This window comes from Halobellus clavatus (assembly GCF_900107195.1).
Taxonomy (GTDB): domain Archaea; phylum Halobacteriota; class Halobacteria; order Halobacteriales; family Haloferacaceae; genus Haloquadratum; species Haloquadratum clavatum.
On record NZ_FNPB01000019.1, the window covers coordinates 1 to 49461 of the forward strand.

The 49461-nt window shown below is 63.5% G+C and carries 56 protein-coding genes, 1 tRNA gene and 1 pseudogene; 35 read left to right on the forward strand and 23 right to left on the reverse strand.

Annotated elements, in window-relative coordinates; genetic code table 11:
• Positions 1-297: pseudogene (locus BLU74_RS17195) on the reverse strand (IS6 family transposase); the annotation flags it as partial.
• A gap of 89 nt (positions 298-386) precedes the next feature.
• A complete protein-coding gene (locus BLU74_RS17200) occupies positions 387-785 on the reverse strand; it encodes a DUF5778 family protein (protein WP_089769581.1) in 399 nt (132 codons plus the stop codon).
• A gap of 102 nt (positions 786-887) precedes the next feature.
• On the opposite strand from BLU74_RS17200, the gene BLU74_RS17205 reads away from it, so the two are divergent.
• Complete coding sequence (locus tag BLU74_RS17205) at positions 888-1796, forward strand: MBL fold metallo-hydrolase (RefSeq protein WP_089769583.1); 909 nt, start codon at positions 888-890, stop codon at positions 1794-1796.
• Between the two features lie 178 nt (positions 1797-1974).
• Here BLU74_RS17205 and BLU74_RS17210 read toward each other — a convergent pair whose 3' ends face one another.
• Entirely contained in the window at positions 1975-3915 is a 1941-nt protein-coding gene (locus BLU74_RS17210; RefSeq protein WP_089769585.1) for an aldehyde ferredoxin oxidoreductase family protein, read from the reverse strand.
• Between the two features lie 221 nt (positions 3916-4136).
• On the opposite strand from BLU74_RS17210, the gene BLU74_RS17215 reads away from it, so the two are divergent.
• Positions 4137-5234, forward strand: a complete 1098-nt coding sequence (locus tag BLU74_RS17215) for an archaeosine biosynthesis radical SAM protein RaSEA (protein WP_089769587.1) — start codon at positions 4137-4139, stop codon at positions 5232-5234.
• Between the two features lie 29 nt (positions 5235-5263).
• Positions 5264-5764: a hypothetical protein gene (locus tag BLU74_RS17220; RefSeq protein WP_089769589.1), complete on the forward strand. Its 501-nt coding sequence runs from the start codon at positions 5264-5266 to the stop codon at positions 5762-5764.
• A gap of 43 nt (positions 5765-5807) precedes the next feature.
• On the opposite strand, the gene BLU74_RS17225 is transcribed toward BLU74_RS17220, so the two are convergent.
• The 4 genes from BLU74_RS17225 to BLU74_RS17240 form a co-directional block, all read right to left on the reverse strand.
• Positions 5808-6203, reverse strand: a complete 396-nt coding sequence (locus BLU74_RS17225) for a hypothetical protein (RefSeq protein ID WP_089769591.1) — start codon at positions 6201-6203, stop codon at positions 5808-5810.
• A 92-nt stretch (positions 6204-6295) separates the two neighbouring features.
• Complete coding sequence (gene purQ, locus BLU74_RS17230; RefSeq protein WP_089769593.1) at positions 6296-6973, reverse strand: phosphoribosylformylglycinamidine synthase I; 678 nt, start codon at positions 6971-6973, stop codon at positions 6296-6298.
• A 164-nt stretch (positions 6974-7137) separates the two neighbouring features.
• Complete coding sequence (gene purS / locus BLU74_RS17235; RefSeq protein ID WP_089769595.1) at positions 7138-7392, reverse strand: phosphoribosylformylglycinamidine synthase subunit PurS; 255 nt, start codon at positions 7390-7392, stop codon at positions 7138-7140.
• Positions 7393-7556: 164 nt separating this feature from the next.
• Entirely contained in the window at positions 7557-8633 is a 1077-nt protein-coding gene (locus BLU74_RS17240; protein WP_089769597.1) for a phosphoribosylaminoimidazolesuccinocarboxamide synthase, read from the reverse strand.
• 181 nt (positions 8634-8814) lie between these two features.
• On the opposite strand from BLU74_RS17240, the gene cofH reads away from it, so the two are divergent.
• Positions 8815-10233, forward strand: coding sequence for a 7,8-didemethyl-8-hydroxy-5-deazariboflavin synthase subunit CofH (gene cofH / locus BLU74_RS17245; protein ID WP_089769599.1), 1419 nt, complete (start codon positions 8815-8817; stop codon positions 10231-10233).
• 75 nt (positions 10234-10308) lie between these two features.
• Positions 10309-10857, forward strand: coding sequence for a hypothetical protein (locus BLU74_RS17250; RefSeq protein ID WP_089769601.1), 549 nt, complete (start codon positions 10309-10311; stop codon positions 10855-10857).
• Between the two features lie 33 nt (positions 10858-10890).
• On the opposite strand, the gene cofG is transcribed toward BLU74_RS17250, so the two are convergent.
• The 5 genes from cofG to BLU74_RS17275 form a co-directional block, all read right to left on the reverse strand.
• Entirely contained in the window at positions 10891-12081 is a 1191-nt protein-coding gene (gene cofG / locus BLU74_RS17255) for a 7,8-didemethyl-8-hydroxy-5-deazariboflavin synthase subunit CofG (protein ID WP_089769674.1), read from the reverse strand.
• Between the two features lie 222 nt (positions 12082-12303).
• Positions 12304-13011 carry a 2-phospho-L-lactate guanylyltransferase gene (gene cofC, locus BLU74_RS17260; protein ID WP_089769603.1) on the reverse strand — a complete coding sequence of 236 codons (708 nt, stop codon included), beginning with the start codon at positions 13009-13011 and terminating at the stop codon, positions 12304-12306.
• Positions 13012-13034: 23 nt separating this feature from the next.
• Complete coding sequence (locus BLU74_RS17265; protein ID WP_089769605.1) at positions 13035-13820, reverse strand: hypothetical protein; 786 nt, start codon at positions 13818-13820, stop codon at positions 13035-13037.
• Entirely contained in the window at positions 13789-14970 is a 1182-nt protein-coding gene (locus BLU74_RS17270) for a tubulin/FtsZ family protein (protein ID WP_089769606.1), read from the reverse strand. Before BLU74_RS17270 ends, BLU74_RS17265 begins: the two co-directional genes overlap by 32 nt.
• A gap of 251 nt (positions 14971-15221) precedes the next feature.
• Entirely contained in the window at positions 15222-16151 is a 930-nt protein-coding gene (locus BLU74_RS17275; RefSeq protein ID WP_089769608.1) for a complex I NDUFA9 subunit family protein, read from the reverse strand.
• A 173-nt stretch (positions 16152-16324) separates the two neighbouring features.
• Here BLU74_RS17275 and tmk point away from each other — a divergent pair, with 173 nt between their 5' ends.
• Positions 16325-16921 carry a dTMP kinase gene (gene tmk / locus BLU74_RS17280; RefSeq protein WP_089769610.1) on the forward strand — a complete coding sequence of 199 codons (597 nt, stop codon included), beginning with the start codon at positions 16325-16327 and terminating at the stop codon, positions 16919-16921.
• Positions 16922-16977: 56 nt separating this feature from the next.
• Here tmk and BLU74_RS17285 read toward each other — a convergent pair whose 3' ends face one another.
• On the reverse strand, positions 16978-17313 hold the full coding sequence (locus BLU74_RS17285) for a DUF7991 family protein (protein WP_089769612.1): 336 nt from the start codon (positions 17311-17313) through the stop codon (positions 16978-16980).
• Between the two features lie 219 nt (positions 17314-17532).
• Between BLU74_RS17285 and BLU74_RS17290 the strand changes: the two genes are divergently transcribed.
• Entirely contained in the window at positions 17533-17895 is a 363-nt protein-coding gene (locus tag BLU74_RS17290; RefSeq protein ID WP_089769613.1) for a VOC family protein, read from the forward strand.
• A 112-nt stretch (positions 17896-18007) separates the two neighbouring features.
• Here the strand turns inward: BLU74_RS17290 and BLU74_RS17295 are convergent, their stop codons facing one another.
• A complete protein-coding gene (locus BLU74_RS17295; RefSeq protein ID WP_089769615.1) occupies positions 18008-18238 on the reverse strand; it encodes an Lrp/AsnC family transcriptional regulator in 231 nt (76 codons plus the stop codon).
• A 158-nt stretch (positions 18239-18396) separates the two neighbouring features.
• On the opposite strand from BLU74_RS17295, the gene BLU74_RS17300 reads away from it, so the two are divergent.
• Together BLU74_RS17300 and BLU74_RS17305 are read left to right on the forward strand one after the other, a co-directional pair.
• Positions 18397-19092, forward strand: a complete 696-nt coding sequence (locus BLU74_RS17300) for a potassium channel family protein (RefSeq protein WP_089769617.1) — start codon at positions 18397-18399, stop codon at positions 19090-19092.
• Positions 19092-19322, forward strand: coding sequence for an Lrp/AsnC ligand binding domain-containing protein (locus BLU74_RS17305; RefSeq protein WP_089769619.1), 231 nt, complete (start codon positions 19092-19094; stop codon positions 19320-19322). The genes BLU74_RS17300 and BLU74_RS17305 overlap by 1 nt, the downstream gene beginning before the upstream one ends.
• A gap of 13 nt (positions 19323-19335) precedes the next feature.
• Here BLU74_RS17305 and BLU74_RS17310 read toward each other — a convergent pair whose 3' ends face one another.
• A complete protein-coding gene (locus BLU74_RS17310) occupies positions 19336-19848 on the reverse strand; it encodes a DUF5813 family protein (protein ID WP_089769622.1) in 513 nt (170 codons plus the stop codon).
• Positions 19849-20180: 332 nt separating this feature from the next.
• On the opposite strand from BLU74_RS17310, the gene BLU74_RS17315 reads away from it, so the two are divergent.
• A complete protein-coding gene (locus BLU74_RS17315) occupies positions 20181-20558 on the forward strand; it encodes a 30S ribosomal protein S8e (RefSeq protein ID WP_089769624.1) in 378 nt (125 codons plus the stop codon).
• A gap of 53 nt (positions 20559-20611) precedes the next feature.
• Here the strand turns inward: BLU74_RS17315 and BLU74_RS17320 are convergent, their stop codons facing one another.
• Positions 20612-21613 (reverse strand): phosphate signaling complex PhoU family protein, encoded by a 1002-nt coding sequence (locus tag BLU74_RS17320; RefSeq protein WP_089769626.1) that lies wholly within the window; start codon positions 21611-21613, stop codon positions 20612-20614.
• A 388-nt stretch (positions 21614-22001) separates the two neighbouring features.
• On the opposite strand from BLU74_RS17320, the gene BLU74_RS17325 reads away from it, so the two are divergent.
• The 5 genes from BLU74_RS17325 (at position 22002) to phoU (ending at position 27401) form a co-directional block, all read left to right on the forward strand.
• Positions 22002-23069: a PstS family phosphate ABC transporter substrate-binding protein gene (locus BLU74_RS17325; protein ID WP_089769628.1), complete on the forward strand. Its 1068-nt coding sequence runs from the start codon at positions 22002-22004 to the stop codon at positions 23067-23069.
• 61 nt (positions 23070-23130) lie between these two features.
• Positions 23131-24090 (forward strand): phosphate ABC transporter permease subunit PstC, encoded by a 960-nt coding sequence (gene pstC, locus BLU74_RS17330; RefSeq protein ID WP_089769630.1) that lies wholly within the window; start codon positions 23131-23133, stop codon positions 24088-24090.
• A 1-nt stretch (position 24091) separates the two neighbouring features.
• Positions 24092-25741: a phosphate ABC transporter permease PstA gene (gene pstA / locus BLU74_RS17335; RefSeq protein WP_089769632.1), complete on the forward strand. Its 1650-nt coding sequence runs from the start codon at positions 24092-24094 to the stop codon at positions 25739-25741.
• Positions 25742-25752: 11 nt separating this feature from the next.
• Positions 25753-26646 carry a phosphate ABC transporter ATP-binding protein PstB gene (gene pstB, locus BLU74_RS17340; RefSeq protein ID WP_089769634.1) on the forward strand — a complete coding sequence of 298 codons (894 nt, stop codon included), beginning with the start codon at positions 25753-25755 and terminating at the stop codon, positions 26644-26646.
• A gap of 77 nt (positions 26647-26723) precedes the next feature.
• On the forward strand, positions 26724-27401 hold the full coding sequence (gene phoU / locus BLU74_RS17345) for a phosphate signaling complex protein PhoU (RefSeq protein ID WP_089769636.1): 678 nt from the start codon (positions 26724-26726) through the stop codon (positions 27399-27401).
• Between the two features lie 25 nt (positions 27402-27426).
• Here the strand turns inward: phoU and BLU74_RS17350 are convergent, their stop codons facing one another.
• On the reverse strand, positions 27427-28875 hold the full coding sequence (locus BLU74_RS17350; protein WP_089769677.1) for a KaiC domain-containing protein: 1449 nt from the start codon (positions 28873-28875) through the stop codon (positions 27427-27429).
• Between the two features lie 247 nt (positions 28876-29122).
• On the opposite strand from BLU74_RS17350, the gene BLU74_RS17355 reads away from it, so the two are divergent.
• From BLU74_RS17355 to mptA, 5 genes are all read left to right on the forward strand, one after another.
• Entirely contained in the window at positions 29123-29947 is an 825-nt protein-coding gene (locus BLU74_RS17355; protein ID WP_089769638.1) for an NAD(+)/NADH kinase, read from the forward strand.
• 244 nt (positions 29948-30191) lie between these two features.
• Positions 30192-31436: an NAD(P)/FAD-dependent oxidoreductase gene (locus BLU74_RS17360; protein WP_089769639.1), complete on the forward strand. Its 1245-nt coding sequence runs from the start codon at positions 30192-30194 to the stop codon at positions 31434-31436.
• A 205-nt stretch (positions 31437-31641) separates the two neighbouring features.
• Positions 31642-31872 carry a DUF7979 domain-containing protein gene (locus BLU74_RS17365; RefSeq protein ID WP_245705829.1) on the forward strand — a complete coding sequence of 77 codons (231 nt, stop codon included), beginning with the start codon at positions 31642-31644 and terminating at the stop codon, positions 31870-31872.
• Between the two features lie 76 nt (positions 31873-31948).
• Positions 31949-32392 carry a DUF7124 domain-containing protein gene (locus tag BLU74_RS17370; protein ID WP_089769641.1) on the forward strand — a complete coding sequence of 148 codons (444 nt, stop codon included), beginning with the start codon at positions 31949-31951 and terminating at the stop codon, positions 32390-32392.
• Between the two features lie 85 nt (positions 32393-32477).
• Positions 32478-33416, forward strand: a complete 939-nt coding sequence (gene mptA, locus BLU74_RS17375) for a GTP cyclohydrolase MptA (RefSeq protein WP_089769644.1) — start codon at positions 32478-32480, stop codon at positions 33414-33416.
• 21 nt (positions 33417-33437) lie between these two features.
• Here mptA and BLU74_RS17380 read toward each other — a convergent pair whose 3' ends face one another.
• Entirely contained in the window at positions 33438-34265 is an 828-nt protein-coding gene (locus tag BLU74_RS17380) for a TrmB family transcriptional regulator (protein WP_089769646.1), read from the reverse strand.
• A gap of 88 nt (positions 34266-34353) precedes the next feature.
• Positions 34354-36057, reverse strand: coding sequence for a DUF255 domain-containing protein (locus BLU74_RS17385; protein ID WP_089769648.1), 1704 nt, complete (start codon positions 36055-36057; stop codon positions 34354-34356).
• A 122-nt stretch (positions 36058-36179) separates the two neighbouring features.
• On the opposite strand from BLU74_RS17385, the gene BLU74_RS17390 reads away from it, so the two are divergent.
• The 3 genes from BLU74_RS17390 to BLU74_RS17400 all read left to right on the forward strand — a co-directional run bounded on the left by BLU74_RS17390 (position 36180) and on the right by BLU74_RS17400 (position 39395).
• Positions 36180-36665 carry an FxsA family protein gene (locus BLU74_RS17390; RefSeq protein WP_089769649.1) on the forward strand — a complete coding sequence of 162 codons (486 nt, stop codon included), beginning with the start codon at positions 36180-36182 and terminating at the stop codon, positions 36663-36665.
• Positions 36666-36795: 130 nt separating this feature from the next.
• Positions 36796-36869 (forward strand) — tRNA-Ile (locus BLU74_RS17395).
• A 924-nt stretch (positions 36870-37793) separates the two neighbouring features.
• Complete coding sequence (locus BLU74_RS17400) at positions 37794-39395, forward strand: DUF8148 domain-containing protein (protein WP_139175887.1); 1602 nt, start codon at positions 37794-37796, stop codon at positions 39393-39395.
• 232 nt (positions 39396-39627) lie between these two features.
• Here the strand turns inward: BLU74_RS17400 and BLU74_RS18665 are convergent, their stop codons facing one another.
• Complete coding sequence (locus BLU74_RS18665; RefSeq protein WP_139175888.1) at positions 39628-40404, reverse strand: hypothetical protein; 777 nt, start codon at positions 40402-40404, stop codon at positions 39628-39630.
• 279 nt (positions 40405-40683) lie between these two features.
• On the opposite strand from BLU74_RS18665, the gene BLU74_RS17405 reads away from it, so the two are divergent.
• The 9 genes from BLU74_RS17405 (at position 40684) to BLU74_RS17435 (ending at position 46053) form a co-directional block, all read left to right on the forward strand.
• The gene (locus tag BLU74_RS17405) at positions 40684-41055 is read left to right on the forward strand and encodes a hypothetical protein (protein WP_089769680.1); all 372 of its coding nucleotides are present in this window, start codon (positions 40684-40686) and stop codon (positions 41053-41055) included.
• Between the two features lie 4 nt (positions 41056-41059).
• Complete coding sequence (locus BLU74_RS17410; RefSeq protein ID WP_089769653.1) at positions 41060-41479, forward strand: DUF8023 family protein; 420 nt, start codon at positions 41060-41062, stop codon at positions 41477-41479.
• Between the two features lie 115 nt (positions 41480-41594).
• Positions 41595-41756 carry a hypothetical protein gene (locus BLU74_RS19120; protein ID WP_175454695.1) on the forward strand — a complete coding sequence of 54 codons (162 nt, stop codon included), beginning with the start codon at positions 41595-41597 and terminating at the stop codon, positions 41754-41756.
• Complete coding sequence (locus BLU74_RS17415; protein WP_089769655.1) at positions 41753-41998, forward strand: hypothetical protein; 246 nt, start codon at positions 41753-41755, stop codon at positions 41996-41998. Before BLU74_RS19120 ends, BLU74_RS17415 begins: the two co-directional genes overlap by 4 nt.
• The gene (locus BLU74_RS17420) at positions 41991-43502 is read left to right on the forward strand and encodes an Env/VP5 family phage fusion protein (RefSeq protein ID WP_089769657.1); all 1512 of its coding nucleotides are present in this window, start codon (positions 41991-41993) and stop codon (positions 43500-43502) included. The genes BLU74_RS17415 and BLU74_RS17420 overlap by 8 nt, the downstream gene beginning before the upstream one ends.
• Before the next feature lies 1 nt (position 43503).
• Complete coding sequence (locus tag BLU74_RS19125; RefSeq protein WP_175454696.1) at positions 43504-43662, forward strand: hypothetical protein; 159 nt, start codon at positions 43504-43506, stop codon at positions 43660-43662.
• A gap of 87 nt (positions 43663-43749) precedes the next feature.
• Positions 43750-44256, forward strand: coding sequence for a DUF8063 family protein (locus tag BLU74_RS17425; protein WP_089769659.1), 507 nt, complete (start codon positions 43750-43752; stop codon positions 44254-44256).
• Positions 44256-45089 carry a DUF8125 domain-containing protein gene (locus tag BLU74_RS17430; protein ID WP_089769661.1) on the forward strand — a complete coding sequence of 278 codons (834 nt, stop codon included), beginning with the start codon at positions 44256-44258 and terminating at the stop codon, positions 45087-45089. The genes BLU74_RS17425 and BLU74_RS17430 overlap by 1 nt, the downstream gene beginning before the upstream one ends.
• Positions 45082-46053 carry a hypothetical protein gene (locus BLU74_RS17435; RefSeq protein ID WP_089769663.1) on the forward strand — a complete coding sequence of 324 codons (972 nt, stop codon included), beginning with the start codon at positions 45082-45084 and terminating at the stop codon, positions 46051-46053. Before BLU74_RS17430 ends, BLU74_RS17435 begins: the two co-directional genes overlap by 8 nt.
• A gap of 209 nt (positions 46054-46262) precedes the next feature.
• Here BLU74_RS17435 and BLU74_RS18670 read toward each other — a convergent pair whose 3' ends face one another.
• Positions 46263-46880, reverse strand: a complete 618-nt coding sequence (locus BLU74_RS18670; RefSeq protein WP_139175889.1) for a hypothetical protein — start codon at positions 46878-46880, stop codon at positions 46263-46265.
• A gap of 263 nt (positions 46881-47143) precedes the next feature.
• Here BLU74_RS18670 and BLU74_RS17440 point away from each other — a divergent pair, with 263 nt between their 5' ends.
• Together BLU74_RS17440 and BLU74_RS17445 are read left to right on the forward strand one after the other, a co-directional pair.
• Positions 47144-47416 (forward strand): ribbon-helix-helix domain-containing protein, encoded by a 273-nt coding sequence (locus BLU74_RS17440; protein ID WP_089769665.1) that lies wholly within the window; start codon positions 47144-47146, stop codon positions 47414-47416.
• Positions 47409-47693, forward strand: coding sequence for a type II toxin-antitoxin system RelE family toxin (locus BLU74_RS17445; protein WP_089769667.1), 285 nt, complete (start codon positions 47409-47411; stop codon positions 47691-47693). Before BLU74_RS17440 ends, BLU74_RS17445 begins: the two co-directional genes overlap by 8 nt.
• Before the next feature lie 13 nt (positions 47694-47706).
• On the opposite strand, the gene BLU74_RS17450 is transcribed toward BLU74_RS17445, so the two are convergent.
• Positions 47707-47994, reverse strand: coding sequence for a hypothetical protein (locus BLU74_RS17450; protein WP_139175890.1), 288 nt, complete (start codon positions 47992-47994; stop codon positions 47707-47709).
• Entirely contained in the window at positions 47991-48311 is a 321-nt protein-coding gene (locus BLU74_RS17455; RefSeq protein ID WP_089769671.1) for a helix-turn-helix domain-containing protein, read from the reverse strand. The genes BLU74_RS17450 and BLU74_RS17455 overlap by 4 nt, the downstream gene beginning before the upstream one ends.
• Positions 48312-48606: 295 nt before the next feature.
• Here BLU74_RS17455 and BLU74_RS17460 point away from each other — a divergent pair, with 295 nt between their 5' ends.
• The gene (locus tag BLU74_RS17460; protein ID WP_245705830.1) at positions 48607-49380 is read left to right on the forward strand and encodes a site-specific integrase; all 774 of its coding nucleotides are present in this window, start codon (positions 48607-48609) and stop codon (positions 49378-49380) included.
• Positions 49381-49461 lie beyond the last annotated feature (81 nt).

A 49461-nucleotide genomic window follows, 5' to 3' on the forward strand; every position in this document is an offset into this window, starting at 1 on the left:
GGCGTACAGCCAGAATTGCTGATCATCGATTCGAATCACAGTCTCGTCAAGAGCAACGTGATTCGGGCTTCGACCCTCTGTGGGCTGTAGATCGGCTTTCTGCACCCAATCGTGGATCGCTTTCGGCGAGCGCTCGACACCCCACTCTTCGAGAACCGGGACGGTATTCCGGAGCGACAGCCCCGCTAACTGCAACTGAATACCGAGCTTCATCGCACGCTCGGGTGTCCGCTGACGCTCCACAAAGTCCAAATCAATCCAGTCTGTACATCCGGTGAGGCGGGCGATTTCTGGCATAGATCACCAAGAAATCACTCCGCCTCACTCTTCATCCTTAACTAAACACGACTCAGTGGGCGGTCCGCACAATGCTCGATCGGGGGACGTCACGGAACGGGCGTCACGCGGTCGACCCGATCGAGCGCCTCGAGGTCGTCTGTCAGCGCGTCCTGGTCGGGGCCGGCCTCGTAGTAGAACACGAGATCGAACGTGCCTTCGCGGAGCAGTTGCTGGCACTCCCAGACGAACGACTCGTCGTCCAGCGTCAGCCCCTGGAACTGATTCGAGGCGAATTCGTCGGTGTCGTTGCCGGCGTAGATGTACGTCTCGCCCTTCTCGGCGTGGTCGGCGAGGATCTCGTTCACGCTCACGGTGAGTTCCTGCATCTCCAGGTCCTCTTCGCTCTCGAGGTCCGTGTGGACGATCGCGCCCAGAAGTTCGATCTCACCGGGTTCTAAGAGCTGCAGCGTCCGCTGATAGAGGTCGTCGTCGAGTGTCTCGCTCATACACGACGGTGGGGGCGGCGGGATAAACGGATGGCGATTTCTGTCGCGACGGGGTCGCTCCGGGGACGGAACGCTTTTTTCGCCGCGCGTCGCGGATTCGCTATGGCTATCGGTGATCTCGCCCCAGTCGCGGCTGCGGAGGACGTCTACTACGTCGACGTGGGGACGCACGGCGTGCCCAACTACGGATCGGTCTACCTGATCGACGCTGCCGAACCCACGTTCGTCGACACCGGTCTCGGGCGCAATCGCGAGTACCTCTTCGACGCGCTCGACGAACTCGGGATCGAGCGGACGGCGGTCCGCCACGTGCTCGCGACGCACGTGCACCTCGATCACGCCGGCGGAGCGGGCTACCTCGCCGAGGCGTGTCCCAACGCGACCGTCTGGACCCACGAGATCGGCGCACCGCACCTCGTCGACCCCGAACGGCTCGTCGCGGGCACGAAAGAGGCCGTCGGCGAGATGTGGGAGTACTACGCCGATCCGAAGCCCGTCCCGGCGGATCGGATCACGGAACTGGAGGGCGGCGAGGAGATCGATCTCGGGAACCGTACACTCTCGGTCGTCCATCTGCCCGGGCACGCGCCCCACCAGACGGCCTTCCTCGACTCCCGCGACGGCCTGCTGTTCACCGGCGACGCCGCCGGGGTCTACGTCCCGGAGCGAGACCGGATCAAAGAGACCAGTCCGCCGCCGCAGTTCGACCTGGAGGGCTGTCTCGCGGACGTGCGAACGATCGAGGACCTCGAACCGGCGACGCTCTGCTTCGGTCACTTCGGACCGCGCGAGTACGACCCGGACCTGCTGGGGGCCTACAAGCGCTCGCTCGTCGAGTTCGTCGAGGCCGTCAGACAGAAGCGCGCCGAACTGGCGGACGACGACGCGGTGATCGAACACTTCGCGGACCACGCCGAGCTGATCGAGGTGTGGGGCGAACGCAAGGCTCGGGCCGAAGAGCGACTGAACGCGAGCGGCGTGCTGACTGCACTCGACCGGGGCAAGGCGTAGCGCGCGCTATCGGCGTGACACTCCGAAAAAGCGGGTTCGCGTGGTTCGATCCCGCCGCTGGCGTCTGCGTCCCGGCTCGATGGCCCGAGCGCGTCCGCACGTCGGCGTCAGGACCCGACTGTGATGAAACTTTGCCGTGAGCGGCGCCCGTGTTGCGTGAGACCGGGGCGCGCGCCGATCAGTCGTCGGCCGGTGCCGGGCTGTCGCCGCTGGAGACGCCCGTGCCGGGGCCGACCTCGATGCCGAGTTCCTCGAGGCGCTCGTCGGGGACGACGCCGTCGACCCACTCGCGGCGCTCGTAGTACTCGTCTTTCATCTGTTCGAGTTCGCAGAGTTCGCCCTCGATGCCGCCCTGACCGGGGATCGCCTCGTCGTCGCCCTCGACGAACCGTCCGGGCAGGGAGTCGTCCTCGCCGTCGAAGCCGACGAGGTTGTTGTAGTACCGTTCGAGGGTGTAGATGCGGTCGCCCGCTTCCATCAGTTCGTCTTCGGTGAGGTCGCGACCGGTCATCCCGTTGTACTGATCGACGTACTCGTCGATCCCCTCGGCGAAGGCGTTGAACTTGCAGATGTCGAACGAGTCCGAGATGGCGTGGAGGTCCTGGAACAGGGCACACAGTTCGCCCTTGCCCTCCCACTCGGTCGGGTCGACCTTCTCCGGAATGCCGAGAATCTCTGCGGAGGGCGTGTATCCGCGAAGGTGACACGCGCCGCGGTTCGAGGTGGCGTAGCCGATGCCCATCCCCTTCATCGCGCGGGGGTCGTACGCCGGGATCGTCTGTCCCTTGACCGCCAGGGAGTTGTCGTGAGCGTCGCGCTCCTCGGCGACGCGGCGGGCGCCCTTCGAGAGGAGTTCGCCGAGGTCGGAACTCTGGTGGGCGATCTCGTCGAGCAGGTCGATCATATGCTCGGTGTCGCCCCACTCGAGGTGGTCGTCGAGGTCGTCGAGTTTGCCCTGCTCGGTCATCTCCATCCCCATCGCGAGCATATTGCCGGCCTCGATGGTGTCGATGCCGAGGTCGTTGCACTTGTTGATCATCACGGCAATGCTGTCGCGGTCGTCGTTCATCGAGTTCGGACCGAGCGCGAACGCCGACTCGTACTCGTAGGATTCGCCGCGGACGTTCATCTCCTCGCCCTTGTGCTCGTAGGTGACTTCGGTCTCCTTCTTACAGGCGACGGGACAGGAGTGACACGTCGGCTCGTTGACGAGGATGTTCTCGCGGACGTTCTCGCCGGAGACTCGCTCCGCGTCGATGTTGGGCTCGTCCGGTTCCGCCTCCGCCTCGGAGTGCGTCGAGGTGTACTTCCCGTTCCGGGTCGGGAGCCCGTCCATCTCCTCGGTGAGGTTCATCAGGACGTTGGTGCCGTACAGCGAGAGGCCGCCCTCGTTGGGACCGGTGACGTCGGATTCGCGGATGAGTTGCATCGCCTCCTGATACCCCTCGGTGAACGTCTCTGCGTCCGCGGGCTTGGGCATCCTCGTGCCCGACTTGATGACGATCGCCTTCAGGTTCTTCGAGCCCATCACGCACCCGGTGCCGCCGCGGCCCGAGGCGCGGTCGTCCTCGTTGACGATGCAGGCGTACTTGGTGCCGTTCTCGCCGCCCGGTCCGATGGCCATCGCCGAGAGGTTCTTGCCGAACTGCCCGTCGTGGGCCTCCTCGATCCGGTCCATCGCGTCGTGGACGCCGAGGCCCCACAGGTCGGAGGCGTCACGGAGTTCGACCGCTCCGTCCTCAACGTAGGCGTAGACCGGATCGTCGGCCTGTCCCTCGAAGAGGAGGCCGTCGAAGCCCGACCACTTGAGTCGAGCCCCGGACCAGCCACCGTGATGGGAGTCAGTGACCGTGCCCGTGAGGGGTGATTTCGTACAGACGGCGATCCGGCCGCTCATCGGGGCCTGGGTGCCCGTGAGCGGACCGTTCATAAAGGCGAGCAGGTTCTCCGGGCCCTCCGGATCGACGTCGACGCCCTGGTCGAAGACGTACTTGACGCCGAGGCCGCGCCCGCCGATGTACTTCTTCGCGTCTTCTTCGTCGATGCCCTCGTACTGGACGTCGCCGTCCGAGAGATCGACGCGCGCCACGTGGTCGTTGAATCCACCTAAGTCCGTCATAGTTAATGTCCATATTTACATTGGCACTGAACTCTGTTAGTCGTTGCCTCCGGGAGATAACCAAGATCAGTTACGCGCCGAGACGGATCGGTCCGGGCCGGGTCAGTAACGCCAGCCGGGAGTCGTGCGATGCCGACACCAGCGGACACGGCAGCAGTTTCTCCTCCGCCGCGACCGCACAGACGACGGAGATATACCGGGTCGTCGGCTACAGGCGTGTAATGAGTCAACCGAGCCCCGAGGTCTACGAGCGCGGCAAGGGGATGGACGCCCACAATCAGGTGATGCGCGAGATCCGGGCGAAGAAGGACAAGCAGTACGATCCGCACGAGCCGACCCGGGTCTGGCTCGACGAGGACAACACCCCCGACGGGGTGGTCCAGTCGCTGACGATCATCCTCAACACCGGCGGGTGCCGGTGGGCCCGCGCCGGCGGGTGTACGATGTGCGGGTACGTCGCCGAGTCGGTCGAGGGCGGCAGCGTCACCCACGACGCGCTGATGGACCAGATCGACGTCTGCCTCGAACACGAGGCCGAAAATGCCGACGAGCCGGCGGACCTGATCAAGATCTACACCTCGGGATCGTTCCTCGACGAACGCGAGGTCGGAGCCGAGACGCGGCAAGCGATCGCCGAGACGTTCGCCGACCGCGAGCGCATCGTCGTCGAGTCACTCCCCGACTTCGTCGAGCGAGCGAAGATCGCCGACTTCACCGACGAGGGAATCTCGACCGACGTCGCGATCGGGCTGGAGACGGCCACAGATCGGGTGCGTCACGACTGCGTGAACAAGTACTTCGACTTCGCGGACTTCGAGGCCGCCTGCGCCGAGGCCCGCGACGCCGACATCGAGGCCGACGGCTGCGACGTCGGCGTGAAGGCGTACCTCCTGATGAAGCCCCCCTTCCTCTCGGAGTCGGAAGCGATCGAGGATATGGTCTCCTCGGTCCGGCGGTGCGCCGACGTCGACGGCTGCCACACCGTCTCGATGAATCCGACGAACGTCCAGCGGTACACGATGGTCGACGACCTCTTCTTCCGCGGCGGCTACCGCCCGCCGTGGCTCTGGTCGGTCGCCGCGGTGCTCGAACGGACCGCCGACATCGACGCCATCGTCGTCTCCGACCCCGTCGGTCACGGATCCGACCGCGGACCGCACAACTGCGGCGAGTGCGACGACAGAGTCCAGAAGGCCATCAAGGACTTCGACAAGCGCCAGGATCCCACCGTGTTCGAACAGGTCTCCTGCGAGTGCGAGGCCACCTGGGAGTACGTCGTCGAGGCCGAGACGAGCTACGGGATGCCGCTGAACCGCTGAGCCGCTGGGTGCACTGGTGAGATGGCACGATGAACGCCGATCGGAGCGACGACGGACCGTGCGAGCACACCCCGACCGAGGAGCCGCCATCCGAGCACGACACAACCGAGGCGCAATCGCGTGAGGGACGCGTCTGCGTCGTCGCCGTGCAGGAGGACACTTTCGAGCGCTGTCGGAACGGGTTCTATCCGGCACCGCGGTCGTACGATCGGACGCGGGAGCCGTTCGACTTTCTCGCGCTGTACCGGACGGCACCCGTCTCGGCGGTCACGCAGTACGCCCCCGTGACCGACCGCATAGAGCAGACCCGGGGCGGTCCCGGTCCGATGAGTGAGGCCGACTGGGCCGCCACGGTCGATCCGTTCTCCGACGAGCGCGTGGTCGTCGTGTTTGAACTGGGCGACCTCGTCCCGTTGGCGACGCCAGTGCGGAACGATCAGACCGGCGTCAGGGGCGCGTGGTACTGCACGCTCGACGACCTCCGGGAGGCCGGCACGCTCTCGGAACTGTCCGCCGCTGCCCAGGCGTAGCCGTCCTACCTGACAGTTTTCTGGACGGCACCGTCCCAACCGGTCACCACCTACGAGCGCGCGAGACCAGGAACCCGGCCCCAGCAACGACCAGAACGACGGCCCCGACGACGAGGGTCCCGCTCCCGACGGCGGTCCCGGCAGCCACGCCGGCCCACGCCAGCCCGAAGATGCCGTGGGCGATCCCGAACAGCCGACGGCCCCGCCGGAAGAAGACCGGCGCTCCGAGACAGAAGCCGGCCGCCAGGACGACCGCTGAGAGTGCGACGGGACGGGCCTCGACGGAGCCGACGGCGATCGGTCCCACCAGCGGTTCGACGAGAAAGAGTGCCCCGCCCGCGGCGACGAGGAGCCCGACGACCGCGGGCCACCGTTCGACGTCGAGTTCGAGCGGAGAGGAGCCGGCTGCGGGGCCCTCCGGATCGGACTCGCCGTTCACGAGTGATCGTCCTCCGAACGGCGCTGGCGACGGTGCATACCGGGGCTTCGACCCGAGCGGATTGAACCTTTGGTCCGAAGCGATGCGCTCGCTCAGGCGAACGCGGACAGGATCCCTTGGCCGTCGGTGCTCCGTCCGAGGTCGGGGAGCGTCGCGCGCTCGGGATGCGGCATCAGGACCGCGACGTTCGAGCGCTCGCCGGTGATGCCCGCGACGTTCCCGCGCGAGCCGTTGGGGTTCGCGCTGTCGGTGATGTTGCCCGCCGGATCGCAGTACCGAAACAGGACCCGATCGTCGGCGACGAGGTCGTCGTACCGATCCTCGCCGATCTCGAAGCGGCCCTCGCCGTGGGCGATCGGGATCTCGATCACGTCGCCCTCGTCGTAGGCTGCGGTCCACGGCGTCGCCGCGTTCTCGACGCGCAGGTGGACGGTCTCACATTGGAAGCGCGCGCTGGCGTTCGTCGTGAACGCGCCCGGCGTCAGTTCGGATTCACAGCCGATCTGGGCGCCGTTGCAGACGCCCAGCACGGGCACGCCGTCTTCGGCCGCCTCGCGGACGTCGTCCATAATCGGCGAGCGGGCGGCCATCGCTCCCGCGCGGAGGTAATCGCCGTAGGAGAACCCACCCGGGAGAACGACGCCGTCGACATCCGAGGGGAGCCCGTCCTCGTGCCAGACCCGCTCGGCATCGACGCCGATGTGTGAGAACGCGCGGACGGCGTCGCGGTCGCAGTTAGAGCCGCCGAACTGGACAACAGCGACTGTCACCGGGACCGCCTCCTGTGGGGAGCAACGACAGTCGCTGTTGGAGAAGCGACTGTCACCGGGACCGCCTCCTGTGGAGAGCAACGACAGTCGCTGTTGGAGAAGCGACTGTCACCGCGACCACCTCTTGTGGGGAGCAACGACAGTCGCTGTCGGGGCGGCGACGGTCATTCCGCTTCCCTCACCTCGACGTCGTAGTCGTGAATCGTCGGGTTCGCGAGGAGTCGCTCGGCCATCTCGTCGGCGCGTTCGGCCGCCGCGTCGGCCGAATCGGCGTCGAGATCGACCTCGAACTGGTCCGCCGAGCGAAGCGCCTCCAGCTCGAACCCCAGCCGTTCGAGCGCGCGCTGTGTCGTCTCGGCCTCGGGGTCCAGCACGCCCCGCTTGAGACGGACGGTCACCGTCGCGGTGTAGCTCGTCATCGGGCTGACGTGCGCGGTCGTGTGTAAAAGTCGTTTTGGACTCCCGCGGGTGTGCACGAACGTGAATGGGCGCTCGTCCTCGGGATCGCCTTCGACTATATGGCGCTGATCGACGCGGTCACCAACCGGATGTTCGCCTGACGAATTCTCGACGACACCGCCGATCAGAGATCGCGGACGCGATCCACCGCGGTCTCGATCGTCGGCGCGTCGAACCACTCGGCCCCAGTATAAGCGTTCGTCCCGGCAGCGTAGAGATCTGCGACCGCGTCGAGGACCTCGTCGGGCAACGGCGCTGGCGAGCGGTCACAGAGGTCCCGCCAGTCGGCGACGCCCGCCTCGCGGGCCTGTGACTTCGCCGCGGAGACCGCCTCGACCCACTCGGGGTCCGTGCGCTTGTAGTACTGCCTGACGACCTCCTTCGAGACCTCCTGGCCCTGGTAGGAGAAGCGGTTCTCGTCGAACGTCCCGACCACGTCGGCGACCGCGATCTCGCCTCCCTGATAGCGGCACTCGATCTTCCCGTCCTCGTGGACGAAGCCGCGCGCGTCGGCCTCGCGGTTCAGTACGTCGTTGACGGCGAGTGCGAGGGCTTCGAGTTCGTCGAGATCGGCCGCCCCGGCGATCCGGTCCGCCTCCTCGCGGTCGAGGTATCGGTCCTGCTCTTCGTACTTCGTCGAGAACTCGACGACCGGCTCGGGGAGGTCGACGACGCCGTCGGGCCACGACTCGCGGTCGAGGCCGTAGTCGGCTGGACTCCCGCGCGAGCGAAGGCTCGATCCCTCGGGCACGGTGTTGCGGAAGACGATCTCCAGGGGGATCAGGTAGTTCTCGCCCGCGGCGTCGTGGTACGCGTCGTAGTCGTAGTCGTCGTCGCCGAGGTAGGGGAGGTCGGGCACCTGCGTGAGTTCGATCGCCATCTCGGTCGGCGGAGCTTCGCACGCCTCGAGCGCGACGGGGTCCGTGGCGTCAAGCGAGGCGGAGTCGGCGACGGCGTCGTCAGCCGCGTCGTCGCGACCCGGATCGACGACGCCGACGTAGTGCGTCGGGATCCCCTCCGCTTCGAGCCGCTCGAAGTTGTACGCGCCCATCGTACACAGCGACGCTCCCTTCCCGGGGACGTGATCGGGCATCTCACCCCAGTCGAAGACGGAGTACTGGTCGGTGAAGACGAACCGCCCGCGGCCCGCCGCAGTCGCCGTCGGCTCCGTCTCGACGCGGAACTCCTTGACGCTCGTCATAGCCGATCTGGCGTCGCCATCGCACAAGAAGGCTTCCACTCTCGTGTGTCCCTCCGCGCGTCGCTCCCCCGGCTGTGGTCACGGTCGTGACACCGGTGCTCGGCGAGACTGCCGGCTGCCGGTCGGCGGGATGTTCCGGTATCTCGCAGTTTTTTACCTCCTGACGCGTTGTTCTATCGGTATGCGCGAGCGACCGGCACCGTCGGACGGCCCTCCCGGTGCCGATTCGGACGCGGCGATCGAGTTCGACATCGTTCCGGAGACTGACCAGTCGTTCGAGAACGCGCTGGCGAAGGCGCGTGCGGGCGGACGCCTGACCATCGACGACGGCATCGAACTCATCACAACCGGGACCGACCACGAGGGGATCGACCCCGTCCGGAAAGAGCAGGTGCTCGAGGCCGCTGACCGCCGGCGCGCCGCGGTCGTCGGCGAGGACGTGACGTTCGTCGCGAACCTGAACAACAACGTCACGACCGCGTGCAACACCGGCTGTCTGTTCTGTAACTTCAAGAACAGTGCCCACCAGTTCGAGTCCGCCCACGACGGCGAGCACGCGGGCTTCACGAAGACGCCCGCGGAGTCGCGATCGATTGTCGCCGACGCGCTCGAGATGGGCATCTACGAGGTCACCTCGGTCTCGGGGCTCCACCCCGCCTTCGCCCTGAACGGGGAACACCGCGAGATCCTCGAATCGTTCGACGACCCCGCCCGCGAGGTCGACTACAAGCCGCCCGCCATCTACGACACCGACCCGGGGACCTACCTCGACCAGATGCGTGCGATGTCCGTCGGTGACGTCCACCTGCACTCGATGACGCCCGAGGAGGCCGCGCACGCCCGCCGGGGGACCGACTGGTCCTACGAGAGCGTCTACCGCGAACTGAAGGCGGCGGGGCTGGACTCCGCGCCGGGCACGGCCGCGGAGATCCTCGTCGAGGAGGTCCGCGACGTGATCTGTCCCGGGAAGATCTCCAGTGACGAGTGGGTCGCGGGGATGGAAGGCGCGATGGCGGCCGGCCTCGACGTGACCGCGACGATGATGTACGGACACGTCGAGAACGCCGCCCACCGGATCCACCACCTGAAGACGATTCGCGACCTCCAGGATCGACTCGGCGGCATCACGGAGTTCGTCCCGCTCTCGTTCGTGCACCAGAACACGCCGCTGTACGAGCGCGGCGTCGTCGCCGGCGGCGCGAGCGACGCCGAGGACGAACTACTCGTCGCGGTCTCGCGGCTCTTCCTCGACAACGTCGAGAACGTGCAGGCCTCGTGGGTCAAGTTCGGGAACGCGAAATCGCTGAAACTCCTCAACTGCGGCGCGAACGACTTCATGGGGACGATCCTCTCAGAAGAGATCACGACGCGCGCCGGCGGCACCTACGGGGAGTTCCGCTCGGTCGCAGACTACGTCGAGATGACCGCGGCCATCGGCCGGCCGGCCGTCGAGCGCTCGACTGACTACCGGACGCAGCGCGTCGTCGATCCCGACAGCGACCCGCTCGGCCCGCGTCTCGGACCGCGCGCAGACGGCACGCCGTTGCTGGAGGGTCGCGGAGACGCCGACACGGTCGACCCGACGCCCGCCGACGACTGAATTCCGGAAAGGGTTCCGTCGGGGCACTGTCCCCCGCGGTCAGACTCAAGTTCGTCGGATTCCTTCTCCCGCCTGATGATGGTCACCACCCACGTGGCCGCCGGACTGCTCCTGGCGACGCCGGTGGCGGTGGTCGCGCCCGCGTTCGCGCTCCCGGCGGCCGTCGGGGCCGTCCTCGGCGGCGTCCTCCCCGACGTGGACCTGTTCGTCGGCGTCCACCGCAAGACGCTGCACTTTCCGGTCTACTACTCGGTCGCGGGTGCGGCCACCGCCGGCGCGGCACTCCTCGCTCCGGGCCCGTTCCTCGTCGGTGCCGCGCTGTTCTTCCTCGCCGCCGGATTCCACTCCGCGTCGGACTGGCTCGGCGCGGGCGACGAACTCCGGCCGTGGGAGCGGACCTCCCAGCGCGCCGTCTACCTCCATCCGCGGCGAGCCTGGCTCCGGCCGCGGTACCTGATCCGCTACGACGGCGCGCCCGAAGACTTCGCGCTCACGTTCGTCCTCGCGGTCCCGGCCACCGTCACTTTCGACGGGTGGATCCGTGCACTCGTCGTCGGCGGCATCCTCCTGGCGTTCGGCTACACGCTCGTTCGTAAGCGGGTTCCCGAGTGGCTCGGGGTCTGAGAGACGTTCGTTCAGGGTACGATCCCTCGCGGGTCAGTCGGCTGATCCGCTCGACGCCGCCGGGACGTCGACCGACAGGGGCCCGTCGCGCTGCGCCACACCGCGGTACCGTTCGCCGTGGACGTCGTCGGCGGTCAGTGCCGCGACGATCGGCTCCGACAGCCACGCACCCTCGGCGGAAGCGCCCGCGAAGTCCGTCCGTCTGAGTTCGGACGGGAGATAGCGATCGTAGACCGGGAGTCGTTCGTACAGCGGCACGTCGCCCGCGGCGGCGATCTCCGCCAGTTCGCGGAGAGCAGGCCAGGCGTAGTCGGGATTGACGTAGTCTTCGGTCACCGGAGAGACGCCGCCCAGGTCGTCGACGCCGCAGTCCAGCAGATCGCGCGTCGGCGAGAGGTTCGGCGGCACCTGAACCGAGATCTCTTCGGGCAGCGCGGCGCGGGCCATCGCCACAGTACGGCGCATCGTCTCCACGCTGGGGCGCTGGAAGTCCGAGCGCTCGTTGGGGACGACGTTCTGGACGATCACCTCCTGCACGTGGCCGTAGCGTTCGTGCAGCGCCCGGATCGCCAGCAGGCTCTCGGCGCGGTCGCGCCACGTCTCACCGATGCCGACGAGCAGTCCGGTGGTGAACGGGACGCCGACCTCACCGGCCGCGCGGATGGTGTTGAGCCGCTGGCCGGGCGTCTTCCGCCGGCTGCCGGCGTGCGCGTCGACGTCCGCCGTCGTCTCCAGCATCACGCCCATACTGGCGTTCGCCGGGGCGAGGCGCTCGAAGTCGGACTCGGTGATGTCGCCGGGGTTCGAGTGTGGGAGCAACCCTTCCTCGAGCGCGATCTCACAACAGTCCCGGAGGTAGGCGAGGATGTCGTCGTAGCCCCACTCGGCCAACTGATCGTGGATCTGCGTGTACCGCGCGTCCGGCTCATCGCCGAACGTGAAGAGCGCCTCCGTACAGCCGGCGTCGGCGCCGATACGGAGTTGGTCTCTGACCTCCTCGGGTGAGAGTAGCGTGGCTTCGCCCGGGACGTCGTAGTAGGTGCAGTACGTGCAGGTGTAGCGACAGGCGGTCGTCAGCGGAATGAAGACGTTTCGCGCGAAAGTGAGTTCGGGGGCCGAAGCGACGTCGTCGGGCGTCACCGTGAGCAGGCGCTCGACGGCGGAGTCCCGAATGGCGACGTCGGTCGCGAGATCACCCTGGTATGCGTCGGCCCCTGGGAACATCGTGACCACGTCTCGTGTGGGCACACACAAAACTGTCGTGCTCCGGCATCCCGTGTGAGAGTTTATATACAAAAACGCGACCAGCGTCCGTATGCGTTGAGAGACACCCCGCGTCGGGTCGCGAGTGCTCGGCACGTCGGCGCGGGAGGGACCCTGACCGTGCTCTGAGGGACGACGAGTGCCGACTGTTCGCCCATCTTTGACGAAGCAACGGCCGCCCGGCTACTCGTCCGCCCGCCGGACGCCCACCCGGCTCTCGCTGTCGTCGACCTCGAACCCCGCGTCCCGGAGCCACGCCGCTGACCGGCCGTCGGTGTGGAGGAGGACTTCGACGAGGTCTCCCGGTTCGTCGACGTCGGTCGCGAGCCGCATCGAGTCGACGACGCCGACCGAGAGCGCGGCATCGGCGGCCGCCCGGCGGTGATCCCGGTACGAGGTCCCGTGGTAGTCGACCGCGAAGCCCGGATCGCGAACGACGAGCGCGTTCGTGCCGCCGCCGCGTCCGGGCGCGATCGCGACGTCGCCGCCCGCGCCGAACAGCCGGTGCAACGCCGTCGGCGTCGCGAGCGCGAGGTCGGCCATCACGATCGCGACTGCCGCAGCGTCGCCGTCGGCGAGGCGGGACAGGACGCCGTTCACCGCCGGCGTCAGCGGCCGGTCGTCGACGGTCGTCGAGCGGTCAGCGAGTGGCTTCTCAGCAGCGCCGCCCGCACGCTCGGTTGTCTCGGACACCGTCTCCGTCTCGAGCGGGCTCGCTGTCACGTCGAGCGGACGCGGCACGAGCAGTTCTGGCTCGTGGCCGGCAGCTTCGATCGCCGTGACGACGTCACGCAGCATCTCGAACGCGAACTCGCGTCGCTCCGCGACGCTGAGGACTGGCGCGAGGCGGCTCTTTGGGTCGCGAGCGGTGAAGGGGACGATCACGTCCATCGGAACGAAGAGGCGGGGAGCGTTCAGCCGAGTTTGTCTTGTCCCTGCTGCTGGGACCGCCAGTAGAGGAAGCCACCGGCAGCCAAGCCGATCACGAGCAGTCCGCCGACGCCGTACAGGGCGTACTGGATCAGCTGATTCGACTGCTGGGTCTGCTGGGCTCGCTCTTGGGCCTGTTCGGAGAGGTCGATGGCCAGTCCGAACTCCCCGCCGTTGTACGCGTCGATCGCGTTCCCCAGCGACCGTTCGGCGTCCTGGGAGTTCACGTCGGCGACGGTGGCGGAGGCCTCGTCGATCGCGTTTCTGGCCTCGCGGCTCTCCTCGGTGTAGTGGACCGCCGTCCACTCGTCGATCGCGTTGGTAGACCCGCCCTCACGGGTCTGTTCCAGTGACAGCACAGTGAACGACTGCGCGGGGTCGTAGGAGTAGTCTTCGACCTGCGGGACGGTGCCGGTGACGCGGACGCGGACCTCGCTGGTCCCGTCAGCGGTGGCGACCTCCGCGCCGGAGAACGACTGCCCGTCGAACGACTCCTGATCGACCCGTGCTCCGGTCTGATCGAAGTACATCACCGTCCAGGTGACCTCAGTCAGGTCTGTGCTGCCGGCCAGTGTCCACGATTCCAGGGTGGGGTTCTGATACAAGTTTGTCAGCGTCACGGTCGCGTTGACCTGACTGCCGACCTCTGCGTCGTCGGTCACGTCCGTTTCACCGACCGAAACGCCGGCGGCGGGGACCGTCGCAACGGAGAGGACGAAGAGACAGGCCAGCGCGAGCTTAGAAAAGCGACTCCAGCTCGTCTTCGTCATCGTTGACTAGGTTCTCGAGGTTGTCTTCGCTCTCCTCTCTGATGTCGTCGATGTTGTCTTGGGCTTCGATAGCGACCTGCTGGAGTTCCTTGATCCGGGGGACGTTCGTCACGCCAGAGAGGAGAATGACGGACGCGACGCGGTTTGAGTCCCGGATGGGGTAGTCGCCGCCGCGGACCTCCATACTGCCGGTCTGCTCTTCGATCCACTTGCGGCCGCGCTCGATTCCCTTCCGATTGAGGTGTTTCGGCGGGCCGGCCATCACGAGCAGTGCGCGTTCGGCGCCTTCGATCTCACAGGGGAGCGTCAGTCGACCGAGGGCGGCTTTCCGAACGAGGGACGTGATCCGGTTGGTGGTGTGTGCAGTGTCGAGGCTCTCTTCTTCGTTACCACCAGTGATCCGCGAGAGGAGTCCGTTGCTGGAGGATTCGTTCTCGACGGTCTCGGAGGCGTACCCGACCGTGGAGACGCCGCCGCCCGCGAGGGTGTTGATGATCTCCGAGGAGTCGACGACGCTCTCGGCGACTTCGCCGCCGTGACCGATCTCGCCGGCCCCGAACAGAACGCCGAAGCGGGTGACGATCTCCTCGTTGATCTCGTCGTATCCGCCCTGGACAGACTCACCGGTCTTCCGCCAGGCGTCGTTGTCGAAGACGAGCAGATTGTCGACCTCGCGGACGAACGTCTGGAACGATCGAGCCGCGTTCAGCGTGTAGATGCCGCCCTCGTCACTCCCGGGCAGGATCCCCAGCCCGTAGACGGGCTCGGTGTAGATCCGCTGGAGGTGCTTCGAGAGCACGGGCGCGCCGCCGCTCCCCGTGCCGCCGCCGAGGCCGGCGACGACGAGGAACGCGTCGACCTCGTGAACCGGAATGCTATCGATCGCGCCTTGTACTTCGTCGATGTCTTCTTCGGCGACCTCCGCACCGAGTTCGTTGTCGGCGCCGACGCCGTGGCCCTTCACGCGGGACTGTCCGATGAGGACCCGTTGGTCCTCCGAGATATGTTCGAGCCCCATCAGGTCCGCCTTGGCCGTGTTGACGGCGACGGCCGCTCGAACGATGTTCGAGTCGTGCCGTTTGTCGTACTCGACGAACTTGTCGACGACTTTTCCCCCAGCCTGCCCGAATCCGATCATTGCAAGCTTCATGTATCAGCTCCCCTCGCCATTGGGTGTATCCCAGTGCGAACGCGGACATAAACCTTGTGATGGTCCAAAAAGGACGGAAACCGACGCCGATCTGGTAAACCACCCGACAGCGATGGGGCGTTAACGAGTCGTTACGATTCGCTCCGATCGATTACGGGCTGTATTTCTCAGTATTTATATTTGATACCGTCTCGAAAGGGGCCAAATCGGAGCCAAATTGGAGCCAAATCTGGGCCGGATCAGGGCCTAAATCACCCCGACGTCGCCGCCGTCGCTCCCGCCCCAGCGTCGCCGGCCTGCCCGTTGAGGTACGCTCGCAGCGTCGTGAGTTCGCCGGTCCCGACGCCGAACGCATCGACGTCGTTGTCGTCGGTGACGTTGTCGAACTGCAAGGAACGGTACTGGTCTTTCCCCATCGGGAACCCGGGAATCGCGCCGCCGAGGGTGAGGCCGATCTTCGCCAGTCCCATCGGGACGGGCACGACCGTCGTCGAACGGCCGTCGGATTCGTGGATCAGTCTGGCGATCTCAGCGAGTGTGAGCTTGTCAGGGCCGCCGATCTCGTAGGTCTGCCCGACGTGCTCGTCGGATTCGACCGCGTCGACGAGCATCGGGACCAAGTCGCCGACCCAGATGGGCTGGAAGCGGGTCTTCCCGCCGCCCGGCAGTGCGCTCACGTACGGCGGCGCGAGCAGTTTCGTGAACGAGACGAACTCGCCGCCGTCACCGAAGACGACGGAGGGGCGGAAGATCGTGTAGTCCAGCACGGACTCGGTCACGATCTCCTCGGCTTCGCCCTTCGAGCGGATGTAGGCGGTCGGGCCGTCGGGATCGGCACCCAGCGCGCTCATCTGAACGAGGTGGTCGACGTCGTGCTTCTCGGCCGCGCGGACCACGTGTTCGGTTCCCTGTCGGTGGATCAGGTCGTGCATCTCGTCGCCGCCGCTCGGTTTGAACAGCGGCGAGAGCGCGACGAGGTTGTAGACGACGTCTTGCCCCTCGAACGCCTCCTTGATCGACCCGTACTCGCGGACGTTCCCCATCACCTTGTTGACGCCGGCGGGGAGGTCGTCGCTGCTGGGACTTCGCGAGAGGGCCGTCACCTCGTGGCCCCGGCCCTTCAGTTCGCGGCAGAGTGTGCTTCCGATAAACCCGCTGCCACCCACGACGAGTACGTGCATACTGCGTACGTCTCTCCGGCCCGCCGTAAAGGTAACTGCCGATTCGGGGGACAGAGCCGGGACCTCCGACCGTGCTGTCGCCCGGAGACCGTGTGCGCGGCGTGCGTGTCCGGCGGTCACCGAGCGGATCGGAACCCGGGTGAGTTTTATTCCGGCATCTGCGAGAGCAACGTATGCTCGTCACGCTGGAGGGTCTCGACGGCAGCGGGAAGACCAGCGCCTGGGAGGCGCTGCGAGAGGAGTTCCCGGAAGCGGTCTTCACCCGTGAGCCGACGTCGTCGTGGTATGGCGAGTCCGTCGCGCGTTCGATGGGTGACGACGACGCCAACCCCCTCGCCGAACTCTTTCTGTTCACCGCCGATCACGCCGATCACCTCTCGCGCGTCGTCCGGCCGGCGCTCGCGGACGGGTCGCTCGTCGTATCCGATCGGTACTCCGACTCGCGGTTCGCCTATCAGGCCGCCTCGCTCGCGGACTCGTATCTGGCCGGCGGCCGCGACCCGCTGGAGTACGTCAGAGAGATCCACGCCGCCTTCTCGCATCCACCGGACCGAACGATCTACCTCGACGTCGACCCCGAGACCGCGGCCGAGCGCGCCGGCGCGACGAACAAATTCGAGCGCGTCGCGCACCTCGAACGCGTCAGCGAGAACTACGAGCGGCTCATCGACGCCGAACCCGAGCGGTTCGTTCGCGTCGACGCGACCCAGCCGTTACCCGACGTCATCGCCGCGGTCACAGAGCACGTCGCCGCGTTCACCGACGACTGAGAGAGTAGGGGCGTAGCGGGGATCGAGAGTGATGAGCGGTCGGGCGCGATGAGCGATCAGGAGCGGTCGTCACCGCGTCGCTCCGGAAGGTCGTACTCCTCCGGTGCGGGGACGTAGAGCGTGTCGATGGTGAATCCCAGCGCCAGCGGGAGACCCACCGAGGCACCCACGAGCGTCGTGGCACCGAGGTTCAACGAGGAGCCGATCGGGAAGACGCCGAAGAAGATCAGCGTCGTGATCAGCAGCGCGACGGGAATGAGCACGAACGAATAGATGACGTAGCCCCACTGCGTCTTCAGGCGGAGCCGGAAGAACCGTGTCAGTACCGCCGCCAGGAGGGTGTGAATCACGAGCACCGCCCCGAAGAGTACGAGTCCGACGACCGAGACCATACCCGACCTTGGGTCGCCGCGGTCTTTACGCGTTCGGGTCCGGGACGTGACTCCACTCGCCGTTGGCTCTCGTCGGTCGGCAGTCCGTCGATCGGACAACGGAGAACGGGCAGGACTGTTCGGTGCATAGCGAGGATCGGGGACCGACACTCGGTTCGAAACTACCGGTGTCGCCGGAGCAGGGGCGCTTTTATCACGCGCCCTGTCGCATCCGAACGTATGGAATTACTCCACGTGGCTCTCGACGTGACAGATATGGAGACAGCGGTGGATTTCTACACCGAACTGCTCGGTCTGGAGGTGACAAGAGAGGCCGAACTGGAGGGCCAGCAGATGGTGTGGGTCGGCAGCGACGACGGGGGCGAACTCCAACTGCTCGAGACCGACGACCACGACGAACCCGCCGGGATCGATCACCTCGCGATCACGACTGACGACCTCGACGCCACGATCAAGGCGGCCATCGAGGAGTGGGACAGCAGTGTCCTGATGGAACCGCAGACCGTCGGAGACGGGGCGCGTCTGGCTTTCATCTCCGACCCAGAGGGATACAGCGTCGAACTCATCCAGGAAGCACCTTAGCGGACGCCGGGTCCGTTGATCCTGGCGGACGCCGAGTCCGTCGATCAGTTACAGCCGCGCTGTCGTCCGGCGATCAGGCACACCTGAGAGAGCGACCGCCCAGCGACCCCGCTCAGTCCATTGCGATGTACGTCGTGGTGTCGGTGACGCCGCTGAGTGCCTGGATCTGCGTCGAGGAGACGTCGAGCAGGTCGTAAACGGCGTCGGCGTCGGTTTCGACGATGGCGTCGTATCCGCCCGCGACGACGTGTGCCTCTCTCACCGCCGCGAGGTCCCGGACCGCCTCGACGACACGGTCGGCCTCGCCGGAATCCGTCTGTACCATCACGAAGGCTCGTACCATACACCGTGGTATGACGTACCGTGACAAATGAGTTGCGGGAGTGACGCCCGGATCTCGTCCCGCCGGCCGTCCGTCGATTCCGGGACGGCGGCCGCGCCGTGGACAGCCGTCCACCGATCGGAGAAACATTATTCAGGTCCCGGGATGAAGGGTCACGTATGCGGTTCGTTATCATTGGTGCAGGTCGTGTCGGGCTTCGGACCGCTCGGGTCCTGCGGGAGGAGGGACACGAGATCACGATCGTCGAGCGGGACCGCGACAGGGTCGAACGCGCCCGCGAATCCGGATTCGAGGTCGTCCACGGCGACGGCTCCCGCGAGGCGGTCCTCGCGGAGGCCGGCATCGAGGACGCGGACGGCCTGGGCGGCCTCACAGGCGATCTGAACGTCAACTTCGCGGCGTGTTCGATCGCCAAACACCACCGGACGTGGACTGTCCTGCGCGTCGATCAGGAGCACCGGGAAGAAGTCTATCAACAGTACGCCGACGAGGTCGACGAGGTGGTCTATCCCGAGCGGATCGGCGCGCTCGGCGCGAAGAACGCACTGCTCGGCGGATCGATCCGCGCCATCGCGGACGTCGCACAGAGCCTCCAGGTGGTGCTGATGACCGTCACCGAATCGTCGCCGATGCAGGGCTACACCATCGAGGAAGTCGCGCTCCCGGCCAGCGCTCGGATCCTCGCCTTCGGGAAGGCGGACGAACCGATGGGGCTCCCACTCGAGGACGACTCGCTCGAGATCGGTGATCGGGTCGCGGTGCTGGCGGAATTCGACGTCCTCGAGGAGGTCCGCCAGCTCATCGTCGGCGAGACGCTCGCACCCGAACCGGAGACTGGGGAGGGGGCGGCCTGATGCCGACCGCCTACGTGCTCGTCACCGCCTCCAGCGGCGACGTCGATCGACTGAAGCCCGCGATCGAGGCGGCCGACGAGGTAGTCGAGCACGTGAGCGTCGTCGCGGGCGACGTCGACTACGTCGTGAAGACCCAAATCGACGATCCCGCGGAACTCAAGACAGTCGCGACCACGGTACACGAACTCGACGGCATCGAGAACACGCAGACCTACATCGCGAAGGACTGAGGCCAGCGCCGGTTCACAGCGGCGTGCCGCCCTGCGTCCCGCCACCGGCGTCTGCGGCGCGCTGGATCAGGTGAGTGACTGGTTCGGTGTAGTCGTAGCCGGGGATGACGCCTTCGACGTAGGTCCCCTCGACGTACTCGACGATCGCGACCGCGTTGTCGGCGGCCCGACCGGGATCGATGTCGACGAGTTCGACCTCGACAGTCGCCTCGTCGCCGTCGCGTTCGACGGCCACCGCGACGTCGTCGGTCCCGCGCAACACGCCGTCGACGTCGTCGACGCGGAGTGAGAAGGTGTCGAACCAGCCGTCTTCGACGACCGGTGCGACGTGATCCGCCGTCACGGCGTCGAGCATCGGCACCTGGACCGTGACGTCGAAGACGGCGGCCCCGTCGGCACCGTCGACAGTCACGTCGGCGTCGAAGACCGTCGTCGTCACCGCATATCGGCCCTCCGAGCGAGACTCGAACGAATCGTGCATCTCCGCGGCGCGTCGCGCCCGTTCGGCGGCGTCACTCTCAGTCATTGGCGAGTGAAGGACCTCAGCGTCCAAAAGCGTCTCGCGTCGGCCCGGAGAGGGGGCAAGCTGTTAGTGTCCGAACACTCGTTTCCGAGTGCGGCACGCTTAAGTGGCTACCACGTGATCGGCCAAGTGACGCTTCGTCTGGAGGGCCGAAGCGTCAGCGGGGACCAATTCAGGGCGGCAGCGGCCGTCCGGGCTGTTCCCGGACGGCTGCTACCTTTTCCACGAACTCGCGCGTCGGAGTGACGACTGTGGCGAACGAGGGGTCTCGCTGTCGAGCGGGAGTTCGGTCCCGATTCGAGCGATTCAAGTACTCACCCGGACACCTACTCCGTATGCAGGACCAAGGACGCTCCAAGCGGAAGCGGACCGGCGGTCGACGCCGACGCTCGCACAAGAAGACCCGCCACCAACTCGGTCGACAGCCCGCCGAGACGACGGTCGGCGAACCGCGGTTCCAGATCGTCGACTCCCGCGGCGACGACCGGAAAGTCCGCGCGCTCTCGACGAACGTCGCGCAGGTCGCTATCGACGGCGAGGTAACCGAAGCGGAGATCGAGAACGTGGTCGAGAACCCCGCGAACGTCAACTACGTCCGCCGGAACATCATCACGAAGGGCGCCATCATCGAGACCACCGAAGGCGAGGCCCGCGTGACGTCCCGCCCGGGGCAGACCGGACAGGTCAACGCCGTGCTCGTTGACGACGAGTAACGACCGCTCTCCCGTTTCTCTTCGTTTTCAGCCGACGTCCAGTCGATGCTGCGCTACGGCGTCGGCGCGGCCTTCTGCAGCGCCGTCTCGGCGATGTTGCCGCCGTAATCCGCACTCCGGGAGACCGAGTCGACGATGAGTCCCAGCATTTGAGCGCGGGCGGGATCGAGGTCTCGAAGCAGTTCGTCGATCTGTCTGGCGCGTTCGTCGAGGAGCTGGACGGACTCGCGGGCGTCGTTCGCCAGGCGTGTCGACTCGTCGCCGTCCTCGGCGAGGAGCGCGTCCATCCCGTCGTCGATGATCGCTCGCGCCTCTTCGTGCAGTTCGTAGAGCGCGTCCACGACCTCCTCCGGAACGGGCTTCTCGAGTTCCAGCGTCAGGTGTGCGATCTTCGTCGCGTGGTCGGCGACGCGTTCGAGTTGGCGGGCGGCGGACTGGTAATCGAAGCACACCTCCCGGGGGAGACCGAGCTCTTCGGCGGCTTTCGGGGTTCGGAGCGTGGCCCGGAAGATGCGGGAGACGACCATCCACAGCCGGTCGACGTCGTCGTCGCGCTGGATCACGTCGCGAGCCATATCGGTGTCGAGTTCCGCGAGGCCGTCCACGGCGTCCGAGAGCATCGAGAGCGAGATGAGCCGCATCCGACGGACGGCGGTGTGAATCGACAGTTCCGCGGAGTCCAACAGATCGCGGATGACCACACTGTCCCGTGTCTCCTCCAGCACTTCGAGGCCGACGAGGCTCTGGGTGGCCTCGCGGATGGTCCGCCGCTGGCTCGTGGTGATGCGCGAACTCTCGAGATTGATGATGTCGAATCCGCTGACGTACATCGTCATCACCGCGCGCGTGAGTTCGTCGCCCGCGAGGTCGGTCACGTCGAGAGTCCCCTCCGTGCGCTCTTCTTCGTTCGCGGGGGCGAGAAACAGCGAATCGCCCTCGGGGTAGAACTCCACGACGCTGCCGGCTGAGACGTCGTTTTCGGTCGCCCACTCTTTCGGAATCGAGACAGTGAACGTCGACCCGCCGGTGACCTGCACCTTCCGCGTTTCGACCATAGGCGAGCCTTGTGAGGCGCAGAATATAAAATTGCCTATAGATATATAGTGACCGACTATCTCTCTATTCGACGGCGTGATCCGCCGATCTATGTGTGTGGTATTGAGTACCATACACAATGGGATTCGATAGTCGAGCCGCACGGTTGTCGATATCGAACACGGGCGTTCAGTCCCAGAATTGGGCTATTACCCACCAGAGCCGTGGAATTAGTCGGTTTTTCCGACCGCAGGTGCGTCGGCCCTGTGACGAGATCCGGACTCGACACCGAATCGGCGGTGACCAGATCGTCCGATCGTATTGAGAGATCAACCCATACGTACGTATATTTTTTCTATATAGTTATATTAGTAGAGGTTTTACCTTCGATCTGGGTATGGAGAGGTGATGACGCGCGACAGCAATCAGACTCGTAGGTTCTCACGCCGAAAATTTATCGCGGCTTCGGGTGGACTCGGCGTCGCCGGCCTGGCTGGCTGTACGCAAAGCAACACAGGGGGCGGTTCGACCGCGGAGTCGACCGACGGATCGTACGGCGGCTCCGGCGACAGCACCGACGACGGCTCCGATGGGGGGTCCGGATCGCTGTCGGGAGACATCAATATCGCGGGATCCTCGACCGTCTTCCCGCTGGCAACGGCGATGGCCGAGCGCTTCCAGTCCCAGCACGAAGGGGTCGACGTCAGTCTCCAGTCGACGGGATCCGGCGGCGGCTTCGCGAACTACTTCTGTTCGGGGCAGACGGATTTCAACAACGCGTCGCGACCGATTCAGCCCGAAGAGGAAGACCAGTGTGCGAACAACGACATCGAGCCCGTCGAAGTCAAGGTCGCGACCGACGCGCTGACGGTCATCGTGAACAACGACAACGACTGGATCGGTGAAGGTCTCACCGTCGAACAGCTCAGAGAGCTCTGGTCCGCCGAGTCGCAGCCCGAAACGTGGGCCGACGTGAACGCCGATTGGCCGGACGAACCCCTGGAACTGTACGGTCCCTCGGAGGCCTCCGGGACCTTCGATTACTTCATCGAGGCCATCCTCGGCGAAGAGGGTCCATCGCACCGGCAGGACTACTCGCCGACCGAGCAGGACCGGACGATCATTCAGGGCGTCAACGGCTCGGAGTACGCGATGGGGTACCTCGGCTTCGCGTACTACAGCGAGAACCAGGACACCGTGCAGGCGGTCCCCGTCGAGAACGACGAGGGCAACTACGTCGAACCGTCCCTCGACACCGCGCTCTCCGGAGAGTACAACCCGCTCTCGCGGCCGCTCTTCACCTACCCAAAAGTCTCGGCGCTGCAGGAGGACCACATCGCCGAGTTCGCGCGCTTCTGGCTCGAGAACTCTACCGACCGCGCGATCGTCGCCGACGAGGTCGGGTACGTCCCGCTCAGCGACGAGGAACAGTCGACGATGCTGTCACGCCTCGAAGAAGCGGCCGGATCGAACTGATGCGGACTGACCGCGACAGGTAACGAAGCGCTTTTTCATCCGCCCATAATCCCACCATACAATGAGCACAGACGAGTTGGAGGCCGACCTCACACGGCAGACCGAGAATTCACCGCGAGAACTTCTGACTCGCACCTTCTTCTTCCTGTGTGCCGGCCTCTCGATCGTCACGACGATCAGTATCGTCGTCCTCCTGGTGACTGAGGCGGCGAAGTTCTTCACGATCACTGCGCCACTGATGGGCGTGACCGGGCCGACGGCCTCCATCGTCGACTTCCTCACCGGGACGACCTGGCAGATCAACAGCCAGGAGTTCGGCGTCCTCGCACTGGTGACGTCGACGCTGATGATCACGATCGGCTCGGCAGTCATCGCGATCCCGCTCGGCGTCGCGACGGCGATCTATCTCAGCGAGTACGCGAGCACGCAGGCGCGGTCGGTTCTCAAGCCCGCACTCGAAATCCTCGCGGGCGTCCCCACCGTCGTGTACGGGTTCTTCGCACTCATCTACATCACGCCGGCACTCGGCACCGTCATCCCACAGATCGGGACGTTCAATATGCTGTCGGCGAGCATCGTCGTCGGCATTATGATCATCCCGATGGTCGCGTCGATTTCGGAGGACGCGATGTCGGCCGTCCCCGACGAACTCAGACAGGCCGGCTACGGGATGGGGGCGACGAAGTTCGACGTCGCCACGGGGGTCGTCGTCCCCGCGTCGCTGTCGGGCATCTTCTCCTCGTTCATTCTCGCGCTCTCGCGGGCGATCGGTGAGACGATGGCGGTCACCATCGCCGCGGGATCGCGGGCGCAGTTCCTCAATCCCCTCAACCCGGCCTCCTACCTCGAAGGCGCGCTGCCGATGACCGCCGCGATGGTGCAACTCCTCACCGGCGACATCACCGGCGGCGGCCTGGCGTACCGGAGTCTGTTCGCGATCGGGCTCGTCCTCTTCGTCATCACGCTCGTTATGAACATCATCAGCGACTTCGTGGCCCAGCGCTACCGGGAGGAGTACTGAAATGGCGACCGGGAGCTCTCAAATCGAAGACTTCGGGCAGGTCAGCCGCACTGTGGGAACGATCTTCCGCTATCTCATCCTGGCGGCGACGCTCTTCGGGATCGTCGTGCTCGCGGCGCTGCTCGTCTACGTCGCCAACGACGCGCTCCAGCCGGCGACCGCGGATCCGGGCTGGTATCTGACGTTCTTCCTGACGCTCGTGGCCCCGACGGCCCTCGTCGGCTGGGCCGTTCACCGGCGAGGGCCCGCAGCGTTCACGTTCGGTAGCTTCCTCGTCGGCCTGCTCGTGGTCTCGCTGATGTTCAGCGGTGGCGTCGGTCTGCTCGTGGTCGACGTCGTGCCGCCGCTGGTCGGGTTCTCGTTCGCAATCGCCATTGCCGTCCCGACCGCGATCTCGGTGTTCCTCACCCGGTACTCCCACCGGATCGGGTTCACCTCTCGACTCTCCGCGACGGCGTTCGTCTTCTACCTCTCGCTGTTCGGCCTGCCGGGGCCGATCGGCAGCCCGATCGGTGTGCCCCAGGTCGTGCCGAGCCTCGCCCGGGCCATCCAGTCGATTCCGGTGATCCCCGTCGACTGGATGATGGTCGGGACCGTGCTCGGGGGGATCGGGGGAGCCGTCGTGGGATCGTACGTCGCCGGCGTCCGCGACGCCCGGACGGGACTGGTCGCCGGCGGACTCGCCTTCGCGGCCACGCTCGTGAGCGCCGTCGTCGGGCCGTTTGTCGGCCTGAACCCGGTCCCCTCGACGGTCCTCACCGCCGTCACCGTGCTGCCGACAGCGACCTACGCCTGGCGCGGCGCGTTCACCGAGGAGCGCCGTCCGGCGGGGCTCGGATTCGCCGCCGTCGTCGTCGGCGGCGCGCTCGTCGGGGCGGCCGCCACGTCGACGCTCGGCTTTGCCGGTCCGCAGTCGTGGGTCGACTGGCAGTTCCTCACCAGCGCACACAGCGGGTCCGCCGAAAACGCGGGGCTCTACCCCGCGATCGGCGGCTCGATCCTGTTGATGGCGACGGTCGCAGCCCTGTCGTTCCCCATCGGCGTCGGAGCGGCCGTGTATCTCGAGGAGTACGCGCCCGACAATCGGCTCACCCGGTTCGTCGACGTCAACATCTCGAACCTCGCGGGCGTCCCGTCGGTCGTCTACGGCCTCCTCGGCCTGGGCGTCTTCGTGACGTATCTCGGGCAGGCCGCGGGGACCGTCATCGTCGGCGGCGCGACGCTGGCGCTGTTGATCCTGCCCATCGTGATCATCTCCTCGCGCGAGGCGATCCGCTCGGTCCCCTCGAATATGCGGCAGGCGTCCTACGGGATGGGAGCGACGCGCTGGCAGACGGTCAAGAACGTGATCCTCCCGGAGGCGTTCCCCGGCATCCTGACCGGCACCATCCTCGCGCTCGGCCGCGCGATCGGCGAGACTGCACCGCTCATCATGATCGCCGCGCCGAACGTCGTCTTCAGCCTGCCGACGGCGCTCGAATCGAAAGTGAGCGCGATGCCGCTACAGGTGTACGCCTGGTCGAGTCTCTTCGCCAGCGAGGACTTCTACACGAAGGCGGTCCCCGCGGGCGTAGTGGTGCTGCTGGCGGTCCTGCTGGCGATGAACTCGATCGCGATCGTCCTCCGGAACAGGTTTGAGCGAACGGGGTGATCTCTATACCAATGAGCCAACAAAACACCGACGAACAGACGACGAGCGAACAGGACGCGGGAGACGGCGGGTCGCCCGATCCGACCGACGACGAGATGCTGATCCAGACCGACGTCTCGGAAAGCGTCGATGAGACGAGCGGGACCCGCCGGCGCGAGACCGTGGTTCGCGCCGAACACGTCGACGTCTGGTACGACGACAACCAGGCGCTGTCCGACATCACGATGGAGATTCCCGAACAGAGCGTCACCGCGATGGTCGGGCCGTCGGGCTGTGGGAAGTCGACCTTCCTCCGGTGCATCAACCGGATGAACGACCTCATCGACAGCGCCCGCGTGGAAGGGGACCTCTATCTCCGGGGCAAGAACGTCTACGACGACGACGTCGACCCCGTGGCGCTCCGCCGCCGGGTCGGGATGGTCTTCCAGAAACCCAACCCGTTCCCGAAGAGCATCTACGACAACGTCACCTACGGGCTCGAGATCCAGGACAAAGGCGGCGACTACGACGAGATCGTCGAGCGCTCGCTCAAGCGGGCCGCGCTGTGGGACGAGGTCAACGATCAACTCGACGAGTCCGGACTCGAACTCTCCGGCGGGCAGCAGCAACGACTCTGCATCGCCCGTGCCATCGCACCCGACCCGGAGGTCCTGTTGATGGACGAGCCCGCCTCAGCGCTCGATCCGGTCGCGACCTCCCAGATCGAAGACCTCATCGAGGAACTCGCCCGCGACTACACGGTCGTCATCGTCACGCACAACATGCAACAGGCCGCGCGGATCTCCGATCAGACGGCGGTGTTCCTCACCGGCGGGGAACTCGTCGAGTTCGACGACACCCAGAAGATCTTCGAGAACCCAGAGAGCCAGCGCGTCGAGGACTACATCACCGGAAAGTTCGGATAGCGCGGCTCGCAGGACGTACCCGCAGCAGTCTCGGATCGCACGACACGCTTATACTTCCAACCCGTGTGGCGTCAGGTATGCCACGACACGGATATCAGGAGTCTCTCTCTGACCTCCGCGAGGATGTCCTCTATATGAGCGAAATCGTCGCCGAGCGTCTTCGGTGGGGACTCGACGCACTCGAACAGAAGGAAGGGTCGACGGCGAGGGCAGTCATCGACGGCGACGACGAGGTCAATCAGATGTACCTCGAGTTAGAGGGCGAGTGCGTCGATCTGATCGCACTCCAGCAGCCGGTCGCCTCGGACCTCCGGTTCATCGCGGCGACGTTCAAGATCATCACCGACCTCGAGCGGATCGGTGACCTCGCGGTGAATCTCGCACAGTACGCGCTGGACGCCGACCAGGACGTCTTCCCCGAGGTCGACGTCCAGCAGATCGGCGTCGAGACGCTCGAGATGCTCGACGCGGCGATGGAAGCGTACGCCGAAGAGGATCCCGAGGCCTGCTACGCTGTCGCCGAGCGAGACGACGAACTCGACGCGATGTGCGAGGCGGCGAGCACGACCGTCGTCCGCGACCTCATCGAGAGCGACCCGTTCGGCGAGGACGATGCCGACGCGGAGGCGTATATGCAGGACATCTCGCGGCTCCTGCTGACGGTCCGTGATCTTGAACGGGTCGGCGACCACGCGGTCAACATCGCCGCCCGGTCGCTGTATATGATCGAAGACGACGCGGAACTGCTGTACTGACGCGCTGGCGTCGCTGCTGCCGGCGCTAGAAGATGTTCGCCTGCCGGTAGACGCTGATCCCCTCGGCGGTGAGTTCGTAAGGCTTCGTCTCCCGCGAGTGGTTCGCGTCGCGGATCTTCTGAATCTCGATGGCCAGTCGCGTCTCGCGGAAGTCGCTCGGGCGGACGTACTGGAGGACGAACACGGCGTCCGCGAGGTACTCGACGATCCCGAACCGCGAGGTGTAGGGGTTGTCTTCGCTCGCCTCCGAGGTCAGCAGAGTGGTGATGCCGGCGTTCTTCAGCGATCGTGAGAACCCGAACACCTGACTGCGTCGTCGCGGGGCGCTCTCGTACATCATCTCTAAGAGGGACACGGAGTCGAGCACGAGGCGGTCCGCCCCGAACTCCTCGATGAGGTCGGGCAGTTCGTTCTGGATGCTGTCGAGGCTGTTAGCCATCTCGATGGGGTCGATGTCGACGACAACCAAGCGGTCCTCTTCGATGTACTCCTCGAAGCCCCAGCCTTTCTCGTCGGCCGTGTCGACGATCCGCTGTTGACTCTCTTCGAGGGTGATGTAGACCGCGTCCTCGCCGTTCTCGAGGCCGTGTCGCAGGAACTGGAGGCCGAAGGTGGTCTTCCCGGTTCCGGCCGATCCGATCGCAACCATCAGCGAGCGGCGGGGAACGCCACCGAGGATCATGTCGTCGAGGCCGTCGATTCCGATGTCGATCCGGGGGAGGTCGGACTCGAACGCGCCGGCGTCGGGGTCGAAGCCCCCCGGAGCGCCGCCGAAGTCGTCGTCGAAGTCGTCGAACCCGAAGTCGTTGCCCGCGTCCTCGGAGCCGAACGGATCGGTACTCCCCTCGCCGCCGAAGGAATCACCCCTGTCGCCGCCGAAGGGGCTCGATCCACCGGCTTCCGCGCCGCCAGAGCCCGGTCCCTCGACGCTCGGGTCCGGGGCGTCCTGGAGCGCGGATGCGAAGTCCTCGTCGAACGGGCTCCCCCCGTCGTCGGTGGTGTCAGAATCGGTAGAAACCCGGCCGCGTCGGTCCTCGCCGGAGCGGTCGCTCCGGACGCCGGCGGACGTGCCCCGGTCTCGGTCGGTGACGCTGGAATCGCGGCCTGCGCCGTCTCTCACATCAGGATCGACGGAGCCCGACTCGTCTTCCGGGTCGGCATCGACGTCGTCGACGGTCGGCTCGAGGGTCGAGTTGGGACCCCAGCTTTCGGGCTCGTCGTGGTCGTCGCTCTCGTCCCGACCGTCGTCTGCGTCGCGGTCGTCGCTCCCGTCCCGACCGTCGTCTGCGTCGCGGTCGTCGCTCCCGTCCCGACCGTCGTCTGCGTCGTGGCCGTCGCTTCCACCGTGCGTGTCGTGGCTGTCGCTCCCGTCCTGGCCCTCGGCGTCGGGTGCCGGCTCGTCCTCGCCGTCCGCGTTCTCGTCGTCCGCGTCCTCGCCGATCGCGCGCTCGAACCAATCGGCGTCGTCACTCACGGCACTCACCCGCTCCGCAGTCCTGGCCGGCGTCCGCGCCTCGTGGCGGACACCGGTGCCAATCGCGAATCTCTGCCATCACCGTCGTCGGAACGACGGCCGGCCCGGCTATGAATGTTGCCCGTGCGGAGCGAGCGAGGCGACATCGACCGTCGCCGTCGCCGCCGTCGCCGCCAGCGAGCCGAACCGGCAGGCTCGCCACGTGACGGAGTCCTTTTTGATCAGCGCGTGGAACCGACGAACCGAGATGAAGGTGGCCATCGTCGCCCAGTGGGACAACGACCGGACCGCCCGGCTCGCGGGCGACCTCCGGGAGCGGCTCCGCGCGGAGGACGTCACCGTGTGGATCGACGCGGCGACGGCCGCAGAACTCGACGTGCCAGGACACGCCGTCAGCACGTTCGGACAGGCCGACCTCGTCGTCAGTATCGGCGGCGACGGGACGTTCCTCTTCGCCGCGCACGGCGCGGGGAACACCCCGATCCTCGGCGTCAACCTCGGCGAGGTGGGCTTTCTCAACGCCGTCAACCCCGAGGACGCCGTCGACGCCGTGCTGAAGGAAGTGCGTCGCTTCCGCGAGGAGGGCGACCTCCCGACGCGGACGGTCCCGCGACTCCGCGCGGAGACCGGGACCCGGACGCTCCCGCCGGCGGTCAACGAGGTCGTCGTCCAGGGGGCCCGCCGCGGGCACGGTGGCGGAGCCTCGATCGAGGTCCGGATCGACGGATCGCAGTTCACCGAGGGCCACGCGGACGGGGTGCTCGTCGCGACGCCGACCGGTAGCACCGCGTACAACCTCAGCGAGGACGGCCCGCTCGTCCATCCGGGCGTGTCGGGACTCGTCGTGACCGAGATGGCTGACGTCACCGGCCGGCCGCCGCTGGTGGTCGACCGCGACGTGACGGTCACCGTCACCGTGACGGACGCCGCGGAGGCCGTGGTCGTCGTCGACGGGCGCGTGCGCGAACCGGTCACGCCTCCGGTGGAGGTGGCGGTGTCGATCGCCGACGATCCCGTTCGGATGGCCGGCCCCGCGTCCGATTTCTTCGAGGCACTCGGGAAACTGGACTGAGCTCCGGTTCGCAGGGGCGGCCCCCGTGGTGATCCGATGCCACCGGATGCCGGCCCGTCCCTGACGGTCGCGAGTCGATCGCGCGCAGCCGACATACTCGAAGCGGTCGCCCCGGTGTCCGATACGATCGGGACACTTCACGGCACGAACGGACAGTATCGGCCCTGAGAGTGGTGATGCTGCCGCCTTCGGAGAGCCACTCGTATAGCAATCCACATTAACCCCGAACCCGAATCGGTCAAATATGACTCAGTCGTACGTCATCATCGGCGACGGTGTTGCGGGCAGTTCCGCCGCCGAGACGCTCCGCGAGGAGGACCCTGACGCCGATGTGACCGTCATCACAGACGAGGGGGAAGCCCTGTACAACCGGATCCTCATCAAGGAGTTCGCCAAGGGGAAACTCCCCGAAGCGCCGATCTCGATCCACGACGAGTCGTGGTACGAGGAGCGCGACATCGACCTCCAACTCAACACTCTGGTTGTAGACATCGACGTCGAGGGCCACACGCTGGAGACGCACGAGGGCGACGTCCACGAATGGGACAAACTCCTCGTCGCGACAGGCGGGACACCGACACAACTTCCCGTCGGCAACTCCGACGCCGACGGCGTCCACCACTTCTGGACGTTCCAGGACGCTCGCGCGATCAAGAACCACATCGAAGAAGCCGACAACTCCGTGATCGTCGGGGCCGGCCTGCTCGGCATCGACCTCGCGGCGATCACGGCTGCCCAGGACGTCGAGGGGAAATACCTGATGCGCGGGGACTGCTGGTGGCGCTACGCGCTCTCCGAAGAGGGTGCAGAGATCATCCACGACGCGCTGCGCGAGCGGGACGTCGAACCCGTCTTCCAGTCGGGCGTCGACCACTTCGAGACCGACGACGACGGCCAGGTCACGACCGCCGTCGACCCCAACGGCGACGAGTACGACGCCGACTTCGTCGGGATCGCGATCGGCCTGAACTTCAACACGGAGATCCTCCAGGACACCCCGATCGAGTGCGACGACGGCATCATCGTCGACGAGTATATGCAGACGAACCACGAGGACGTCTTCGCCGCGGGCGACATCACGGAGTTCAACGACCTGCTCCTGGGCGAACGCGCACAGAACGGCGCGTGGGGCTCCGCGAAAGAGCAGGGCTCGATCGCCGCACAGAATATGGTCGACTACGGCTCAGAGCCGTTCGAGTGGGTCTCCTCGTACTCGATTACCCACTTCGACTTCCCGTTCCTCTCGTTCGGGCACCCGACCCTCGGCGACGACGAGGCCGAGGCCAAGTACTCCGACACCGAGTGGCGGCGGCTGGCGTTCAAAGACGGCCGAATCGTCGGCGGCGTCCTGATCGGCGATCTCTCGCCGCAGTCGAAGTACAAGAAACTGATGCGCGAGCGACGCGTCGTCGCCGACCAGAAGGACATCCTGATGAAGCAGAACTTCGAGATCGACGAACTCGAACTCGAAGGGACGCCCGCTGAGTAACGTCGCCGACTGGCCGACCACGACGGACTGAGTTTCTTCTGCGGGTGTGTTCTGGGGGGCCGAATCGACGCCGGCCGGGCAGTTACGACTGCGCTGACCGGACAGTCACAACTGCGCTGACCGGACAGTCGGGATGGCCCCGGCCGCCGGGTCCGTCCGGGGATCCGACGCAATCTTTATGATCTTTTGTGCACTTTGGTATCGTATGTCACGGTCACTGCAGAGTAGTGGGGACGCGGACGTTCGGTCCGTGATCGTCGAGTGCGACGCCGCAGATATCGAGCCGACGGACCGAGTCCGCCATATCGACCAGTTGTCGCCGCGGGACCGGCGGGAGGTGTTCGACGCCGTCGAGGGATCGAGCCCCGCAGCCGATCTTCAGGGCCTCGAGTCCGGGGACGTGATCCGATTCACCGAGTACTACCGCGTCGTGTGAGGAGTATCGAGCGCGTCCGGGGGTATCGTCGGGGCGGACCGATGCAGTTTTCGGCGGGTGGCCGATATCACGGGGTATGAGCGACGAGTCCTCACGCGGGGGTGCCCCCGGCGGCGGCGACGCCGACATGACGCTAGCGTTCGAGTTGGACGCGCTGCGAAACCTCGCAGACCCGACCGCCGTGTTCAACGACGCTCGCCAGTGGACGGAGTACGTCGGCGTCGTGAGCGAGAAACCCACGTACGTCGTCACGAACTACACCCGCAAGCACCGGGTTCGACAGGACTTCTTCTCGGGACCGCGTGGCGTCCAAGAGAGCCTCGAGAACGTCAAAGAGCAGTTCGACACCGACCGACACGTCTTCGTCGGCGTCTCCGAGGAGGACGAAGAAATCGCCGAGGCCGCAGGCTGGGAGTACCTGCCGCTGCAGAGTGCAGCCGATGCGGCCGGGTGGCGAATCGCGGGAAGCGCTGGGTCACAGGACCCCTTCGAGTCCAGCACCAGAGACGACTGGCCGTAAGCTATTTGTCGGGTAGGCGGCTGAAACCGCCAGTATTCTTCAGGTAACGAAAGCGTTAATCGAACTGGGTTCTTCCCATTTTACGATGAGTCACCAACTTCCTGACGTACAGGCGAGCCAACCCGACGTCACGGTCGGGTTGAGTCAGGTCGGCGTCACAGGCGTCGACAAGCTCGTCAAACTCGCCCGGGACGGCAGGCAGCGCCCGCTCGTCCTGATGGCGGAGTTCGAGGTGTTTGTCGATCTTCCCAGTGGCCGCAAAGGCATCGATATGAGTCGAAACATGCAGGTCATCGACGAGACGCTGGAGTCGGCCGTCTCCGAGCCGACGTTCCGCGTCGAAGACATGTGCGGCGACGCGGCCGAACGCCTGCTCGCGAAACACGAGTACACCTCCACCGCCGAGGTCCGGATGACAGCGGACTTCGTCGTCCGCGAAGATACGCCCGCGAGCGGCCTCGCGACCCAGAGCACGATCTCGATCGTCGCGAGCGCGACCGCGACCGACGAGGGCACCCGCGAGGAGATCGGCGCCGAGGTCACGGGAATGACGGTCTGTCCGTGCTCTCAGGGAATGTCGGCTTCCCGTGCACGTGACGTCCTGCACGACCTGAAAGTCGACGACGAAACCATCGACGAGTTCCTCGAGAAAGTCCCGCAACCGGGGCACTCCCAGCGCGGGCACGCAACGCTGACGGTCACCGCAGACGGGTCACCGGACGTCGATCTGATGGAGATTGCCGAACTCGCCCGCGACTCGATGTCCGCGCGAATCTACAACCTCGCAAAGCGGCCCGACGAGGACCACATGACCTACGAGGCCCACGCCGATGCCAAATTCGTCGAGGACTGCGTCCGCTCGATGGCCGAGCAGGTCGTCGAGGAGTTCGACCACCTCGACGACGACGCCGTCGTCCGGATGAAACAATCGAACGACGAGTCGATCCACCAGCACAACGCTCACGCCGAGCGGGAAGTCACGCTCGAACAGTTGCGCAGCGAAGTGAACGGCAGCGGCGCGTAATCCGCACCACTCGCGCTTCACTCACTGCGCTTCGCTGCTGAGCGACGCCGGCGCCAGCGGTTCGGCCGCCTCCCACGTCGGGTCGAACACCTCCCGAACGTCCGCGGCGAAGTCCGGGTCCTTCAGATCGATCATCGCGAACGCCTCGGCCGGATCGAGCGGATTCGGCACCTCGATACACACCTCCGTGTCGTCGATGAGTTCGAACGTCCCCGAGAGCCCCGGCGCCGTCCGGACGTCGAAGTCGGCGTGATCCGCCAGGCGGTCGACGTACCGATCGCCGACGCTCTCCGGCAACGAGTCGACGAGGGCAGGCGCCATCAGCACCGACACGTCGACGCCGCGGTCGAGCGCCGCTTCGAGTTCTTCGGCCACTTTGTCACCGAGCACGCCCAGGTCGAACTGCGGCGACACCGCGCCGGAGACGACCACGAGCGTGTCGTCGGCGGCCGCGAGTCGTTCGACGAGCAGTTCGGCGGACTCCTCGCTGCCGACTGCGGCCGTCCAGAACTGGCTCTCGACGGGATCGCTTGTCTCTAACTCGGCGGTGAGTTCGTCGACGACGCTCTCGTACTGCTCGGCCTGTTCGCGCAGTTCGCGACGCTTGTTCTCTAAGAGCCGATCGAGCGCCGTGTCGGGTTCGACGGCGACGTACTTCTTCGGACGGCTCGCGGCCTGACTGCGCACGAGGCTGTGCTGTTCGAGACTGTTGAGGACGTCGTAGATCCGCCCCATCGGGACGTCGCTCGTACGGGACAACTCCTTGGCGGTTGTCGCTCCGGTCCGGAGGAGCGAGCGGTACGCCCGTGCCTCATACTCCGACAGCCCGAGATCCCTGAGGGTGGCCATACCGCTCCCTCTGTGGCCACGAATAAAAACGAACCGGAGGTTTACACGACTGACCGCTACCGCCGGTCGCCTCACTGGCAGCTGTCGATCAGCTGTCGCTCGTGAGCGCCGAGACGGCCGTCATCAGTTCGTCCGGCGTCTCCACCTCACGGGTCGATTCGCCCACGCGCACCGTGGCGGTGCCGGCGGCGGTCGGCGCGTCGGGGACGACCACGGCCTCGTGATCGGCCACGCGAAGTGCGGCGCGGTGGAGGTCTGTGCCCGGCTCACCACCGACGGCGATCACGAGTTCCGGGCGCGTCAGCCGCGCCGCCACGGCGCCGTAGCCGGCGACCTGGATCCCGATCCGATCCCACGCGCCGGCGAAGGCGGCGATGCCGGCGCGGGCCGCAGTCCGGTAGTCGTCGGGCGAGCGCTCCGACGCCGACGAGTCGGCACTCCCGGGTTCGTCCGCGACTTCGTCACAGATGGCCGCGAGGTCGAGGAGCGCCTCGGCCATCGCAACGCCTCCGTCGAGCGGCCGGAGCGGTTCGTCGAGCAGCCCGGTCCCCGCCGCTGGGCCGTCACGAAACGCGCCTTCGGGCTCTTGGAGGGTTTCGATAGCGGCGTCAGCGACGACGCGAGCGACGGTCAGCGGATCGCGGTCCGTGCCGAGGGCGTCGGGGCCCCGGACCTGCCGCGCCGTCGCGAAGGCGCGGACGACGCGTGCGTGATCCGCGAGGAGGAGTTCGGGCGCGGTGCCGTCGTCGGCCGCAAAGTGCGACACGACGCCGTCGGACGCGACGAGCGTGCGCTCGAGTGCTTCGAGGACCCGATCGGCGTACTCACGGGCGGTGTCGTCGTCGGTGTAGGCCGCGAGAGTCAAGAGCGCGTCCGCAGCCAGCGCGTTCCCGCCCGCGTAGCCGGTCAGGTCCCGTCGAGGGCCGAGCGAGGGGTCGTCCGTGTCAGAATCGGCACCATCGTTCTCATCGGTGGGTGCGACGCTCCCGCCGAAGGTGCTGCCGTTCCAGAGGGTCGCGACGAGGAAGTCGCGCGCACCGGTCGCCGGATCGAGGAGGTCCTCGTCGCCGGTATAGAGGTAGCCGTTCGCGAACGCGCGGAGCAACGCGGCGTTGACGTCGAGCATCTTCTCGGTGTGCGGGTCGCTCCAGTCGCGCCCTTCGGCGTAGCGATAGAACCCGCCGGACTCGTCGTCGTACAGCGACTCGCCGATCACACCCAGCGTCTCGACCGCCTGCTCGCGTGCCCGCTTGAGTGCGAACTCGATCGTCTCGGGGAGCGGAAACTTGGCGTCGGTCCCCCAGCCCGCGAACCGCGGATCCCACTTCTCGTCGAGTTGGCCCGCGAGGTGGGACTCGATCCGTTCGTCGACGGCACCCGCCGGGGTTGGCTCCCCGGCCAGCGCCCGCGGAATCCGGCCGCCGTCCTCGCCCTTCTGGTTCCAGAGGTCGCGGACGGACCCGAGCACCTGTCGCATCCCGTCGGGGCCGAGGTACGTCGCGCCGCTGAGGACCTTCCCGGATGGGGTACAGAACACTGTCGAGGGGAACCCGCCCATATTGTAGCGCTCGCGGACCCGCGGCCGACGGTCGACGTCGACGCGGATCGGCACGAAGCCGTCGTTGACGTTCGCGGCGATTCGCGGTTCGCCGTACGTCTCCGCGTCCATCTCGTGACAGCTGTCGCACCACGTGGCGGTGAGCGCGAGCAGCACGGGGCGGTCGGCCGCCGCGGCTTCCTCGAACGGCGCGGCTCCCCACTCGCGCCACTCGACGTGCGTGTCGTCGGTCATACCCCCGCTCCGGTGTCGTCGGGTGTAAGCCCTTCGAGGGAGGCGGAGCGCCGGGGCGTCGCCGGCGATCCCAGCGCGCCCGCGACACAAGGGCTATGAACGGCGACCGCGAACGGCCTCGTATGCGAACGCGCTGGGTCATCGCGCTCCTGTTGGCGATCCCCCTCGTCGATACGCTCCTGTTGCTCCCGGTCGCCTCGACGATCGGATTCGTGCCGACCGTGCTGCTGGTGGTGCTCACCGGCCTCGTTGGAATGTTGCTCGTCCGCGCGGAGGGGCGGCACACCCTCTCGAAACTCCAACGGAAGGCTGCGAGGGGTGAGGTCCCGACGAACGAACTCCTCGATGGCGGACTGCTCATCGCCGCCGGCACGTTCCTGCTCACGCCGGGGATCGTGACCGACGTGATCGGCTTTGCGCTCGCCCTGCCGGTGACGCGATACCCGATCCGCGAGGTTGGAAAGCGCTACGTCGTCCGCCCGTATCTCGACCGCCAGACCGGCGGGTTCGTCTCGGGCAACGTCTGGGTGGGTGGCTTCCCGGACGGCGACGACGACGTGGTGAGCCTCGATCCAGAGGAGTACGGCCGTCCCGGCGACGACAACTGAGTACTGCGGGCCTCGAATCGCTCGGCATCCCCCGTCGACAGCGGGCCGTCGTTTCGCGTGACGGCGGCGCCGACGGGTCGAAAGGAAACTCTTAAACTACTCATCGAACAACGAGTAGATGCGCTCACCTGGGCCAATAGCTCAGTCAGGTTGAGCGCTCGGCTGATAACCGGGAGGTCCACGGTTCAAATCCGTGTTGGCCCACCTCCTTCACGGACGGTCTCTGGCCGTCCGTGGTTGGGGCCTACAACTCCCCAGCCATCCAATCTCGTCGTTCTAACGAAACTGAGACGGTAGTCTCTCGTCTTGTTCGAGCAAGGAAACTACCAACCCCCTCCGCTGTCACTCGATCTGTCTTAGCCGAAAGTGACCTCGTCGAATTCCACCGGAGGTGTCTCCGGTGAGGTTCAAATACCTCGGCGCGGGGTATGTCCGGTACAATTGTCGGAGCTGTGCGGACGGATGTGTCACTACTCGGGAACAACCTCACGCCCGCTACCGAGAGTGCGAACTCTGTCACTCAGCTCCCGTTCTGGACAGAGGCGAGCCCGTCGATCAGCTCCATCCTGATCTTGTTTGGGCTGCCAACGCGCTACGTTCCGGTCCTTCTCTCTTCCCGTATGGGCCGGAACAGAGTGGCGTTGTCGCAACTAACTCACCCAAAGCATCTCCGCGCTGATGAGCGCGGGGGCCTCGATCTCGGACGGATGTAACACATCCCCCATCAGGGACTACCTCCTCGAAGAACTCGAAGAGGAGGGCCTACTCGGTCGAGGCCAGTTGCTCGATGGCTCGTACACTGACCGCGATCGCGACCGCGCGCGCCTTCTTCAGCTCATCGCTGAACATCCGGAAGGCATCCTCCGCTCCCGTCTAGTCCACGTTGGACTGAACGGCCTCCGTCTCTACGGCACTGATCCCTGGCGCAACACGGTCGGGTTCGCTGATCTGGACTGGAACAGCGCCGAAGATCGGCACGACGCCGCCCTTGACCGGATTTCAGACAAGACTTCGACTGTCGATCAGCTCGACGGCAGCGATTCCGAGTACCAGTTTGCATACCGATTCACGAAAGCCGCTGAAGACGCCGGTTTCGTCCGTCTCGAAAGCTCGGGCAAATCGGCGACCGTGTTTCCCACCCTGCGGCTTCTTGACTTGATTTCATCAGGCATTAGTGAAACAGAGACCCCCGACGACGGCACGCTTTCAGACCGTGATTTCGTCCGGCGCGTCCTCTCCTCCGTCAATTCTCACCTTTCAGACTCTCAGAAGGCTGCCTCCGCTGAGGGGCTGCTTCGTTACATCCGGCGCATCGACGACTTTCGACTTGCCTTCGACGTTCACGTACGCTCCCGCTCCGGCAGCGAGACGCGCCGAATGACCAAGGAGTACAAGACTCGTTTCAACTCCGAGGATCGACACGGCCGCTCGTTTGCTCGCCTTCAAGACGCGCTCGACGCACGGGCTGACCCGGGTGCGACCGCGGCCTTCGCCACACTGACCACGGATCCTAAGCAACACGGTTCGCTGCTCGATTCGATACAGAATATCAATCCAAACTTCCACCGACTTCAGCAGTACCTCGCGTCGGACCCGTCGACGAAAAAAGATACACGGAAAACGAACGTTCCTGGCTGGCGTCCAGATCTCGACGGAGAAGTGACGGGACGACCGCGCCGAACGCTGGACTACCTGAAGGTCCTCGAATTCGCCTCTGGTGGTCTTCCACACCTGCATACGCTCTATTTTGACCCTCCGCGGCGAGAGACCGACGGGATGCCGTGGCTGATCGACAAGGGAGAGCTATCACAGAAGTGGTCTGACTACGGACAGGGTGGGGTCGTCGACGTACGCCCTCTGGTGTATCGCGATGATCTCTGCCCAGCTGGTGATCCGAACGATCCCGACGACGACGGCCTCCTCGATCTCGTTCCATTCGTCGGATCATCGCTTGACGAAGAAGGCACGTGGCAGTTCATCCAGAAGTCGACCGAGGATACCATCGTGAATTGGTACCGTCGGGAACACGATCTCGACGGCGTGCGGTTCAATTCCGCGGAAGGATGGGTTGATTGGTACCGTTACGGTGATAACAATCTCTCTCGCGACGAAGTTGCTGAACGTGCTGGACAGCACGATCTCGTCAATATGGAAGGCGATGACGAGATTATCTTCCAGAAAACCGCTGGCTCGTACCTCGGGAAGTACCTGAGTGCCACCTACGGCGCACTTGCTGATGTCGCTGAGTCCTTCGAGGATCGCGAATCTCTCACCTCTGGTGAGGATGACTCTAAAAAGGCCGTCTGGAAGCTCGCTCTCTATTGGGCGACAGACAAACAGTTCTGGTCCGCGTCCCGTGGGATCGAACGTGCGATCGACCCCGAAGACCCCGAATTAGAGGGTGAACCTCGCGAAGCCGCTGAGTGGGCGTCCCAAGATACGGTGCTGGAACTCTCACGAGCGTATGCCGAGACGTGGGTCCACGAACCTGACCTCGACGAACTTACCGAGTCCGGTCGGGCGCAAGCTACGATTCGCGAACTGTCCACCGATTACTGGGTGTCGATCGACTATCTCGGTGCTTTCCCGTACTGGGATATGCCTGTCTCTACCTCACAGGCTGCCTCGCTCGAAGTTCTCGAAGAGAATATGAATGACCCTGATGCCCCCTCGGTGTCTGAGGAGATTGATCGGCCGCCTCCCTTGGCTCAAGTGTGGGGAGAGTCTTAGGCTGCGTTCGATACTCTGGTTAGGCTGGTCACTGGTTAGACTCTCTCCCTTGCCCTATATATACTATATCGGGCTTGTTGAAACCGTTAGTAGTTGATAGAAATCGTGTGATGAATACAGAGAGTGTATGCTGCAGCTGGTTGTCTTTTTGTTTCATCAAGTTAGTGACGAAACAGCTGTTAGATAAACGTGCGAACCGAGACCTCTACTATTTGTAAATATATTAATTCAGCTACAATTTTCTGCCTCGGATATAATCCTCCACATCTTCAGTAAGGCGTCGTACATCTTCCTCAGCAGGGTTTTCCTCATTTGCATGGGCACAATTTGCTCGGATATCCGCAAGATGTTGTAGGTGCTTCTGAGAAGTGGAGTCGATCTCATCGGCCTCATAGAGTTTCTGAGCTAAGGCGGAGATACCGTCCCGGTATGAGTAACCGATTTCATCATCTGCATTTTCACATAACATCAATAGATACCGTTCCAGAGCAACTCCTGCAAGGACACCACTGACGCGCAACTCACCCTCATCAAAGAGTTGTCTTGCTCTATCTAATTCAGTCTGAGCAACATTCTTTGAGACTTGCTCCCTGACTTTCAACTCCTCTACTTTTACTCTTGCCGGGATTGATTCCAACATACTCCTTTGGGAATCGAAATCCGCGTTCTGTGCGTTCAGAGATTTTTTGGTCGTTTCCGAAGCTTTCTTGTCCAGCTTAAGCCGCTTCTTGAATTTATCGTAGTGATCCTCAAAATCATCGGAACGATTAGACAAGTATTCTGAGATCAACGGAGATGCCGTATTGAACCAAACTTCATATTCTTTCAGAGCTCGTCGTTGTAGTTCTTCAATTTCTCCAGAAGGTGTATCCCAGTAGTAACCGGAAACATGGCTATATTCATATGTCCGAATACGATCAAAAAATTCTGTGTATAAATCCTCGATCCTGTCAGCATCATCCTCTAATTGATCGAGTTTTTCCTCAATAGCACCTACGGGTGCGCTCATACGCAAGAAAAGTATTCAAATTGTTTAGTTTTTATCTATTGTATCTTTATCATCAAATACCAAGGTAAGACTCTAAGCAAATTCACTGTGTTGACTAATCCGCTCTGTTGGAACCCCGAGATAGTTTGCTGCAAGATACGCTCTGTGTATTTAGCACACATTCTGAGAACTGTCACTGATTGATACTTTCAGCAAGGCCACTATTTCTTGTATATGTTCTCCACTTTCACCCGGGTTTAGAATTAGCTAGAATGTTCCCTCCATATCCTCTAAATGGGTATGTCAACGGAAACCCCCAACTTCGACGAAATGGAGACCGTCGATGCACCGGATCAGTCCGGTGACGACGACGCAGAATGGATCGAACTTGACGCGGGCGAGTCTATCGTGGGTGAGCTGCGCAAGCGGCAGGAAACCCAAGAATACGACAACGACGTTCTCGAAATCGGCCGCGGACTCGGCGACGTTGTCGTGATGTTCTCGAACGGGCAGATCGACCGTCGCCTCGATACTCTCGCCGAGAAGCACGGCTCGGCTGAGGGGCTTGTCCTCGGCTTCAAGAAGACCGAGGAGACGCGGACCTTCACGCCCAACGGCCAAGACGAAGAGGTCGAGTTCAACCTCTGGGAAGTCCGCCAGCTCACGGAGTAACCCAATGGCTTCCCGATCATCCTACGGCTCGTCGATGACCGGTGCGATCTCGGAGTACGCAAACCTTCGGACGCTCCCGGCCATCTTCTCGGTCGTCTTCGTCGCCACCTCGCTGTACCAGTTCGGTGGGATCACCGAGATCACCCTGACGTGGTTCTCGAACTACTCGCTGACGACTGAGCACGCCGCGCTGGCCGGCATCGCTGTCTACGCGGCGGCGTTTATGTCGTCCGAGACCAAGCGCTTCGAGCACTACGAGACCTGGGAACAGGTTTCGCTCGGCGCTGTTCCGCTTGTCACGCTCGGGTACCAGTACGTCTCGGAGATCACCAGCTTCATCAACGATCTCGGCGGCACCAGTCCGCTCGGCGCACAGCTCGCGTTCGCTGTGACGCTGTTCGGTTGGTTCGTTGCTGTCCGCTGAACGGACCACTCAACATGTCCCACGCTTCTTTCAACGTTGACCGGATAGTCGTACTGTCTGCACTGGGCACGACGGGCTTCGCTGCCCTGTCGTTCTTGGTTACGGAGGGTGTCCTATGACGCTCCTCCCGTATCACGCCCGCGTCGCTGATACCGTCGCGTCGCTCGTCTCGATCGATCTCGACATCGAGGACGATCGCGACGCTTGGCACGCAGCGCGTTCCCGCGCTGAGATCAGCACGCTCAACGCGCTCCCTGATCCGCAGGTGGCACTATGAGCCGCGCTGTCACGTCCCTATCTGTCGTGCTCGGCGCTGGCTTCACCGCGCTCACCACTGCTATCACGAACCTGTCTGTCTACTCTGGCGACGGGTTCCTCGTCACGATCATCCCGATCGCGACGGCGCTCCTCATCGGCGTCAACGAAATGATGATCGATGCTGATGGCAACTCCGACGATCTCCCTGACGGTCTAACCGAGAAGGAGATCCGCGATCTCGGGGGTGATCCCGATGCGTAGACGCGTCTTCGCGATCTTCGCCGCGCTTCTGATCGTCTCGGCTGGCGCTGCTGGCCCCGCCTCTGCACAGTCGATCACAGATCTCCAATGTGACGGGCTTGCTGGCTTCATCAAGAACGCAGTCGCGATGGGTCTCACTGGCACACCGAACTCCGAATGCGTCAACAATAACGACGCTATTGACGAGTTGAAGAACTTGGATGGAAATCAAACCAAGGTCGACATATACGATGCTGGTGTGTCGACTGAGGCGTCTGAAGAAACCTTCCTGAAACCGTTCCAAAACTCCCTTCAAGACTCTGGTAGTGTCGCTTGGATGAAAACGCAGGTTGCCGTTGCTGAGGCGTATGAAAACGGCTCGTCTCAAAACAGCGCGAATGTCTCTGCACGTGAGGCCATCTCAGGGTTCTATACTGTCAAACAGATCAATCTCATCGAACGCTGGAATGCTTCGATTCAGGAGTATCAGGGCCTCAACCAGACAGCCGCACAAGAGGATGGCATCGGAGACGATTACGTCTCCATCAACCTCACGAAGAACGACTTCGGCGGACAAGACAACGCTTATCTCGTTCTTGAAGGGTTCGAGCCTCGGTCTGTCCAGTTGGCTAATGGGACCCAGAGGGACGTGATGACTATGAAATTCACGTACCAAGAGCGGGATTCTGATGGTTCAACGGACTATGACAAAACAGTCTACATCAACCCGACTACCTCCCATACTGGAATTAGTCCTACTCCCACGCCACCTGCCTCCTTCGACGTTAACGGCTTCCACGTGGCTCCACCGAACGACAACTACGATGGTCAGGTGTACTTCGAGATCGCACCGTACGTTTCGCTGTGGGACCAGACTGAAACGCTGAACAGCAACCTTCAGGATGAGGCTGCCCTGTTCGTCGATTCGACGTATCAGGACTTCGAGAGCGGACAGATCAATGCTTCAGACGTGATCTCCGCGAACACAGCGATGTTCGAGTATGGGACTGAATACAGCGATTCCGATTCGCTGTATAATGCTGTCGGTGCCCTCTCGATGATGGGCTTCGACACGCCAAATATGTCCTCAAGTGGGACGATGGATGTGTCTTACAACGGAAACACACACACCGGGATCGTCCTCGCTCGAAACGCTCCTAATGGTTCTTGGCAGAATGGAACTACCTACAACACGAGCAACATCACCGGCCCGGTCTTCCTCGCTACTGTCGACGGTGAGAAGATCGACTTCGATCAGAACGCGACGTTCACTATCGAGTCGATGAGGGCTAAAGATGGCTCTAACGTCGAAACCATCGAAACCACCGAGTATGTCTACAAGACTGCTAACACTTCGGAACTGCTCGAAATGCAGCAGCAGTTAACCGATCTCCGTCAGGAGGTCGAGGAGCGCGAAGCCGCCATCGGAGGCGGCGGCGGCTTCCTCGGCGGCTCCTCCGACACGATGATCGCCATCGTTGCTCTCGCCGGGGCAGCACTGTTGCTCGGGAGGTCGAACCAGTAGGATGTACTGGATGCTCGCAAAACTCGTACCAGTCCGCTTGATCGCCTCGATCGCCCTGCTCGCCATCGGCCTCCAGTATGCCGGTGTCGATCTCGTGGCGATGGGCCTCGACCTGCTCGGGATACCAGACTGGTCGTGGTCTGCGCTCAAGTTCTGGTAACGAACCGACCTACCTCTCCCCACCCTTTCGACGATGTTAAGAAAACTACTCATAACGCTGATCGTAGTTGCTTCGCTCGCTGGCGCTGTGGCTCCCGCAGCGGCTCAGTCGAACCAAACTGCAACCCCGACCGCGACGCCCGCCTCGTCGACGAACTCGACCGCGATTCTGGCCGTTGACCCGGCCACGAATCTCGTCGACAAGTCCTACAACCGAAACACCGGCACGCTCACGCTCACGTTCGAGTCCGACCGGTATGCTCCGGTGAATCTCCTCGTCGTCGAGGAGACCGATTCCCAATCCGGCTCCGCGAACTTCCGCTCTGTCTACCTGCAACCGAATCAGAAAACTCAGGTTCAGATTCGGGCTCCGCCGAACTCTCGCGTCTGGATCTCGACGGATCTCGCCCGCGAGAACGGTCGGATCTCCTTCGTTAAGACTACCGAAAGCGGCGGCCTCCTCACCGGCCCTTGGTCCGGCGCTGACGTTCGGGATGCAGCTCTCGCGTCTGCCTCCGGAGTCGCACTGATGGTTCTGTACCGGCTCGTCGTTGAACGCTCTGCGATCAACAAGGACGGGGAGCGTGTCGCCTGATGCCTGACGAAGCCGACACCTCCAACGAACCCGAAGAAGCGTCTGCCGAGGAGACTCGTGTGGGCCACCAGGATCAACCAGATGATCCTCGCTGGTTCCGCGCGCTCGTCTGGCTCGTCGTCCGTGGGAAGTACCTCCTCGGCAGCGTGGCTCTCGTCGCTGTCGCGCTGCTGCTCGTCACCGGTACCGAGATTCCCCGCACGGCGAAGATCGGCGGACTCGCGTTCGTCCTCTCGATGCTGACGGTCGGTCGCTGGACTGCTGGCCGCGCTGCTGATCTGTTCGACGGCCCCGGTTGGGTCTGGCTCGTCGATGTCGATCTCCTCGACCTCGACGGTGCCGGGATCTACCGCTGGCCCCGTCCACGCTGGAAGGAGGTCGAAGTCGTCGACGGACAGCTCTACTGGTCGTCTCCGAACCTCGCGTTCGGGAAGAACGTCGATCTCGACGGCCAGACTGTCGACGGTGTCTGGCCCGGGACCCTCGACGATCGCGAACTAATGATCGCGCTCTCGAAGGTCCACGAACTTCGTAACGTCCTCGAAGAAGACGCCCAGCGCGGCTTCGCCATCGAGACGCAGGTCTTCTCGATCGTTCGATCTGCCACGAGGCAGGCTGTCCTCTCTGTAGTCCAAACATTCGAGAAGTCGACACTTCCGGATCGAGGCAACTCGATCAACGAGGCCATCGATGACGCAATTGCACAGTTCGATCTCGATCGACACATCCAGAATCGCGACGAGAACCCGCTCGATGATCTCGACGGCCCCGATCTCGATGCCGCTGCTGACGCAGCTGCCACGAACCAAACGGAGGCTTCCACTGATGAGTAACGTCAACGAACAACTCCTCACTGCGGCGAAGCTCTACGAACAGGCCCGCGGCCGGATGGACAACGAAGCGGAACTTCTCTCTCACGCTGGCCTCCCGCTCGAACAAGAGGATCACGACGTGCTCTCATTCCTTAACGATGAACCGATCAGCGACGAACTCGGTGCCTTCGAAGAGACCCGTCTCGGACAAATCGTCGATTCACACCTCCGATCGGAGAGCGCCACCAGAGCAGTCAAACAGGGAGACGGTGAGGCAATGTCGTACCTCGTCGGGATCACCGAACAGGATCTCGATGCGAGCGCGCTCACGCTCCCGGTTCGTATCCTCGACGAGCTCGATCGCGACGGCGCACTGACGACCGTCCTCGCAGCGGGAGATCCGAATACCGGGAAGACAAACAGCACGTGGCTCCTAGTCGAACTCGGTCGGACCCTCTGGGATGACCTCCTAATCCTGAGTAACGCCCGTGCGAGCATCGTCGACGAACGGGTGACGACCTGCCACGATCTCGCTGCTTCCCTACTCGAACACCGCGACCGGCCGAAAGCGGTCGTGATCGACGAGGGTTCGACGCACTTCGACGCCCGGACGAACTCCCACGATGTCGCGACCCAGTGGTCTCCGCTCCTCAAGCGGATGAGCAAGCTCGGTGTCGAGCTGGTGATCGTGATCGGTCACACTGGAAAAGACGTTGATCCGGAGATGAAACGCCTCACCTCGCTGGCCTTCTACAAGACCGAACCGAAGACCATTGAGTTCTATCGACGCTGGCCTGCCGACTCGGACCGACCAACTGAACAACTGTTCGGTGGTTCGGTCGAATCCCTCGAGGCGACCTCGGTCGAATATGATCCTGATGAACCCGCTCCCTGGAGTTGGAATCTCCGCTCGAATCTGTTCGACCTCGACCTCTCCTGGTCGGAGCTTCTAACAGAACTCCACGATCGCGGCCCCGACGACTGAGTTACGGAGACCGGTGCCGGGGCGGTCCTACGTGACTGCGGTAGCGGTCTCCTGTGACCGGAGCGAGACGCAACGGACCCAGCGGTAGCCCGGAACGGCGCTCGCGCCGCAGGCCCGGAACGTGGCCGTACCGTCGAGTGGAGGGATTCAATCCCAATTGTTCAGTATATTATAGGCGGCTACCACTCAGCTCGGAGAACTAATTGGGGTTATTCACCAAATTTGGCTTTTGCTGTGTATAGAATATTCTCAAGATAATCAATATACATTTGACACATCTCGGCTGCATTGGCGTCTGTTATATCCTCTCCCAAATGTTCCTGTGGTGGGTCAGGAAGAACTGGTGATGATTCCACCAATTCGGATGGAGGATCAATATAATGGATTGTCGTCTCTCCGCTGGGTAGTTCAACCTCCCATCCAAGACCACCATGTTGACTATCTCCTATTACGAAACCTTGCGCATTCTCTGGTTTCTCATTATCGGATAACATGTCGGTTGAAAAATAATTGATCTTCAACTCCCAACCAAAATCAACCCCTTCCTGTTTGAGAGCTTGATTTCTCAGGTCCCAAAAGTACTGCATTAGAGGATCATTACCCATCTCTTCCGCAAATTTAGACCACCACTTGTCAAACTCATTTTCACGCGAACTTAGGCGACTCAATATCCTGGTAGTAGCACGGCCATAAGTAGCCACGTTCTTTACGCCTGCAGAATTCTTATGAGGTGGTCCATCTCGAACATCTTCTAAGCCCATCTTTGCCGAATGGAGTGCTTCTTCTGCGCGTCCAAGAATATCACTGGTCGATAGCTCGTCTGACATTGCCTCATAATGACGTTTTGTTAACAAAAAATTGTCCCAGGCTAATTCAAAAGCATACGATGACAGTTACGTATATCTACCGAATAGCTGTTTCACGGCCTGAATCTGCTGATAACCTCAATAATGTCTACCCACAGTTCCACCTACCATATCAATCTCTTAGGTGGGTGGTCGCTAGTGGATTGCGCGGCCCCTCCTTGTGGGGGGTCGCGCAGGTGTATTCCGTCCGAACACTCATTATCCACTGTCTGTAATACGTATGTATGTCGAATACGGATACAGCTGACGGTGGCCCCGAAAAGACCAACATCAATATCCGAGTGACGGAGATGTTCCTCGAAGATATTGATGCTACGTGGCAAGAAGAGGGATACAACAGCCGAAGCGAATTCATCCGCCACGCACTCCGTGATGCTGTTCGCCATCCTGGACTCACCCGGGAGAGTTGGAAGGAGATCGCATCTGTGGAACATGCTCGCCGGACGGGTGATGACGAGTCGTTCTCTCGTGAGGAAATCTTAGGCGACGATGAGTGAGGACGAGTGGAGTTGGGAGTTCAAGAAACCCGCAAAGCGGACCTACGACGACCTCGACGAACACGCTCAGAACCGGATCACCGACAAACTCGACGAGATAGTAAACGACCAGTGGCGCGACCCGGATGAGTATATGACACCACTCACCGGTGCGCCGCATTCGAGGATCCGGATTGGACAGTTTCGCCTTGGCTGTGAGTGCGATTACGAGAAGAATATATTGGTTATATTCACGATAGAGCGTCGTAGGGGAGCATACAAAGCGGATGACGACTGATTCTAAATAGACTTCAGTTCTTCACTGGCCACCGTGGAAGAGTTCCGGCGTCCAGATCACCGCGGAGATATGCCAATCCCCACGACGTGATCTCGTACATATCATCGTAGACTGGAGCAATCAACTCTCGGTCTACCAACTGCTCACAGCGTTGCTGTATATACTGCTCGTCGATCTCGATCTGTTCCAGGTGTGTCTCCTTCGCGATCGTCTTCGGAGTCGCCCAAGAGGTCTCTGATAGATGTTCGAGAATACGCTCGTCCGTCGGGTACATCCAGCGACCCTGACGACGTACAGTCATTGTCCAGCCTGATCACTCCCTTGTTCGGCACTTGCCCCAGATGACTCTACACTAACATCATTAGTTTCAGATGCATCATATTCTCCTTCGAGATATGCTCTTCCTTCCTCGGTAATTCGGTAGACTGCGTTCGACACTTCCTGAAGAAGACCGTTACTGGCGAGCTTCTGACAGCGTTCTCCCACATATTGTGGGCTATATGGAATCCTGCTATCATCGGCAATTTCCGATGGTCGCATAAATCCATCCTCGTCCTCTTGAAGAAGTTCGAGGATGCGTTCATCGAGGAGAACCATCCATTTTCCCGATTTTCGCATACAAGCGATAGCTTCTAGGCCACATTATAACCCAAGTATTGAGCTTATCTCGTTTACCCGAAGATATAACTTAGAAGGGAAGAGATAGATTCAACGCAGAGCCACCGAGTGGTATACTGACGACTCTGGTCGGTTACTGAGGAACGGGACCGTGGTGGCACACGGCCCCAGAAGGTGGCTCCGTTCCCAGTGATGAGTGAAGCCATCCACGCGGGCAATGCCCGCACGAAGGACGAACCGGCGCATTTTGAAAACAGCATCGGCTCTCTTGCCAGTTCGACTGAGGTGGTCACTGGTGAGTAACGAACTCCGTAACGTTGCCCCTGACGTTGCCAAGGATATTTATCTGCAACAGCGATGGGACGACCTCAGCGAGGCGACTATCAAGACCCACGGCTACCGGATTGAGGCGTTCGTCGACTGGCTCGAAGACCAAGGGATTTCGAGTATGGCTGAAGTCGACGGCCTCACCGTTCACAATTATCGGGTCCATCGCCGTGAGGAAGATGGTCTCAAGAAGGTATCTCTCCAAGGCCAGATCTCTACTGTCCGTCAGTTTCTTCGAGTGCTCGCATCGGTCAACGCAGCTGATGCTGACGTAGCTGAGAAGGTCCTCCTTCCCACTGTTCGGAAAGGTGAGGACGTTAACGAAGAACGTCTCGGAACTGGGCGAGCACAGAAGGCTCTCGAATATCTCGAACAGTATCAGTATGCATCTCGTGCACACGTCGAACTCCTACTGATCTGGCGTCTCTCGGCACGTCGTGGAGGTGTTCGCTCCCTCGATCTCGGGAGTTTCGTCGATAGTGGTGATACCCCTGTACTGGAGTTCCGACACCGTCCGGAGACCGGAACTCCGCTGAAGAATGGAAAATGGTCCGAACGGGACTGTGCCATCAAGAACGAATCTCTCGTCCAGACACTTCGTGATTATATCGACGGTCCTCGCGAAGATGTTCTCGATGATCACGACCGAGCGCCGCTGCTGACGACGAAGTATGGTCGGGTGTCGCTGGGTACGATCAAGCAGGATATGTACCGGGTCACGCGGCCCTGCATTCGTCTTTAGCTAAGACTCACACCTCGGTTGCGTAGCGGTAGCGAGCGTCTCTTGCAGGATCGGTCGTTGTTGGTGGATCTTCTGTGCGTC

Coding starts and splice junctions, on each gene's coding strand:
- BLU74_RS17200 (WP_089769581.1), bottom strand. CDS start 785: ATGAGCGAGACACTCGACGACGACCTCTATCAGCGGACGCTGCAGCTC.
- BLU74_RS17205 (WP_089769583.1), top strand. CDS start 888: ATGGCTATCGGTGATCTCGCCCCAGTCGCGGCTGCGGAGGACGTCTAC.
- BLU74_RS17210 (WP_089769585.1), bottom strand. CDS start 3,915: ATGACGGACTTAGGTGGATTCAACGACCACGTGGCGCGCGTCGATCTC.
- BLU74_RS17215 (WP_089769587.1), top strand. CDS start 4,137: ATGAGTCAACCGAGCCCCGAGGTCTACGAGCGCGGCAAGGGGATGGAC.
- BLU74_RS17220 (WP_089769589.1), top strand. CDS start 5,264: ATGAACGCCGATCGGAGCGACGACGGACCGTGCGAGCACACCCCGACC.
- purS (WP_089769595.1), bottom strand. CDS start 7,392: ATGACGAGCTACACCGCGACGGTGACCGTCCGTCTCAAGCGGGGCGTG.
- BLU74_RS17240 (WP_089769597.1), bottom strand. CDS start 8,633: ATGACGAGCGTCAAGGAGTTCCGCGTCGAGACGGAGCCGACGGCGACT.
- cofH (WP_089769599.1), top strand. CDS start 8,815: ATGCGCGAGCGACCGGCACCGTCGGACGGCCCTCCCGGTGCCGATTCG.
- BLU74_RS17250 (WP_089769601.1), top strand. CDS start 10,309: ATGATGGTCACCACCCACGTGGCCGCCGGACTGCTCCTGGCGACGCCG.
- cofG (WP_089769674.1), bottom strand. CDS start 12,081: ATGTTCCCAGGGGCCGACGCATACCAGGGTGATCTCGCGACCGACGTC.
- cofC (WP_089769603.1), bottom strand. CDS start 13,011: ATGGACGTGATCGTCCCCTTCACCGCTCGCGACCCAAAGAGCCGCCTC.
- BLU74_RS17265 (WP_089769605.1), bottom strand. CDS start 13,820: ATGACGAAGACGAGCTGGAGTCGCTTTTCTAAGCTCGCGCTGGCCTGT.
- BLU74_RS17270 (WP_089769606.1), bottom strand. CDS start 14,970: ATGAAGCTTGCAATGATCGGATTCGGGCAGGCTGGGGGAAAAGTCGTC.
- BLU74_RS17275 (WP_089769608.1), bottom strand. CDS start 16,151: ATGCACGTACTCGTCGTGGGTGGCAGCGGGTTTATCGGAAGCACACTC.
- tmk (WP_089769610.1), top strand. CDS start 16,325: ATGCTCGTCACGCTGGAGGGTCTCGACGGCAGCGGGAAGACCAGCGCC.
- BLU74_RS17285 (WP_089769612.1), bottom strand. CDS start 17,313: ATGGTCTCGGTCGTCGGACTCGTACTCTTCGGGGCGGTGCTCGTGATT.
- BLU74_RS17290 (WP_089769613.1), top strand. CDS start 17,533: ATGGAATTACTCCACGTGGCTCTCGACGTGACAGATATGGAGACAGCG.
- BLU74_RS17295 (WP_089769615.1), bottom strand. CDS start 18,238: ATGGTACGAGCCTTCGTGATGGTACAGACGGATTCCGGCGAGGCCGAC.
- BLU74_RS17300 (WP_089769617.1), top strand. CDS start 18,397: ATGCGGTTCGTTATCATTGGTGCAGGTCGTGTCGGGCTTCGGACCGCT.
- BLU74_RS17305 (WP_089769619.1), top strand. CDS start 19,092: ATGCCGACCGCCTACGTGCTCGTCACCGCCTCCAGCGGCGACGTCGAT.
- BLU74_RS17310 (WP_089769622.1), bottom strand. CDS start 19,848: ATGACTGAGAGTGACGCCGCCGAACGGGCGCGACGCGCCGCGGAGATG.
- BLU74_RS17315 (WP_089769624.1), top strand. CDS start 20,181: ATGCAGGACCAAGGACGCTCCAAGCGGAAGCGGACCGGCGGTCGACGC.
- BLU74_RS17320 (WP_089769626.1), bottom strand. CDS start 21,613: ATGGTCGAAACGCGGAAGGTGCAGGTCACCGGCGGGTCGACGTTCACT.
- BLU74_RS17325 (WP_089769628.1), top strand. CDS start 22,002: ATGACGCGCGACAGCAATCAGACTCGTAGGTTCTCACGCCGAAAATTT.
- pstC (WP_089769630.1), top strand. CDS start 23,131: ATGAGCACAGACGAGTTGGAGGCCGACCTCACACGGCAGACCGAGAAT.
- pstA (WP_089769632.1), top strand. CDS start 24,092: ATGGCGACCGGGAGCTCTCAAATCGAAGACTTCGGGCAGGTCAGCCGC.
- pstB (WP_089769634.1), top strand. CDS start 25,753: ATGAGCCAACAAAACACCGACGAACAGACGACGAGCGAACAGGACGCG.
- phoU (WP_089769636.1), top strand. CDS start 26,724: ATGCCACGACACGGATATCAGGAGTCTCTCTCTGACCTCCGCGAGGAT.
- BLU74_RS17355 (WP_089769638.1), top strand. CDS start 29,123: ATGAAGGTGGCCATCGTCGCCCAGTGGGACAACGACCGGACCGCCCGG.
- BLU74_RS17360 (WP_089769639.1), top strand. CDS start 30,192: ATGACTCAGTCGTACGTCATCATCGGCGACGGTGTTGCGGGCAGTTCC.
- BLU74_RS17365 (WP_245705829.1), top strand. CDS start 31,642: ATGTCACGGTCACTGCAGAGTAGTGGGGACGCGGACGTTCGGTCCGTG.
- BLU74_RS17370 (WP_089769641.1), top strand. CDS start 31,949: ATGAGCGACGAGTCCTCACGCGGGGGTGCCCCCGGCGGCGGCGACGCC.
- mptA (WP_089769644.1), top strand. CDS start 32,478: ATGAGTCACCAACTTCCTGACGTACAGGCGAGCCAACCCGACGTCACG.
- BLU74_RS17380 (WP_089769646.1), bottom strand. CDS start 34,265: ATGGCCACCCTCAGGGATCTCGGGCTGTCGGAGTATGAGGCACGGGCG.
- BLU74_RS17385 (WP_089769648.1), bottom strand. CDS start 36,057: ATGACCGACGACACGCACGTCGAGTGGCGCGAGTGGGGAGCCGCGCCG.
- BLU74_RS17390 (WP_089769649.1), top strand. CDS start 36,180: ATGCGAACGCGCTGGGTCATCGCGCTCCTGTTGGCGATCCCCCTCGTC.
- BLU74_RS18665 (WP_139175888.1), bottom strand. CDS start 40,404: ATGAGCGCACCCGTAGGTGCTATTGAGGAAAAACTCGATCAATTAGAG.
- BLU74_RS17405 (WP_089769680.1), top strand. CDS start 40,684: ATGTCAACGGAAACCCCCAACTTCGACGAAATGGAGACCGTCGATGCA.
- BLU74_RS17410 (WP_089769653.1), top strand. CDS start 41,060: ATGGCTTCCCGATCATCCTACGGCTCGTCGATGACCGGTGCGATCTCG.
- BLU74_RS19120 (WP_175454695.1), top strand. CDS start 41,595: ATGACGCTCCTCCCGTATCACGCCCGCGTCGCTGATACCGTCGCGTCG.
- BLU74_RS17415 (WP_089769655.1), top strand. CDS start 41,753: ATGAGCCGCGCTGTCACGTCCCTATCTGTCGTGCTCGGCGCTGGCTTC.
- BLU74_RS17420 (WP_089769657.1), top strand. CDS start 41,991: ATGCGTAGACGCGTCTTCGCGATCTTCGCCGCGCTTCTGATCGTCTCG.
- BLU74_RS19125 (WP_175454696.1), top strand. CDS start 43,504: ATGTACTGGATGCTCGCAAAACTCGTACCAGTCCGCTTGATCGCCTCG.
- BLU74_RS17430 (WP_089769661.1), top strand. CDS start 44,256: ATGCCTGACGAAGCCGACACCTCCAACGAACCCGAAGAAGCGTCTGCC.
- BLU74_RS17435 (WP_089769663.1), top strand. CDS start 45,082: ATGAGTAACGTCAACGAACAACTCCTCACTGCGGCGAAGCTCTACGAA.
- BLU74_RS18670 (WP_139175889.1), bottom strand. CDS start 46,880: ATGTCAGACGAGCTATCGACCAGTGATATTCTTGGACGCGCAGAAGAA.
- BLU74_RS17440 (WP_089769665.1), top strand. CDS start 47,144: ATGTCGAATACGGATACAGCTGACGGTGGCCCCGAAAAGACCAACATC.
- BLU74_RS17445 (WP_089769667.1), top strand. CDS start 47,409: ATGAGTGAGGACGAGTGGAGTTGGGAGTTCAAGAAACCCGCAAAGCGG.
- BLU74_RS17450 (WP_139175890.1), bottom strand. CDS start 47,994: ATGACTGTACGTCGTCAGGGTCGCTGGATGTACCCGACGGACGAGCGT.
- BLU74_RS17455 (WP_089769671.1), bottom strand. CDS start 48,311: ATGCGAAAATCGGGAAAATGGATGGTTCTCCTCGATGAACGCATCCTC.